The following is a 57,019-nucleotide window of genomic DNA, read 5'->3' as shown; positions in this document are numbered from 1 at the left end:
CATGCGCAGCGCCACTTCGTTTTCGCTGAAGCGATCGCCCGGCAGCAGATGAAATTCAAAGATGTCATCCTTGAGCTGGAGGTAGATACGCTCCGCCAGCCCCTCCGGCCGCGCCTTGCTGCGGTTATTGGTGATTTGCATAGTTTTCCTCGATTTGCTCCCGTGAACTTCTCGCTCAAAACCAGGGCTAGCCACGGCGAGCGCTGTCATTTTGAGTGCTGCCCAATCTCAAAATGGCCAGCACGGCAGGCTAGCTGGCGTGTTCCAGCCACAGCAGAGCATCACCAGGCCCCACCGGCCGCCCTTGCTGGCAACCGATGCGTTTGATGATCCCGGCGCGCGGCGCGGTGACCGCCAGTTCCATTTTCATCGCCTCGACCACAATCAGCGGCTGGCCGGCTTCCACCGCCTGCCCCGGCTCCACCAGGATCTTCCACACGTTGCCGTTCAGATCGGCGCTGACCAGATAGCCGTCGACCTCTTCCTCATCCGTCTGTGGCGGCAGCAATTGCGCCTCGGCTTCGCTCTCCTGCGCCTGCCAGAGCGTCACTTCATGGTTGAATGCCTGCTGCTGGCGCTGCTGAAATGCGGCGATGTCTTCGGCGTTGTCCGCCAGAAAACGGGTGTACTCGGCAAAGTCGAATTCGCTGTTCTCGATGCGGACCTGCGCGCGCCCTTCACGGAACGCCTCGCGCTGCTCATCCAGTTCCTGCTCGCTGACCGGGTAGAAACGCACCTGATCGAAGAAGTGCAGCAACCAGGGCTCTCCGGCGTTGAACTGCGGGTTTTTGAGGAATTTGTTCCAGATCGGCAGCGTGCGCCCGACCAGTTGATAACCGCCCGGCGAGTCCATGCCATAAATGCACATGTACATGCCGCCGATGCCGACCGTGCCTTCGGCGGTATGGGTGCGCGCCGGGTTGTATTTGGAGCTGAGCAGCCGGTGGCGCGGATCAATCGGCACCGCGCACGGCGCGCCGAGATAGACGTCACCCAATCCGAGGATCAAATAGCTGGCGTCGAAGATAATGTCGCGCACCTGTTCGCGGTGGCTGAGGCCATTGATGCGCTGGATAAAATCGACGTTGTTCGGCAGCCAGGGCGCAGAGCTGCGTACCGTCTGGCTATAGCGCTCCACCGCGCCCAGGGTGGCGGAGTCTTCAAACGCCATCGGCAGATAAACCGTGCGCGTCGGCACCTTCAGGCGGCTGACGTCGCCCAGCGCTTGTTCACGCGCCAGCAGGCGCTGGAGCAAATCGGCCTGGCCGATAGTGCGGCTGTCGTAACGGATCTGCAGCGAACGCACGCCCGGAGCCAGTTCCTCAACGCCGGGGATCGCGTCCTGTTTGAGCGATTGCATAAGCAGATGAATGCGCAGCCGCAACGCCAGATCGAGCAGGTTGTCGCCGTACTCCATCAAAATGTAGCCGTCCCCGGCCTGGCGATAGACGACCGAGGGGCGCCCGTCTCCGGCCGGCAACGCGGCGACGATAGCGGCAGAAGCCGTGGCGCCCGGCGCCAGATTCGGCGTCGGCAGGGTTATCGCCTTCACCGCCGCCAGCGCTTCGATGCTGCCAAGCTGCGCCTGCTCCAGCGATTGCGCCTGTTTGAAGCCGATAGGGTGGAAGCGAATGCGGTCGCCCGGCTTCACCTGTCCCACCTTCCACAGCTCGGCTTTGGCGATGGTCACCGGGCAGACGAAACCGCCCAGGCTCGGCCCGTCGCGGGTGAGGATCACCGGGAAATCGCCGGTGAAATTAATCGAACCTATGGCGTACTCGCAGTCATGTACGTTAGACGGGTGCAGCCCGGCTTCGCCGCCGTCCTGCCGCGCCCAGTCGGGTTTCGGCCCCGACAGGCGCACGCCCAGCCGGTTGGAGTTGTAGTGCACCTGCCATTCGGCGGCAAAGAAAGTGTCGATCGACTCCGGGGTAAAGAAATCCGGCGCGCCGTGCGGGCCATAAAGCACGCCGATGTTCCACAGGTTGCCGTATTGCGGGATCAGGCTGTCGTCCATCGCCTGCGGTGCCGCGATGGGCGCCGGGGTGGTGCTGGCTGCCAGCGCAGGCTGGGACACCGCCAGCATATCGGCGACCCGCAGGGTACGCCCGGCGTGGCCGCCAAACTGCCCGAGGGCGAAGGTCGAGCGGCTGCCCAGATACACCGGCACGTCGAACCCATTACGCACCGCCAGATAGGTGCGGCAACCGTGCGCGGCGCGGCCTAAGCTCAGTACCTGCCCGGCGCGAACCGCAACCGGCTGCCAGTAGGCCACCGCTTCCCCATCCAGGTTCGCCGGGCAGTCGGCGCCGGTCAGGGCGATGATCGCGTCGCAATGGAAGCGCAAGGTCGGCCCCTGCAAAGTAAACTCCAGCCCGGCGGCGCTCGGGTGATTGCCGACAATGCGGTTGGCCAGCCGGAAAGCGAAGTCGTCCATCGGCCCGGAAGGCGGCACGCCGATATCCCAATAGCCAAGACGGCCCGGATAATCCTGCACGCTGCTGTAGGTGCCCGGTTGCAGCACTTCAATGCTGGCGGGCTGGAAGCGGAAGCTGTCCAGCATGCGGGTCCAGACTTCGCCGCTCTGGAATTGCGCCGTGGCGATCACCTGACGCAGGTAATCGAGATTGGTGGCGATGCCGTGCAAACGGGTCGCGCCTAGCACGGCGCGCATTTTCTCCAGCGCCTGTTGGCGATCTTCGCCGTGGACGATCAGTTTGGCGATCATCGGGTCGTAAAATGCCGACACTTCACTGCCGGTCGCCACCCAGCCGTCGACGCGCACGTTATCCGGGAAATGCACCTCGGTCAGCACACCGGGGCTGGGCTGGAAATTCTTCAGCGGATCTTCGGCATAGATGCGCACTTCGATCGAGGCTCCCTGCGGCGCGCGTTGCAGCGCCGTCCAGTCCAGCGCATCGCCCGCCGCCACCTGCAACATGCACTCGATCAGATCCAGCCCGGTCACCATTTCGGTCACCGGATGTTCCACCTGCAAACGGGTGTTTACCTCGAGGAAATAGAACTCGTCGCGCGCACCGTCGTAGATAAATTCCACGGTGCCGGCGCTGCGGTAATTCACCGATTCACCCAGCGCTACCGCCGCCTGATGCAACGCCTGACGGGTCGCCGCCGGCAGGTTCGGCGCCGGGGTTTCTTCCACCACCTTCTGGTTACGGCGCTGCAGCGAGCAATCGCGCTCGCCGAGCGCCGCCACCCGGCCCTGGCCGTCGCCAAAGATTTGCACTTCCACATGGCGCGCCTGATCGACAAAGCGCTCGATAAAGGCCCCGGAGTCGCGGAAGAACTGCTCGCCCAGCCGTTTTACGCTGTCGTAAGCTTCGCGCAGCGCCGCTTCGTCGTCGCAGCGGGTCAGGCCAATGCCGCCACCGCCGGCGGTGCTTTTCAACATGACCGGGTAGCCAATCCGCGCGGCGGCAGTGACCGCCTCCTCAATGCTGCCCAGCAGGCCGGTGCCCGGCGTCATCGGCACCTGCGCCACCGCCGCCAGTTCACGCGCCCGGTGCTTCAGGCCGAACTCACGGATCTGCGCCGCCGTCGGCCCGATAAAGGCGATGCCCACCGCTTCGCAGGCATCGGCGAATTCGGCGCTCTCGGAGAGAAAACCGTAGCCGGGGTAGATCGCCTGCGCGCCGGTTTCCGCTGCGGCGGCGAGGATTTTGTCAATGCACAGGTAGCTGTCGGCAGCCTTTTCGCCGCCGAGCGCCACCGCCAGATCGGCCTCGGTGACATGTGGCGCATTGCGGTCGGCATCGGAATAAACCGCCACGCTGGTCACGCCCAGACGTTTCAGGGTACGGATCGCGCGGCAGGCAATTTCGCCGCGGTTGGCTATCAATACTGTGGTAAACATTATTCAATCCTCATAAAACGATACCCGATACGCCAGGGTCGGAAAGATGACGGGTATAGTTGCGCCAGCCGCCAAATTCAGTGATATCCAATGCGCCTTCCAGCGCCCAGGGTTCGCAGATAAAGCCTTTTACCCGGCGGCCATCCGCCAGCAGCAGCGTGCCGATGCCCAGCGGCGCGGGGATCTCCGCGACAAATTCGCCGAAACGCGCCAGCGGGATGTCCCACAGCTCAACGCTGATGGCGGCCCCCTGCCCGGTTTTGACCAGCCCCGGTTTGGGCGGCTGAGTATTGGCCAGGGCGTATAGCCGGTAGCACGGCGCGGTGGCGGTTTGCTCCACCCATACCGCATCGCGCTGGGTAAGCTGGGCATTCAGCGGCATACCGCTGAGGTGAGCGCCCACCACCGCCACCCGCACATGTTCCACCGACGGCGTCAGCGGCGGTGGCGGCGGCAGCACGCGGCCGGTGGCGCCGAGCGGCAGGTTCTGAGCCTGTTGCCAGCGCAGGCCGAAGGCCGCCAGCGCACGATCGTGCCAGGCCGGCGCGATCAGCGTGATGCCGGCAGGCAGGCCGTCGTCGCGCATCGGCGCAGGCAAGGCCAGCGCACTCAGATCGGCCAGGTTGGTAAAGTTGGTGTAGGTACCGAATTGCGAATTGAACAACACCGGCTCCTGCTCCATTTCCGCCAACGTGCGCAGCGTCGGCGACGTCGGCACCACCAGCGCGTCGTACTGCGCCAGCCGTTGGCCAATTTCCCGCGCCAGCTCGGCACGCAGGTATTCCGCCTTGTAGGCGTCGCAGGCGCTGTACTTAAGGCCGTTATTGAGGATGCCGCGCACCACCGGGTTGATGGCCTGAGGATCGCTGTTCAGCATCGCCTCGACCGCCACGGTGCGCTCCGCGACCCAGGGGCCGTAATAGAGCTGCTCGGCCAGTTGGTGAAAGGGGGTGAAGTCTATGGCTTCAAGCGCTACGCCGCAGCGTTGCAACTGCGCCAGCGCCCGTTGAAACGCCTGCTCGGCCTGCGCGTCGCCGAAAAACTCGGGTTGCGCGGGGACCGCAAAACGCGGCGCGGCGGGCAAATCCGCCGGGGCGGTGCGAGGGTTGATGCGCGAATAGGCATCGGCGGCGTCATAACCGCCGGCCTGCTCGGCCACCAGAGCGGCATCCGCCACCGTCAGGGCAAATACCGAGACGGTGTCATTCAGGCGGCACGCAGGCACCACGCCACGGTTCGACAGCCAGCCTTTGGTCGGCTTCAGACCGACGATATTGTTGAACCCCGCCGGAACGCGCCCGGAGCCTGCGGTATCGGTACCCAGCGAGAACGGCGTCAGGCCGCGCGCCACCACCGAGGCCGAACCGGAACTGGAGCCGCCGCTGACGTAGCGGCTGTCAAAGCTGTTGACCACCGCACCGTGCGGTGAGCGGGTGCCGACCAGGCCGGTGGCGAACTGATCGAGGTTGGTTTTACCGATAACGATGGCACCGGCGGCGCGCAGATTGGCGACGACCCTGGCATCCTCTGCGGCCTGGTAGGTAAATTCCGGGCAGGCGGCGCTGGTCGGCCAGCCGCCGACGTCGATATTGTCTTTAACCGCAAAGGGCACGCCGAACAGCGGCAGGCGGCTGATATCCCCGGCGACCGCGTCCAGTTGCTGCGCCAGTTGTCGGTATTGCGCGTCCAACTGCGCGGCGGTGGCAAGGTAAAGCCAGGCGTTGTCGGCCAGGCTCAGGCCCGACGTCAGCGCCTCCAGCGTGGCGCGCACACAGGCCATGCGCTCACCGGCCGGCCTGGTGTGATAATGGTGCTGCCATTCACTGAGGGTGAAACCGCGTTGTTTAACTGGCTGGGTCATCGTCTGAATTCCATCTAGTACACAAGATGGGATTCAATAGAGCAACCGGCGTGCCAATTTTTAATCCACTGATTTCAATAAATTATAATTAAAACTTATGACGGGAGAGTAAAAAACCTGCACCAGCGGCGAGCAATCGCCGGACAAAAAAGGGGCAAAAAAAAAGCGCCGTCTTGCGACAGCGCCTGTTGATGTTGCCTGCGGTTTACTCGCCGCGAATGCGTTGCGCCAAACCTTTGAGGAAATAACGCAGCATCTGATCGCCGCACGGGCGGAAGTTTTTGGTGCCTTCTTTCCGGAACAGCGCGCTCAGCTCCGGCTTGGAGATGCGGAACTCCACGGCGGTGAAGATCTGGTGCATGTCGGTGTCTTTCAGTTCGAACGCCACGCGCAGCTTTTTCAACACCAGATTGTTGGTGATCGGCAGCTCCACTTCCGGTGCCGGGAACTTGTCGTCCTTGCCGCGCTTGAGGAACACCAGGCCGTTCAGGAAGTGCGCCATCACTTCGTCCGGGCAGTTTTCGAACCCCGGCTCGCCTTCTTTGATGACGTAAGCGCGCATCGCAGAGACCTCAACGTCGAAATTATCCAGCTTGATAATCTCGGTCATTTTGGCGTCGTTAATGCTCAGCATGTAGCGCACGCTGCGCAGCACATCGTTGTTGATCATGGAATTGCCTTTAGCTTGTAAACCGATATACATGCACATTGTAATACCCTATGGCTTTCAAGTTGCAGCCAGGCGCCCAGCTCGTGAGCCCCCAGGCGCTTACTCAAGTAAGCAACTGGGGTGAGCGAGTGCAGGTAACAACGCTGCGGCTTGAAAGACGACGGGTATCACCGCACACCTTGAATATGTGCGGCAGTATAGGGATCGGTGAAGGGTTTCTCAATCGATTTGGCTTTTTTGCCGATACAGCGGGATGTCTTCGCCAATAATGTATTTGTTGCGCAGGAGCGACGATACCTTATCCATCACCATCACTACCACCACCAGGATCAGGGTGATGAACATCACCACGTCCCAGTTCCACAGCCGCATGTTCTCCGCATACACCAGGCCGATACCGCCGGCACCGACGAAGCCCAGCACCGCCGCAGAGCGGGTGTTGGATTCAATCTGGTACAGGCTTAGCGCCAGGAAGGTGGGAAACGACTGGGTGAAAATACCGTAACGGTGCTTCTGCAAGCCGTTGGCACCCAGCGCCGTCAAGCCGCGGCTGGGGGATTTATCCACCGCTTCGTGCCCTTCGGCATACAGCTTGCCGAGCAGCCCGACATCCTGCATCACAATCGCCAGCACCCCGGCCAACGGCCCCATGCCGACGGCGCGCACGAAGATCAGCCCCCAGATCGCCATATCGATGCCGCGTAAAACATCCAGCAACCGCCGCACCGCCACCGAGATCGGCCGCAGCAGCGGCGTCGACATCACGTTGCGCGCGGCGAAGAACGACAGCGGCAAAGCGATAAGCGAAGCGGTGATGGTGCCGGCAAACACTATGCCGATGGTGATGAAGATCTGCTGGAAGTAGTACATAAACGGCCAGTTGACGAAATCGTGCCAGACGAACATGCGCACAAAGTAACGGCCCAGTTGCTGGCAGCCGTTAACGAACTGCGGCCAGGAGATGCCGAAAAACTGGAAGAAGAACAGATAATACAGCGCGATCGCCACGGCAATAATACCGAGGGTGCGCAGATAGCGGCGCTGCTGCGAGAATATTTCCGGGTGCTGCTGCTTGAGCGTTTGCAACTCTTGTGCCGAGAGCGTTGGTGCGGTGATCATTTTTTCCCCTCCACGACCCGTTTGCGCAGTTCGCCGGAGGTGTAATCCAGCAGCGAGACCACCAGGATAATCAGCAACAGCGTCATGCTGACCTGATCGTAGCGATCGAGCTTGATATTGGTCATCAGCTCCTGGCCGATGCCGCCCGCCCCCACCAGCCCAAGAATGGTCGACTGACGGAAGTTGATTTCCAGCCGCATAAAGCTGTACGACAGAAACACCGGCTTCACCTGGGGCCACAGGCCGAAACGCATGCGTTGCAACGGCGTCGCGCCGCAGGCTGCCAGCCCGCGCACCGGTTTGTTGGACGCGGTTTCGATCGACTCATAAAACAGTTTTGTCAGGCTGCCGATGGTGTGCAGCGCCAGCGCCAAAAAGCCGGGGATCGCGCCAATGCCGAACGCCATCACAAACATCACCGCCCACGCCAGCTCGGGCATGGTGCGCAAAAACGCCACCAGCGTGCGGATCGCCAGGCGCAGCGACGCCGGGCTGTGGGTATTGTTGGCCGCCAGAAACGCCAGCGCCCCCGCCACCAGCACCGAAAGAAGGGTCGCCGCCAGCGCCAGTTGCAGCGTTTCCCAGATCAGCGGCAGCTGAATGTTGAGCCGATAACCCCAGTAGGCCAATGACCCTTCGGTATGGCCATCGGCGAACAGCAGCTTCCAGTGCAGCGTCGGGACGGTTTCCGCCAGGTAATCGAAGAAGTGGGGAATGGACACCCACACGGTATGCAGGTTGAACTCGGCGATGTTGCCGGCGCCCAGGTAGAGCACCACCAGACCGAGTGACCACAACAGCGTCTCGCGCTTTTGCTTGCTGCGGATCTGTTGGTAGTAGTGCGCAAAATCTGTATTCAAAATATACCCTTCATCTTTCAAACCGCAGGGGTGTTGACTGCCTGTACTCACCCCAGTCACCTGGTGAAGCCAAGCTCCTGCGGGCTCACTCAGTTGCCGCCTACCTGCGATGTGAAATCTATTGGGTATGGGCTTCCGACGTGAGGAAATCAGCGGGGCTCGGCCTGGCCAAGCCCCGGCAGCATTAACGGTCGCCTTTGGTCAGCTCGCGCTTCATATCGATGATGGTCTGGTATTCCGCCAGAGTGGTGTCGCCGATGTGCTGTTTGCCGCCCATCGCCTTGATAAAGCACTGGTGATCGTCCTTATCCAGCTTTTTGATGGCGGCCACGACTTTGGCTTTGAAATCGGCCGGCAGCGAGTTGCTCACCAGGATTGGGCCATTCGGGATCAGCGGCGACTGCCAGATGATGCGGATCTGCTTCATCAGGTCCGGATGATCCATGCGGATCATGCGGGTGAACGCGCCGCTGGTGTAGCCGGTGTTGTAGTCGCCGATCATCGAAGCCCAGGTCACCGCGCCTTCGAACTGGCCGTTCAGCACGCCGAGAATGTCTTGCTCATGGCCACCGGAGAAGGTGACGCTGGAGAAGGCGTTGTTGTATTTGTTGTCCACCGTGCCGCCGAACATTTTTTTGAACGCCTGATTCGGGATCAGGAAGCCGGAGGTGGAATCAGGATCGGCGAAACCGATAGCTTTGCCCTTAAGATCTTCCAGCTTTTTATACGGGCTACCGGCTTTGACCACCACCACAGAGTGGTAGCCGCGGGATTGGTCAACGTCATCGACTGCGATACCGACGATATCCACCGCTTTCGGATCCTTGATGTACACCGAGGCGAACGACGACGGCGACATGCTCAGCACCAGATCGATCTTGCCGCCCAGCAGGCCCTGGATCACCCCGGAATAGTCGGAGGAGTTGCGCATCTTGGTGTCCACGTTCAGCTCTTTGTCCAGGAACTGCTTCACGCACTGGTTATCGCCGATCTGCTGGGTGGCGTTTTGGCCGCCGAGAATGCCCAGGTTCAGTTCTTTAGGCGCGTCCGCTGCGGCAGCATTAAATACCATCATCGCGCCGGCCATCAGGGTGGTCAGACTCAATACTTTTTTCATTACGGGTGCCTTGTGTGTGTAAAGGTAAAAGTGAATCAATGGATTTGATTGGCTTCTTCGCCATACAGCTGGTGCAGTATCCGTTCGTTCAGTTGCGACGGGTGCCCGTCAAACAGGATTTTGCCCTGGGCGATGCCGATTACCCGGGTGCAATATTCTTTCACCAGTTCAACCGAGTGCAGGTTCACCATCACCGCGATGTCGTTTTCGCTGACTTTTTGCAGCGCATCCATAATGCGGCGGGTGTTTTTCGGATCGAGGGACGCCACCGGCTCGTCGGCCAGCAGAATTTTAGGGTTTTGCATCAGCGCGCGGCAGATCGCCACCCGCTGCATTTGGCCACCCGACAGGTTTTCGGCGCGCTGCAGGGCGTGCGGCAGCATATTGAGCCATTGCAGCAACTCGATGGCGCGTCCGCGGTCGGCGTCGTCAAACAGTTTGAAGAAGGATTTCAGGGTAGAAGTGTGGCTCAGGCGGCCCAAAAGTACGTTGGTCATCACGTCCAGCCGCGGCACCAGGCAGAAATCCTGGAAGATCATGCCGCAGCGGGAACGCCACTGGCGCATCTGACGGGCGGAAAGTTGGGCGATATCCTGCGCCACGCCGTCATCTTCAAAATGCAGCATCTCGCCGCAGCTCGAAGGAATGGTGCCGTTCAGGGTATGCAGCAAGGTGGACTTGCCTGCGCCCGAGCGCCCAATCACCGCCACGAACTCGCCTGCGTGCAGATCGAAGTTGATGTCGTCCAGCACGCGCTGCTGGGATTTATAGGCTTTGCCCAAACCTTTCACCGACAGCACCTTGCGTGAGGAGATCGGGTGCTGCCCTGGAAAATCGGTTGGTGCCAGTTTTAAGAGTGCCTGAGCCATATGATTTCTCTGGTTTCAGTGGCTAATCATTATGGGCACCTATTAACGAATAAATTTATGACAGCGGGATGATGATTTTATGGCTGGGAAGTGACGTATGCCGCCCGCTCGCTATATCCAAAGTTTGAGGGGCGGCGTCGGGATTAATTGAAATGGATGACGCCTTTGATCAGCTGCTTGTTATTAATCACCTGCTGTTCGTAATCTTCTGCCAGGGTGGCGAAATCAAAATGGTGGGAGAGCATCATCTGCGCGGTAATTTTCCCTGCCGCCATCAAACGGCCCACCTTGGCGAAATCCTCATGGGTCGCATTGCGGCTACCCATCAGGGTGGTTTCTTTTTTATGGAACTCCGGATCGGAGAACTGAATATCGCCCTTGAACAGCCCGACGAAAACGATGCTGCCGCCGTGGCGGATCAGGTTCAGGCTATTATTCATCGCGTGCGGGTTGCCGGTGGCGTCAATCACCTTGGCCGCCAGCATGCCGCCGAACCGATCGCGCAGCGCCGCGTCGAATTGCTCATCCGCCGGGTTGAGCGTCGGCAGCCCCAGGGCTTGTTCAACATGCGCCCGCCGCTCGGCGCTGGTATCGGCGACCACCACCTGCGCGCCGTCGGCGCAGGCTATCGCCGCCACGCCAAGCCCGATCGGCCCGGCCCCCACCACCAGCAGGTGATCGTCCGGCGCTATCGCCGCCCGGCGCACCGCGTGGGCGCTGATGGCGAAGGGTTCAATCAGCGCCGCCGTTTCCGGCGGCAGGCCCTCCACCGCCAGCAGATTGCCGGCCGGCACGCTCAGGAACTCGCAGAAACCGCCATCCTGATGCACGCCAATCACCGAAATATTCTCGCAGCAGTTGGTTTTGCCGCTCTGACAGGCACCGCAGCGCCGGCAAGAAATATACGGCATGACCGTCACGCGCTGGCCCACCCGCCAGCCGCTGACATTATTGCCGATGCTGACAATCTCGCCGCATATTTCATGGCCCAATACGCGGGGATAACTAAAGAAAGGCTGATGACCGGACCAGGCGTGAATATCCGTTCCGCAAATGCCGACGGCGATTATTTTGATCACCGCCTCCTGGTCTGCGGGCAAAGGCACCGGGCGCTGTTGATAAACCAATTTCGTCGGCTGCTCGCACACTAATGTTTTCATTGTCGTCATCGTCTTTCCTCCAGTCAGGTGAGAAGGTTATTCAATAAAAACGCGGCGACCGGTCATGTCATTGAGCGGATCTGTGAGGCAGCACTAAATAAACCGATTTAAATTGGTTTTAAATGCATAAAAAACACCAGAGACAGCACATGAGCAGAACCCAGGCCCTGCGGCACAACGTGGTTAACCAGATGATCGACGGCATTAACGGCGGCCATCTTCGTTCGCCGCTGCCTTCACAGGCGGCATTGGCCGAAATGTATAACATCAGCCGCACCACGGTACGCCACACGCTGGCCCATTTCGACCGGCGCGGGGTGTTGGAAAAGGTCGGCGATGACTATGTGATTGTACGGCCGCCGCAGGCAGACGACGGCTTCGAATGCGTGAACCCCTCGCTGGAAGACCAGGACAAGCAGTTCAAGAAAAGCTTCTATCAGATGATTAACCAGAAGCAGCTGCGCGCCGGCGACAGCTTCAGCGAGCTGCAACTGTCGCGCATCGCCAACGTCAGCCCGCTGGTGGTGCGGGAATTCCTGTTGCACTTCAGCCGTTATAACCTGATCGAAACCGTCAAGCGCGGCCAGTGGCGCATGAAAAAGTTTGATCAAAACTATGCCGAGCAGCTGTTTGAACTGCGCCAGATGCTGGAAACTCACGCCCTGTCGCGTTTTATCAACTTGCCCGCCGACGACGAACGCTGGCTGCAAGCCAAGGAGCTGTTGAGCCGCCACCGCCAGCTGCGGGAAAGCATCAGCGACAGCTATCGCCTGTTCTCCCAGTTGGATCGCGATTTCCACGGGCTTATCCTCTCCGCCGCCAACAACCCGTTTTTCAACCAGTCGCTGGAGATCATTTCGGTGATTTTCCACTTCCACTACCAGTGGGATGAAACCGACTTGAAACAGCGCAATATCATTGCCATTGAAGAACATATGATCATCCTCAGCGCGTTGATCTGCCGCAATGACCAGGAAGCGATCAACGCGCTGCATCGCCATCTGGACACGGCCAAGCAATCGATGATCCGTTCCATCAATCAGGACGTCGCCTGATCGTTTTTTATCGGTAAAAAACGCCCAGGGCGGCATTTAAAACCGATAAAGAGCAGCAAAATAGTAACTGCCGCACGGAACCACGACAAAAACGCATCGCTAAAATATCCCCCCATCTAGGCTTACTGCCGATCGCCTGCTACTGCACCACCCAGGGGAATACCCGGAATAATAAATATTATTAATGCGAAATTCTGGAGGCAAAGATGGAAAGAACCACCACCGTTGACAGCGGAAAAGAACAGATTGACCCTTATTCAGATCACATCATTCCGATGCCGCCAAACGGCCTGCTGGTACGTTCGGCGAGAATTAAAAAAATCCAGACCACCGCCATGCTGTTGTTGTTTCTCGCCGCCATCATCAACTTCCTTGATCGCAGTTCGCTGTCGGTCGCGAACTCCACCATCCGCGAGGAAATGGGCCTGAGCGGTACCGAAATCGGCCTGCTGCTTTCGGCGTTTTCATTGGCTTACGGCATCGCCCAACTGCCCTGCGGGCTGCTGCTGGATCGTAAAGGCCCGCGCATTATGCTGGGGGTAGGCATGTTCGTCTGGTCGGTGTTCCAGACGCTGTCCGGCATGATCCACAATTTCACCCAGTTTATCTGGGTGCGCATCGGGCTGGGGATCGGCGAAGCGCCGATGAACCCGTGCGGCGTGAAGGTGATCAACGATTGGTTCAACATCAAGCATCGCGGTATGCCGATGGGGATCTTCAATGCGGCGTCCACCATAGGCCTGGCGATCAGCCCGCCGATCCTCACCGCCATGATGCTGGCCTTCGGCTGGCGCGGGATGTTCATCACCATCGGCGTGCTGGGGATCGCGCTGTCGATCGGGTGGTATATGCTGTATCGCAACCGCCAGGATATCGACCTGAGCGCCCAGGAACAGGCCTATCTGAATGCCGGCAGCGTCAGCGCGCGGCGCGAACCGATGAACTTCCGCGAGTGGCGCTCGTTATTCAAAAACCGCACCATGTGGGGCATGATGATCGGCTTTAGCGGCATCAACTACACCGCGTGGCTGTATCTGGCCTGGCTGCCGGGCTACCTGCAAACCACCTACCATCTGGATCTGAAAAGCACCGGGCTGATGAGCGCCATTCCGTTCCTGTTCGGCGCTGCCGGCATGCTGTCGAACGGCTTCGTCACCGATTTCCTGGTTCGCCGCGGCATGGCCCCGCTGAAAAGCCGCAAAATCTGCATCGTGGCCGGCATGTTGCTGTCCGCGTCCTTCACCGCCATTGTGCCGCAGGCCACCACCACCTACAGCGCCGTAGTCCTGATCGGTATGGCGTTGTTTTGCATCCACTTTGCCGGCACCTCCTGCTGGGGCTTGATCCACGTGGCGGTGACCTCGCGCATGACCGCTTCGGTCGGCAGCATTCAGAACTTCGCCAGCTTTATTTTCGCCTCGTTCGCCCCGGTGATCACCGGCTTTATCCTGGATACCACCCACTCCTTTAAACTGGCACTTATCCTGTGCGCCTGCTTCACCGTCATCGGCGCGCTATCTTATCTGTTCGTGGTCAAACACCCGATTGTCGACAGCGCGGCCTGATCGGCGTCCTGAAAATGCCGCCGGTCACGGCGGCATTGCAAGCAGCCTTCGGACAGGCGTTTTCTTCCGCCTAAAGTGTCTTGAGATAATCTTCAAACAGCTTGCCATTCTCGGGCCTGAAACCGAGGCCCGTGTCCACGACAGAGGTGATGTTATCTACCCGCAGATTACGAAAATCGGCGCGTTTTTCGCACCAGACCGTCAATAACCACACTGAGTCGAATACCGTCAAACCCAGAGGGCGAACTGTCCGGTCGCTCTCTCTTCCTTGCAGATCGACATAATTGATATTCAGCTGAAGCTTCTTGCGAATCGCCTGGCGGAGAAACGCGAGATGTTTCATCGCTTTCTCGCTTTCCTCCGTAGGCCGAGAGACGGCTCTGAGAGGGAGCCGCTTATAAATGTCTGTTTTTTTGACATCGATGACTGAACCGATCTTGGCTGAAACCCGGGTTGCCGCTGCGGAAAGTACGTCATCGCCCCGCGCTCCTATCAGCCGCATTCCGAGCATAATCGCGTCCAGTTCATCGGGATCAAAATTAAGCGGCGGGAGAAAGTAATCTTTTTCGAGCAAATATCCCAGGCCCGATTCGCCGCGCACGGGAGCCCCTATCGCCTGTAGCGTTGCCATGTCCCTGTAGATAGTCCTCACAGACACATCTAAAGCCCGAGCCAATACTTCAGCCGATACCGGGTGTACGCGACAGCGAAGATGCTCAAGTAAAGTGAAGAGCCGAATAGTTTTCATCACGAGAGCTTACCTCACCCTGACAATAATTGTCAGGAGGGTGTCATAGGATCAAGACTTCATATCATCCTGATAACGGAGTTAATAATGGCGACCCCTTGTTACGAAATAGTCACCTATAAGGTGAAAAACCCACAAGCTGCGGATTCGGCCAGAGCGCTTGCGCAGAGCCTGCTGAAACATTTTCCCGGATTTGTCGACTGGATTGCATTTTCAGGGAGGGATATGGCTGACGAACGCGTTGACCTCGTCGTCTGGAACAGCGCTGAGGAAGCGCTGGCGGCAGCAAAAGCCGTTGGCAATCAACCTGAATTCTCCAGTTTCAGATCTTCTGTCAGCCGTTTGCACAGCATGGGGCACTATGCCGGACAGCGGGAGCATACGCCGTCGTTGACAACAGGACACGGCATCGAAATAGGGAGATTTCGCTTGAAACCGGGTATTCGCGAGAGCGACATGCGTAGCGTTTATAATCGAATGGTAGAAAATCACCTTGCGCTTCAGCCTGGATGGAAAAGCCAGCATCTGGTCAGTCTGGGCGATGGGGTATTTGTCGATCTCGCCTTTGCCGACGACAGGCCGCATGCGGAAGCGATTTGCGCATCCTGGCAGGGGCAGGCTGTCTGTGACGCCTTTTTGGACATGATTGAACCGGAGAGCATGGCGTTTGGTTCGTTATGCTAACCCCTGAAGAGAGGCAAACCGGCATCTCAGGATAACGTCACGGACCTCTTGCCGCAGCCATGAGCGATGCCCGGCGGCACGCGGGTCGGCTGAAAAATCCTGGTGCGGTGACGTATAAAGCGAAAGTGAAAGACAATACACGGCCCGGAACGCAGATTCCGGGCCGGTTTTTATCTGGCGATCAGAAGAGGATCTCTGCCGCCGGCAGCGCTGCGATCGGTACGCCGAAGCTCTCGATATTCGACAGAGTGGCGTTATGGTGGGCACGGATTTGCAGGCCCGTCGCGTGCGGTTTGTCGTGGCTGGTGTGGGCATCCGCCGCCAGCGTGACCGGGTAGCCAAGCCCGGCGGCGCGGCGGGTGGTGGTGTCCACGCAGAATTCGGTGGAATAGCCGCAAATCACCAAATGCGTTACGCCGTTGGCGATCAACAGCGGCCCCAGGCGGGTGCGCAGGAACGAATCCGGCGTGGTTTTTTCCACCCGGTGATCGCCGGCGTTCACCTGCAATGCGGGGTCAATCTGCCAGGCGTCGCTGCCGTGCGCCAGCTCTTCGTCAGCCGTGCAATGCTGGATAAAAATCACCGGCGCGCCGGCCAGGCGGGCGCGGTCGCTCAGTTGGTTAATCCGACCAAGCGTCGCTTCGGCATCCGCCGGCGGTGGCGTAAACAACCCTTTTTGCACATCGATAATCAACAGCGCTGACTTCATGATTGATCCTCTGAGAAAAATTCCCTCTCAGCATACCGCTTGGCGTGGACGGAAGATATGGTCAACGCCCTGTTCGCGCAGCTTGTTCACCAGATCGTGGCCGCCGTTCGGCGTGGCGTGCGCCAGCAGACGCTCGGCTTCAAATACCGGGCTGGCCCAGAAAATGTTCACCGGATCGCCATACTGCTCCGGCAGCGTCAGATGGTCGTTGTAGGGATAAAACGCCGAGGACAGGACGTAGCCTTCATAACCCAGCGGCGCCACCTCCGACTCCAGCGTATGCCCTTCGCCAAACCAGGTGATTTTCGCCCAAGGGACGTGCGCGAACCCGGCCAGCGCGCTGGCCATCTGCACCGCGTTCTCTTCGGTCATGTACTGGCCGTCGATGGCGATACCCATTTCCATGCGGCGATAACGGCCGGCATCGTCGTTAAACAGAATGTCTACCCAGGGCATCGGCCGAATGCTGACGCCCATGGTGAGAAAATAATAAATGCCGTCGCGTTCGTGCTGGGTAATCGCCATCGGCGGCCATTTGCCCTGATCGATGGCGTAGTATTTTACCGAAGGGCCAAAATGCTGCTCATAGCGCGCCTGATAATCGCTCTGCATTTTTGGCCACGGGTTGCCCTCCTCACGCTGCCAACTGCGCCAGAACTGGCGGGTGTTCTCCGCCAGCGCGTACTGGGTGTTGGTGGAGGCGGAACCCAGCGGATAAGCCAGCGGGCTCTCTTTGATGCAACTGGCGGAATAGCACACCGAATGGTCGATATACAGGCTCCAGCCGGGGATCACCGCCAGCAATTGGCCGTAATACCACAGCGCCGCGCCGTCGTCGCTTTCGGTCCAGACCACCGTCACCCCCTCCGGATTCAGCGGCGCTTCCCCTTCCAGATTGCGGCAAAACTCGGCCGCCAGCATGGGCGGTTGGCCCCGTTCAAGTGCGGCGCGATCTTCCTGCAAGGGTGCTGCCGCCAGATTACGCAGCCAGCAGGCGCGCACCTGAAAACGCTCGGCGTTTTCTTCCGCAGGGTAAATGTAAAAATAGGCTGCCCGGTGATCTTGCTGAACCACCGCCACCAGCGTCTGATTCTCATTACTGACTTCAGCAAGTACGTATGACTCGTTCATATCACCTCAACAATGGGGTCACGGCGCAGAATAATGCTGCGCACTAATAAATTGGAATTCGGCTTTTCCCAAGTGTAAAGCGCATCCGTGGCCGGATCACCCGTAAAAGTCTCAAAAATGGCCATAAACGGGGATAAAACATTGGGTTATTGGTAATAACTATAGCGCTTATGACGGCAGGGGGGCTTACGCCGGTTTGTTAATTCGCCGTACGGCACGCTGATAGGACCCGTTGCGCATCGAGGCGCGCAGCACCTTACCGACGCCGCCTACGCCCACTCTCACCAGGCGCCGCCGCAGCGCGCCGGGATAAAAATCAAACTGCTGCTGCGCCCAGTCGGGCAGCAGATCGATGCCCGCCTGCATCACCAGCCAACCGAAGGGCCGTGCCAATGCGCTCGGCGCCGGGGCGGCCAGCAGAATGCGCGCCACTTCACGCGTGCGTTCATCGCACACCAGTTGCGGCCGCATCCGTTGCAGATAGTCGGCCACCGCCGCGCAGGAAGTGGGAATGTCGCGCGCCCCCAGAGCGGCGGCCACCCGGGCCGTCTCCCGGTAATAGCGATCTTGCAGTTCGGGGGAAAGATGCGGGTTGCGGTAGCGCAGGTGGCTCGCCAGGAAACAGCTGCTTTCCACCACGTGCACCCAGGTGAGCAGATCGGGATCGCTGGCGGCATAGGGCCTGCCGTCGTTGCTGACACCGGTCACTTGCAGATGAATGGCCCGCACCTTGGCGATCAGCCGTTCGGCTTCTGCGGTGGGGCCAAAGGTGGTGACGGAGACAAACTGGCTGGTGCGGCGCAGGCGGCCAAGCATGTCTTCGCGAAAATTGGAGTGATCCCACACCCCGGCCAACGCCAGCGGGTGCAGCATTTGCATCAGCAAGGCGCTGACGCCGCCGCACAGCATTGAGGTGAAATCGCAATGTACCCGCCAGATGACCGACTGCGGGCCAAACAGGCCGGGATCACCCGCCGGGTTTTCGAAATCTATGCCGCCGAGCGCCAGCCCGGTCAGGCCAATCACCTGTTTTTCTATCGCTGCGCGTAGTGCTTCCATCCTGCCCGGCCCCCTTAATCATTCGGTGGCCAGTGTATCACGCGGCGGTTTCAGTCCCGATCGTTGAGCAAAACAATCTTGCCGGCAAAGCTGCGATCCTCCAGCCGGCGATGGGCAGCCGCGCCTTCGCTCAGCGGGAAAGTCTCGATATGCGGCAGCGTAAATTCGCCGTTCCGCCAACTGGCGAACAGCCGTTCTGCCCGCTCGCGGCGCGCCGCGCCGCTATTGAGGTAGGTCCAGAGATCGCCGCCCACCACGCCTTTGGAATCCATCATCAGGTGATAAGCCGAGATCGCCGGTGCCTCGCCCCCCGCCATGCCGAAAGTCACCACCCGGCCACCGGGGCGCAGCGCGTCAATGCTTTGCTGCAGCGTGATGCCGACCGAATCAAAACCGTACTCGACACCGCCGTCGGTCAGCGCGGCGATTTGCGCCACCCAGTCCTGCTGGTAGGTAAAGGCCGCCGTCGCACCATTCTTCAGCGCAATCTGCTGCTTGTGCCCCGAAGACACCAGCGCATAAACCTGCGCGCCACGCGCCACCAGCATCCGGGTCAATATTTGCCCGACGCCGCCGGCCGCCGCATGCACCAGCGCACGATCGCCCGCCCGCACCTGCACGCTGTCGTTAATCAGGTACTGCGCCGTTAGCCCCTGCAACAAAATCGAGGCGGCCTCGACGTCGCTCAACGCCTGCGGCAACCGCAGCGCATGATCCACCGGCACGTTGATGCGCGTGGCGTGGCAGAAAGGCACGTCGGCAAAGCCGACCCGCTCTCCCACCTGCCAGCCGTCAACGCCCTCGCCCACGGCGATAATGGTGCCCACACCTTCGTAACCGCCGATATGCGGCGGCTTGCCGTGCAGCACATAATTGCCCTTGCGGCGATAGATATCGGCGAAATTCAGCCCGGCGGCCCCCATCCGTACCTGCACCGCGCCTGCCGGTACCGGCGGCGTCGGCAGCTCAAGGTATTCGAGCACCTCTGGTCCGCCAAATCGTTCAAACGTTAATGCCTGCATGGAATTGCTCCGTAAATTTTTCGCCAATAACGCACTGACGGTCGTTACTATCCAGTATCCCAGAGCGCTATACTGCCGAAAAGTAGCCCGCAGGGCGTTCAGAAAACACCAGAGGTTTATAATGGATCGTTTAACCAGCATGGCGGTGTTTGTACGGGTAGTGGAAAAAGGCAGCTTTGTCGCCGCCGCCGACGAGATGGCGATTTCCCCCACGATGGTCGGCAAGCATATTCGCTATCTGGAGCAGCGGCTGAACGCGCCGTTGCTGAACCGTACCACCCGCAGGCAAGGGTTGACCGAGGCCGGCCGGGTCTTCTATGAACGCTGCCGCCGCCTGCTGGCCGATGCCGACGCGGCCGAAGCCAGCGCAAGAGCGCTGTTAAGCTCGCCCAGCGGGCTGTTGCGCATCAGCGCGCCGGTCACCTTCGGTAACCGCGTTTTGACGCCGATCCTCACCGGGTTCCTGCAACAACACCCGGACGTAGAAGCGGAGGTGGTGTTGTCGGACCGCAAGGTGGATTTGATTGAAGAAAGGTACGAAGCCGCGTTTCGCATCGGGCCGGTCGCGGATGACGGCCTGGTGGCGCGCGCCCTGCCCGATTACCGCATGACGCTGGCGGCCGCTCCCGGCTATCTGGCGCAGCATGGCACCCCGATACGGCCGGAACAGCTCAGCGAGCACAGTTGCTTTGGCTTTAGTCAGTGGGACGGCAATCATTTTTGGCGGCTGCAAAGCGCGCGCGGGGAAATCAGCGTGCCGGTCAGGCCACGGCTGCGGATGGACTCCGGCGAAGGAGTGCGCCGTGCGGCGCTGGCCGGTTTCGGCATTGCGCTGCATGCCGGCATGCTGCTGGATGAGGATATCGACGCCGGCCGGCTGGTGCGCGTGCTGCCGGACTATTCGCCGCTGCCGCGGCCGATGCATCTGGTCTATTTGCCCGAACGGCGGCAATCGCCCAAGCTGGAAGCCTTTATCGCTCTGACCGTTGCCAGATTGTGGGGGCGCGCATAAATGCGCAATGTGGCGGTTGTCACCGGTACGCCACTGAATTACATTTTCTGTCCGGCTCACTGCAGAGGCGTTTTGCAGGGCGTTAACCCACGTTAATTCGGCATTAACCCCACAAAACCTCTATCTAACTTTTGTTTTTCTTCAACTTAGATAGCAGAGACTTCGATGATTACCCTCAGAGCACGCGCGGCGGAAGACAACGCGCAACTGGCAGATATTTGGCGGCGTTCCGTGCGCGCCACCCACCACTTTCTGACCGAAGATAACATTGCCCAACTGTTCCCGCTGGTGTTGAACGATTACCTGCCGGCCGTCGACGTTTGGGTGGCGGAAGATAGCCCCGGCCACCCTTGCGGTTTTATCGGGCTGAACGGCAACAAGGTGGAAATGCTGTTTATCGATGCGCAACAGCGCGGCAAAGGGGTCGGCAGAGCGCTGCTGGCGCATGCCGAAACGCTGCACGATGAGCTGTTGCTGGACGTTAATGAGCAAAACCCGCAGGCCAGCGGATTTTACCGCCACTACGGTTTTGAGATCACCGGCCGTTCCGCGCTCGACGGCCAGGGCAATCCCTTCCCGCTGCTTCATATGAAGCTCGAAAAGCGTTAAATAAAACAAATCGACCGAGGTTTACCTTGGTCGATTTTTTGTCATCACTTCCTCTCATGATTTGATATACCGAATCAGAATAACTAATAGATTTTACATTCTTCCTGTCACTATAAACCCCCGGTAGGATTGGCCCGTACTCACCAGAAACAGAATTTCCGCCTGCCTTTTACCCCCAGAAGCCGCCCCCTGTCCGGCGTGACTCGCTTCGGGCGGAATGCTGTGATGTTTTGATAAGGATTGGCTGTTCTATGATCGTTCTTTCGAACGTTTGCAAAACTTTTGACAGCGCGCAAGGCCGCGTTGTCGCGGTTGATGATGTCAACCTGGCCGTGGAGGCCGGGCAAATCTACGGCATCATCGGCTACAGCGGCGCCGGTAAAAGCACCCTGATTCGTTTGCTTAACGGATTGGAAACCCCCACCAGCGGCAGTATTCAGGTCGATGGCTTCGATATCGCGCACGCCAAAGGCAATCAACTGCGCCAGGCGCGGCTGAAAATCAGCATGGTATTTCAGCACTTCAACCTGCTGTGGTCCCGTACCGTCAGCCAAAATATCGCCTTCTCCATGCAAATCGCCGGTGTGCCCAAAGCGCAAATCAAGCAGCGGGTGGCGGAGCTGGTCGCGCTGGTTGGCCTGCAAGGCCGCGAGGATGCCTATCCTTCGCAGCTCAGCGGCGGGCAGAAGCAGCGCGTCGGCATTGCCCGCGCACTGGCCAATAACCCTGGCGTGCTGTTGTGCGATGAAGCCACCTCGGCGCTTGATCCCCAGACCACAGATTCGATTCTCGAACTGCTGCTGGATATCAACCGTAAGCTGAACCTGACCATTGTGCTGATCACCCATGAAATGCACGTGGTGCGCAAAATCTGCCACCGCGTGGCGGTGATGGAAAACGGCCGCATCGTGGAGGAAGGCCCGGTGATTGACGTCTTTACCCAGCCGCAACAGCCGATTACCCGGCAGTTCGTCAAGCAGGTTTCCCGGTATCAGGAAACCGAGGAAAGCTTCAATCCGCTGCTGGCCCAACATCTGCCGGGCGCCATTTTCAAGCTGACCTTTGTCGGCATGCAAACCCATCAGGCGGTGATTTCCGATGTGATCCAGCGCTATCGGGTGACCATCAATATCCTGCACGGCAAGATCAGCCACACCCTGAACGGTTCGTTCGGCGAGCTGTATATCCACGCGGAAGGCAACGACCTGCAAATCGACAACATGCTGAAATTATTGAAAGAACGAGATATCGCCGTTGAGGTCATCAAACATGATTGAGTCACTGTTCCCTCACCTGCGTATCGATCAATTGCTGAACGCCACCTGGGAGACCCTGTATATGACCGGCATCGCCGGGCTGGCGACGCTGGTACTGGGCATTGTGTTGGGAGTGATCCTGTTTCTGACCTCCCGGGGCCAGCTGTTGCAGAACCGTACGGTGTATTCGTTGATTTCGGTGCTGGTCAATGTGTTCCGCTCCATACCCTTCATCATTCTGATCGTGCTGCTGATCCCGTTCACCAAGACGCTGATCGGCACTATTTTGGGGGCCGACGCCGCCCTGCCGGCGCTGATTGTCGGCGCCGCGCCTTTCTACGCCCGGTTGGTGGAGATTGGTCTGCGCGAGGTGGATAAAGGCGTTGTCGAAGCGGCGCGTTCGATGGGCGCCAAAACCGGCACCATTATCTTCCGCGTGCTGCTGCCAGAGTCTTCTCCGGCACTGGTTTCCGGCATTACCGTCACCCTGATCGCACTGGTGAGCTACACCGCGATGGCCGGGGTGATCGGTGCCGGCGGGCTGGGCAACCTGGCCTATCTGGAAGGGTTTCAACGCAACCACGGTGACGTGACGCTGGTGGCGACGCTGACGATTTTATTGATCGTCTTCGTTATCCAGTTCATTGGCGACACCATTACAACAACGCTCGATAAACGATAAACAACTCAGGAATAATGATGATGAAAAAGCAAATGATGATGCTGGCCTTCGCCTCTCTGACCGCGTTGGCGTCCTTTGGTGCGGCGGCGGAAACCAAGCTGGTGGTCGGCGCGTCCAACGTACCGCACGCCGAGATCCTCGAGCAGGCGAAACCGATTCTGGCAAAGGAAGGCATCGATCTGGTGATCAAGCCTTTCCAGGATTACATTCTGCCGAACACGGCGCTGGCCAGCCACGATATTGACGCCAACTATTTCCAGCACGTGCCTTATCTGAACTCAGTGTTGAAGGATCATGCCGACGATAAAACCTATGATTTCGTCAGCGCCGGCGCCATCCATATCGAACCGATCGGGATTTACTCCAAGAAGTATAAAAGCCTGAAAGACCTGCCGGACAACGGCAAAATCATCATGCGCGACGCGGTGGCGGAAGAAGGCCGCATTCTGTCCATCTTTGAGAAAGAAGGCGTGATTAAGCTGAAGCCGGGCGTAAGCAAGGTGGATGCGCGCATCACCGACGTGGTGGAAAACCCGAAACACCTGAAATTCCAGGCTAACGTCGAAGGCGCGCTGCTGCCGCAGATGTACAACAATGATGAGGGCGACGCGGTAGTGATTAACGCCAACTACGCCATTGACGCCGGGCTGAACCCGACGAAGGATCCGATCGCTATCGAAAGCGGTGAAAATAACCCGTATGCCAACATCATCACCGTGCATAAGGCCGACGTGAACAAGCCGGAGATTGTGGCTCTGGTAAAAGTGCTGCACTCCAAGGCAATTCAGGACTTTATCCGCGAAAAATACAAAGGCGCGGTGATCCCGGTTAACCAGTAATTCAGATCAAGGCCGCAGCGATGCGGCCTTATCCTGACGCCTTCCCTAGACCTTATTCCCCACCTGGCTGAGACGCGGCCAAACCAGCATCAGCGCCTCCAGCAGGCGCAATAAATCTTCGCGGCTTGCCCCTTCGCGCGCCTGCACCGACATGCCTTCAATGGTGCAGATAATGTACTTCGCCAGTAATCCGGTGTCGGTTTTTGCCAGCAACTCGCCCTGCTGCACTTTACGGTCGAAGCAGGCCTTCAGGCTGGTTTCCTGCGAATGGTGCTTTTTACGCAGCATCATGGCGACTTCGTCGGAAGAAGATGACAGCGCGGCGGACGCACACACCATAAAGCAACCGGATGGCGTATCCGGATCGGTAAACACCTGCGCTGAAGAGCGGACGTAAGCTTCCACGATTTCCGCAATCGGCAGGTCCTGCTCCAACAGCTGATTGGTGCAGGTGGTGTATTTTTGCAGGTAACGTTCCACCGCAGCGCGGAACAGCCCTTCCTTGTTGCCGAACTCGGCGTACAGCGTTGGCGCCTTGGCGCCGGTCACCTCGACCAGATCGGCCAGCGACGTTGACTCGTAACCGTGCCGCCAGAACAGATCGAGTGCGCTTTCCAGCGCACGGTCGCGATCAAACTGCTTAGGTCTGCCGCGCGTTTTTTTGGCGCAGACCTCTTCATTGATACTCATAGACCCTCTCTTATCCCGCCCCGCAGCAGGGCTTCACAATTAAATTAACGATCATTATAAAAAAATATTGCGCTCCCGTCGAGAAGCGATTAACATTTAGTTATCGATCGTTAAGTAATCTTGACGACAGACATTGAAAACCCAATTTACGCATCTCGAACAGGAACTAACATCATGAAAAACTTAAAAATGACGCTTGCCGCTCTCGCTCTGGCCTCCGCTTCCTTCGGGACTTTCGCCGCCGATCTGGTGAACAGCCAGCCGGCAGACCAGCAAAAAACCGGTGTGATCACCGTCAGCGGCGCTTCCGATATTACCTCACTGGAAGCCAGTTTGGCGGAAAAAGCGGACGCAGCCGGTGCTAAGTCATTCCGCATCATTGGCACCGCTGGCGATAATCAACTGCACGGAACCGCAGTAATCTATAAATAACAATAGGTTAATCGTTATCTGCTGGGCCGATGGCGACAGTTTACCCTCCCGGAGACGACGATGAAAAGAAAATTAATTAACGAACATTAAAAAATAGTTGCAATACGCCGAACAGGCGTCTAACATTAAATTATCGATCGTTAATCAATTTAACGACCTTACCAAACAAACAACGTACAGAATAGAAATAGGAAATAAGACCATGAAAAACCTGAAAATGACCCTAGCAGCCATCGCACTGGCTTCCGTTTCTTTCGGTAGCTTCGCCGCCGAACTGGTTAATGCTCAACCGTCCGAACTGCAAAAAACCGGCGTGATCACCGTCAGCGGCGCTTCCGACCTGACCAGCCTGGAAAACAAACTGGCAGCCAAAGCGGATGAAGCCGGCGCCAAATCCTTCCAGATCATCTCAACTACCGGCGACAACAAGCTGCACGGTACTGCGATCATCTACAATTAATTGCTGAATCAGCAGTTGAGCAAAGAGGCGGCTTAAGCCGCCTTTTGTTTTATTCCCCCGCCAAAAATCTGTTGTAAGCTGTGGTTTTCTCTTACAGCGAGCCTGACAACGCCATGACTCCCCTGCTGTTCCATAAATATCACGGGCTGGGTAATGATTACCTGGTGTGCCACCGTTCGGTCGCTGCGCGGCTGAGCAACGAGCAAATCCGCATACTGTGCCACCCCCATTACGGCATAGGTTCAGATGGCCTGCTGATCGACAGCGGCGACAGCATCAATCCCAGCCTACGCATCATTAACCCGGACGGCTCGGAAGCCGAGAAAAGCGGTAACGGCCTGCGCATTTATGCCCGTTACCTGTTTGATATCGGCCGCGTCGGCCACCTGCCGTTTCTGGTACACACCGCCGGTGGCGACGTGCAGTGCCAGGTCGATGAAGATAAACACCAGGTGCGCGTGGATATGGGCCGCGCCAATTTCAATCCGGCTGCGCTGCCAGCGCTTATCGACTTGCCCGAAGCGCTCAACTATCCGCTGGCGCTGGCGGAGGAAACCCTCAGCGTATCGCTGGTGTCGATGGGTAACCCGCACTGCGTGGTGCCGGTAAACACGCTGGATCTGGCGCAGGTCCATCGGTTGGGGCCACAGATAGAAAATCATCCGCTGTTTCCCAAACGAACCAACGTACAATTGGTGGAAGTGATAGATCGCCATACGCTGAGTATCGGCATTTGGGAGCGCGGCGCCGGTTTTACCCTGGCCTCCGGCAGCAGCAGCTGCGCGGCCGCCAGCGTCATGCGCAAGCTGAATCGGGTCGATGACAACGTCAGCGTTCGGATGCCGGGCGGCCAGTTGCAGATTAGCTTTAGCGGGGATTTTCACGTCCGCATGCGCGGGCCGGTGCATAAAATCGCCAGCCTGACGCTGGACGAAGACTGCTTTATTGGCGGTGAAGGCGCCCTGCGTCATTGAATTTTCCCTTTTGCCAAAAATAGCTCATGCTAAAAGAGGATATGGCGGGAACAAGGCCAATCCCTTACCTGTTTCTGGCTAACCGGGATGCTGGCTCATGACGAAAAAAACCACGCTGCTGCAATTTTTTCATTGGTATTATCCCGATGGGGGTAAGCTATGGCAGGAAGCCGCCGAACGTGCACCGCACATTGCCGGGCTGGGCATCACCGATCTGTGGCTGCCCCCCGCCTATAAGGGCGCTTCCGGCGGTTATTCGGTGGGTTACGACAGTTATGATCTGTTCGATCTGGGCGAGTTCGATCAAAAAGGCAGCCGCGCCACCAAATACGGCGATAAAGAGGCGCTGATCCATGCCGCCGCGACGCTGCGCGACAACGGCGTGCGGGTGATTTATGACGTGGTGTTCAACCACAAGCTCGGCGCCGACGAGAAAGAACAGGTCCACGTGTACCGAGCGGACGTCAACAACCGCAACAATATCAACGATCAGGGCTTCGACGCGCTGGCTTATACGCGGTTTACCTTCCCCGGCCGCCAAGGCGCCTACTCCAAATTTATTTGGGATTATAAATGTTTTGGCGGGGTCGATTACGTTGAACAGCCGGATGAAAAAGGCGTGTTCAAAATCGACAATGACTACGGCGACGACGGCTGGAACGATCAGGTCGGCGATGAGAAAGGCAATTACGATTATCTGATGGGCGCCGACGTGGAGCTTCGCAACACGGCGGTGGCGGAAGAGCTGAAGTTCTGGGCGCGCTGGCTGATGGAAACCCTGCCGTGCGACGGGTTCCGGCTGGATGCCGCCAAGCACATTCCAGCCTGGTTCTTTAAGGAATGGGCGGACCATGTGCGCGACGCCGCACAGCGCGATCTGTTTATCGTCGCGGAATACTGGTCACACGATCTGGCCGCGTTACAGCAGTATATTGACCTGGTGGACGGCAAAGTGATGCTGTTCGACGTGGCGTTGCACCTGAAGTTTCATCAGGCCTCGAAGCAGGGTGACGGATTCGATATGGCGCAGATTTTCACCGATACTCTGACCGCCGCCGATCCGGCCCACTCGGTTACGCTGGTCGCCAACCACGACACTCAACCGCTGCAGTCGCTGGAAGCGCCGGTCGAGCCTTGGTTCAAGCCGCTGGCCTACGCCTTGATCCTGTTGCGTGAACAGGGGGTGCCCTGCGTGTTCTATCCCGATCTGTACGGCGCCAGTTATAAAGGTAAAGGCGGCGACGGCAAAGAATACCAGATTGATATGCCGGTGATCCCCGAGCTGGAAAAATTGATCCAGGCGCGTCAGCGCTTTGCCAACGGCGTGCAAACCGATTATTTTGACGATAAAAACTGCGTGGCCTTCAGCCGCAGCGGCACCGCAGACGCGCCCGGCTGCGTAGTGGTGCTCACCAACGGCGCAGAAAACGGCAAAGCGGTGTCGTTGGGCGCGGAGTTGGCGCATAAAACCTGGCGCGATCTGCTCGGTAACCGCCAGGATGAAGTCACCACCGACGATCAGGGGAACGCCACTTTCCCGGTAAACGGCGGCAGCGTCAGCGTCTGGGTGCTGGCTGAAAACCTGTAGCAAGACCGCCGTCGCGGCGATGAGTCACCCCGGCGGCAAAACTAATTTTTGCCTTTCAGGTCTAAATTGCGATATCACCTTAGCAAACCATTCACACAGGAGCCTAAATAGGGTACAAGGCTGCATGAAAATTCCAAAACGACTCCAGCCATTGGTAGATGATGGTTTAATCGACGACGTCATCCGCCGTTTAAAAAGTGGCAAAGAAGCCGACGTCTTTATCGTGCGCTGCGGCGAAGAGATCCGCTGCGCCAAAGTCTACAAAGAAGCAGACAAACGTAACTTCAAGCAGGCCGTCAATTATCAGGAAGGCCGTAAAGTGCGTAACAGCCGCGATGCCCGCGCCATGAGCAAAGGATCTAAATTCGGCCGCCAGCAGCAGGAAGAAGCCTGGCAGAATACCGAGGTCGATGCGCTGTACCTGCTCGCCAAAGCGGGCGTGCGTGTCCCTCAGCCGGATATTTGCCTGGATGGCGTGCTGCTGATGGAGCTGATCACCGACGAAGAAGGCCTGGTTGCGCCGCGCCTGAGCGATGTGAGCCTGACGCGGGAACAGGCGTTGGCCGACCACGCGGTGATGATGAACTATGCGGTGCGTATGCTGTGCGCCGGGCTGGTGCATGGCGATCTGTCGGAATTCAACGTGCTGATGGACAAAAACGGGCCGGTGATTATCGATCTGCCGCAGGTGGTGGACGCCGCCGCCAATAATCACGCCAAAAGCATGTTCGAACGCGATATCAACAATATGTCGAATTTTTACGGTCAATACGCACCGGAACTGCTTAACAGTAAATACGCCAAAGAGATCTGGGCGCTGTATCAGGAAGGCAATCTGACGCCGGAAAGCGTGCTGACCGGGAAGTTCGTGGAAAGCAACAAGCGCGCCGATGTCGGTTCAGTGCTTGAGGAAATCCAGGCAGCCAGCGAAGAACATCAGCGCCAGTTGATGGCCCGCAACGAAGAAGATTAATCTGCGTCCCGGCCATTCGGCCGGGGGCTTATTCTATCCTGAAAACGTCGGGGTACCTTTCGGTCGCCGCTTCATGGTAAATATCCCCCAGATAGCCGGCAATATCGGCCTCGGTCAACGCCTCCGGCAGCACGATGTCGTAACTGCGCGCGTATTTGCGCTCCGGCAGCGTCACGCGGAACAATTGCCACTCTTCCCCCACCCGCTTGACGCCCATCAGGCGACCGAACACATTAAAAATCATCATCCGCATTCCCTCCTTCACGCGTTTTAGGCTATAACAAACTAGCCCCGCCGTATTGAAAAGGAAAGATCGTGAGCGTTAATGCACCGCAGTTCTGGCGCGACCCGCAGTTGCCCTTTGTAGAGGCCCGCGCCATCGCGGATGGCCGCAAGGTTTGTTATGCCCCGCACAGCCATGAAATCTTTTCCATCGGCACCATCACCGACGGCACCAGCACTTATAGTAACGGCAGCCGGCAGTTGCAGGTCAGCGCCGGCGACGTGGTGATTATCAACCCGCAGCAGGTCCACGCCTGCAACCCGATCGGCGACCAGCGTTGGTCGTACATCATGTTTTATATCGATACCGCCTGGCTGGGCGAGCTGCAACGGGAGATAGCCGGCGGCGGCAGCGGCTTTATCCCATTCAAAGAAGTGCTCAGCCGCGATCCGCTACTGTTCAACGGCCTGAACCGGCTTTATGAACTCCTAGTCGACCCGCAATGCTGCCATCTGGAAAAGCACATTGCCCTGGTGGAGTATTTCACCGATCTGCAAATCCGTTTGGGCGAAGCGCACCCCCCCGCCGTGGCCACCCACCCCAGACTGGAAGCCGCGGCAGCCTTTATCAGCCAACATTGCACCCGGCCATTGACGCTGGAGGCGATCTGCCGGGCGGCGGCGCTGTCGCCTTCCTATCTGATCCGCGCCTTCAAGCAGCATTACGGCATGACGCCGCACGCCTATCTGGTGAATCGCCGTATCCAGTTCGGCCACCGATTGCTAAAACGCGGCTACCCTATCGCCGCAGCCGCCAGCGAAAGCGGCTTTGCCGATCAGGCGCACTTCCAGCGCACCTTCAAACAGTTGCTGGCCGCCACGCCCGGCCAGTATCAAAACCCGCGTTAAACGCCGTCGGCCAACAGATAGCAGGCGCTGGCCGCCAGCAGCAGCGCCATCAGCCGATTAAAACGCCGCACGTTGCGGGCTCGCTGCAACAAACCGGTCAGCATCGTGCCGGCGTAAGCCCAGCAGGCCACAGAGGCGTAACAGATAACGCCATAAATCACCGCGAACTGCCACAGCAGCAGCCTGTCGCCGTCGGCGACAAACGCCCCCAGGCTGGCCACCGACGCCAGCCAGGCTTTGGGATTCAGCCACTGCAATAGCGCGCCGTACCAGAATGACGGCGCCTGTCGCCGGTTGCCGCTGCCCAACGACCCGTCATCCAATGCCAGCTGATAGGCCATAAACAGCAAGAATGCGACGCCCGCCCACTGCATGACCCGCGTCATCACCGGCCACAGGGCCAGCAGTTGGTGCAACCCCAGACCAATCAGGATCAACAACAGGGTAAACCCCAGCGTGGCGCCAAGCACATGCCGCAGGGTAGCGTTAAAACCGAATTGCGCCCCGGCGCTCAGGGCAAGGATATTGACCGGGCCGGGGGTGATGGAAGCGGCCAGCGCAAATGCGGCCATGGAAAAGTAAATATTCATGATTACAAGCACCTGAGAAAAAGTTCACAGATGCCAGATTGCCGCCGGGGGGCGGCAAAGTATTGAACAGAATTACCCTGATGCAGCCGACTAAGCCGGCATCAAACCGATAAAGGTGGTTTTCTTGCGCGGGCCGGTCATCAGCGCCTCCAGTTTCTCCACGCATTGCAGATAGTGCGGGGTCTTTTTATGGGCGGCCACCGCCTGCTCATCCTTATAGGCTTCATAGATATAAAACCGCGTCGGGACATTTTCATCCTGCAACACGTCAAAGCGCAGGTTACCCGGCTCTTCGATCGCCCCCAGATGGTTGGCGCGGAAAACCTCGATAAACTCGTCTATTTTGTCCTGCTTAACGTTAATTTCGACCAAAGTGACGTGCATGGCGGCTCCTTGTTTAACCTTGAAATCACTGTTCTTTCAAACCATAGGTTTATTCCTCCTGATTTACCCTGCGCGGCGGCAATTTTGCAGGACAGCTCACAAATCCCGCCGCCCCCGAGTGTTGCTCACGCGAAGGCGCGAACCCGGCATCTATAGTTAAGATCCAAACCCCAAAGAGTGTGTGAGCTATGGATAACTATTTGATGGCGCTGGATGCAGGCACCGGCAGCGTTCGCGCGGTAATCTTCGATCTGGCGGGCAATCAGATCGCTCAGGGCCAGGCTGAGTGGCAGCATCTGGCGGTGTCTGGAGTGCCCGGCTCGATGGAGTTTGATTTAACCCACAACTGGCAATTGACCTGCCAGTGCATCCGGCAGGCGTTGCAAAATGCAGGCCTGACCGGCCAGGCTATCCGCTCTGTAGCCTGCTGCTCAATGCGCGAAGGCATAGTGCTGTACGATAGTAACGGCGAACCGATTTGGGCCTGCGCCAATGTGGACGCGCGTGCCAGCCAAGAAGTCAGCGAGCTGAAAGAGCTGCATAACCATCATTTCGAAAGCGAGGTGTACCAATATTCAGGGCAAACGCTGGCATTGAGCGCCATGCCGCGCCTGCTGTGGCTGGCCCACCACCGGCCGGACATCTATCGGCGGGCGGCGACGCTGACCATGATCAGCGACTGGCTGGCGAATATGCTGAGCGGCGAACTGGCGGTGGATCCTTCCAATGCAGGTACCACCGGCATGCTGGATTTGGTCAGCCGCGACTGGCGACCGGCGCTGCTCGATATGGCAGGGTTGCGCGCCGATATTCTGTCACCGGTGAAAGAGACCGGCAGCCTGCTCGGGCAGGTTACCGCGCAGGCGGCGGAGCAAAGCGGCCTGTTGCGCGGCACGCCGGTGGTGATGGGCGGCGGCGACGTTCAGTTGGGCAGCCTGGGGCTCGGCGTGGTGCATGCCGGGCAAACGGCGGTATTGGGCGGCACCTTCTGGCAACAAATCGTCAATCTGCCGGAGCCGGCTACCGACCCGGACATGAACATCCGCATTAACCCGCACGTGATCCCCGGCATGGCGCAGGCGGAATCCATCAGCTTCTTCACGGGGTTGACCATGCGCTGGTTCCGCGATGCCTTCTGCGCCGAGGAAAAGCTGATGGCGGAAAGATTGGGGGTGGACGCTTACAGCCTGTTGGAAGAGATGGCGGCGCGGGTGCCGCCGGGCGCCTACGGGGTGATGCCGATATTTTCCGACGCCATGCACTTCAAAACCTGGTACCACGCCGCGCCGTCGTTTATCAATATGTCGCTCGACCCGGAACGCTGCAATAAGCAAACCCTGTTCCGCGCGCTGGAAGAGAATGCAGCCATTGTCTCCGCCTGCAATCTGGAGCAGATCGCCAGCTTCTCGGGCGTGCAGGCGCACTCGCTGGTGTTCGCCGGCGGCGGGTCGAAGGGCAAATTATGGAGCCAGATCCTGAGCGATGTCACCGGCCTGACCGTCCGCGTGCCGGTGGTGAAAGAAGCTACCGCGCTGGGCTGCGCGATTGCCGCCGGCGTCGGCGCCGGGTTGTATGAATCTCTGACGGCCACCGGTGAAAAGCTGGTGCGCTGGGAGCGTGAATATCAGCCGGACAGCGCCAATCATGAACTCTATCGACAGCAAAAAGACACCTGGCAGCAGATCTACGCCGATCAGCTCAGGCTGGTGGATCACGGCCTGACCACTTCAATGTGGAAAGCGCCGGGGTTGTGATGCCTCTGGGCGCAGTCTGCTGCGCCCGCCGCATAAGCTTATGCCTATTGAGCATTTAACCTGCCGTTTCGCCGCAACCCGCCGTTTTGCTTGCCCCGCATGATTATTCCCCCTCAGAAACAGTGTAACTACGGAAAACGGATTTATCCGTCGCAAATGCCTGCGTAAATTGTGATCTCTGTCACTCCGCACTTTGCCGTGCGGCGTATGCACTCACCTGAGACGAGCGGTATTATGCTGAATAATAAAGATAAACCTGCATCATCACCCTGGTTGGCGATCTTCTCGCTGACGGTCGCCTGCTTTGTGATGGTCACCACCGAGTTTCTGCCGATCGGCCTGCTGACCAATATCGCGCCGTCGCTGGACGTCAGCACCGGCAGGGCCGGCCTGATGGTTACCGTGCCCGGCATTGTGGCGGCGATAGCCGCACCGGCGCTGAGCCTCGCGGCCGGCCGGCTCGATCGTCGCCTGCTGATGCTGGCGTTGAGTTTGTTGCTGGTGGTGTCCAATCTGGTTTCGGCGCTGGCGGTTAACTTCCCGATGATGCTGCTGGGCCGCGTGCTGCTGGGTATCTGCGTCGGCGGTTTCTGGGCCTTCGCCGCCAACTACGGCCGCCATCTGGTGCCGGAAGCCAGCCAGGGCCGCGCCACCGCGTTGATCCTGAGCGGTATTTCGGTCGGTGCTGTCTGCGGCGTGCCCGCGGGCGCGTTGATTGGCGACCTGTTCGGCTGGCGCGCCGCTTTCTTTGGCAGCGCAGTGCTGGCGGTAGGTGTGCTGTTGGCGCAGTTGCGCTTACTGACGTCGGTGCCGCCTACCCGGCCGGTCACACCGCGTGATCTGCTGCTGCCGCTGCGTTTGCCGATGGCACGCATCGGGCTGATTGCCATCGTCCTGCTGTTTATCGGCCATTTTGCCGCCTACACCTACCTGAAACCGCTGCTGCAACAGGTGTTTGTCCTCAGCCCGTCGGCGATTTCATTGCAACTTCTGGCCTACGGCGCCATCGGCCTGCTCGGCACCTTCCTCGGTGAACGGCTGGCAGAGCGCAGCCTGCGCGCCACCTTTATCCTGATCGCCGCCATGCTGGCCGCCATCCTGATCGTTTCGCCGTTCCTCAGCGGCATTGCCGGCGCCACGCTGATGGTGATGGTGTGGGGGCTGGCGTTCGGCGCCGTGCCGGTTTGCGCCACCAACTGGATGTTTGCCGCGGTGCCGCAGGCGCCGGAGGCCGGCCAGGCGCTGCTGGTCTGCGTGATCCAGATTGCGCTGGCCTCCGGCGCGCTGCTGGGCGGGGAAGTGGTCGACTGGCAGGGCGTCAGCAGCGCCATGCTGTTCGGCGGCGCCCTCACCCTTTCCGCCGCGCTGGTGTTCGGCTTGACCTTGCGTTCCGGCATGATTGGCGCTAAACAGTCATAATCATTGTCTGTCCACAGAAACCCCCCGGTGCTCCGACCGGGGTTTTGCACCGAGAGCGTTATGGATCATCATTTACTGGCCATCCGGGTGTTTAATCGCGTGGTGGAAACCGGCGGATTCACCCGCGCCGCAGACTCGCTGCGGATGCCCAAGGCCACCGTCACCAAGCTGATCCAGAACCTGGAAGATCACCTGCAAACCAAGCTGTTCCAGCGTACCACCCGCAGCGTGTCTGTCACTCCTGAGGGCGAGTGTTATTACCAGCGCACGGTAAAGTGGCTGGCGGAACTGGAACAGATGGAAGGCTGCATGACCGAATCCCAGAGCGCGCCGCAGGGCGTGTTGCGCATTGATGCCGGCGGTTCTACGGCGCGCCAGTTGCTGGTGCCGGCACTGCCGGATTTCATCGCACGTTATCCGCAGATTCAGATTGATTTGGGCGTCGGCGATCGCTTGATCGATCTGATCAACGACAGCGCCGACTGCGTGATCCGCAGCGGCCCGCTGGCCGACTCCAGCCTGATTGCCCGCCGCCTGTTCGAGCTGGAATGGGTGACCTGCGCCACGCCAGCCTATCTGGCGCGTTACGGCACGCCGAAGCACCCTTGCGATCTGGAGCTGGGCTATCCGTTGGCGCACTACCGCCATGCGCTGAACGATCGCATCCAGCCGCTGCACTTTGTTGACCAGGGCAAAGAGATCGACATCCAGCACCGCTATCATGTCAGCGTCAACGAGAGCAACGCGCTGCTGGCCGCCGCGCTGGCCGGCCTGGGCATCATCCAGACCTTCCGCTTTATGGCGCAACCGCACCTGGACAACGGCGAGCTGGTCAGCCTGCTGCACGACTGGCAACCGCCATCCGAGCAAATGTACGTGGTGTATCCCTCCAACCGCCATCTCAGCGCCAAGCTGCGGGTGTTCATCGACTGGGCGGTGGAAGCCTTTAAATAGCCGGCAACTGCGGCTATAGTTGTGCATTCTTTGGGCAACAAGAACTTAAATCATGCGTATCGAACGACTTTCCGCACACCGCCAGCGCATTGGCGAACTGGCTGCTTTGCTGCATCAGGAGTGGCGTGATTTCTCGCCGTGGAGCAGCCACGAGAAAATCAGCCAACGCTTTGAACAACGCTGCGAACCGCAACATTCCGGCATGACGTTGCTGGCGCTGTCACCGCAACAACACATCCTCGGCACGGCCAGCCTGGTCATTTACGATCTGGCGGATAAACCGGAGCGCAAATTCTGGTTGGGCGAAGTCTTCACCCATCCTCAGCACCGCGGTTTGGGCATCGCACGCCGTTTGATCGACCAGTGCATTACCCACTGCCAACAGAAAAATATCGCCGAACTGTATCTCTACACCCCGGACCAACAGTCGCTGTATCAAAAGTTGGGCTGGCAACCGCTGGAACAACGCCAGGTTTCCGGCGAAGAAGTAACGGTGATGTGTCGCACGCTGTAATCCGGCGCTTTGTGATAGTATTGAGCGTAATATAGTTATCATTCTACAGGCACTCACCATGGCATATATTCCCAAAAACTACGCAAGGCTGGAGACCGGCTACCGCGAAAAAGCGCTGAAAATTTTCCCGTGGGTCTGTGGGCGCTGCTCGCGTGAATTCGTTTACTCCAACCTGCGCGAACTGACGGTTCACCATATCGATCACGACCACAGCAACAACCCGGAAGATGGCAGCAACTGGGAAATGCTGTGCCTGTACTGCCACGACCACGAACACTCCAAGTACACTGAAGCAGACCAATATGGCTCAACGGTGATCGCCGGTGAAGACGCGCAAAAAGATGTCGGCATTGCGACCCATAATCCGTTCGCCAACCTGAAATCGATGTTGAAAAAGTAATGCCGCCGCTGCGGATGCGTGCTGTCGCATCCGCAAAAACAAATAAGCTAACAACTTATTAAGTTAATAAAAAAGCAAATAATCCTTCCCTCTATCGCATTTCCCAGAGCATTCCTACTTACCCACTTGATAAGTTACCAGCAAAATAAGCTGCAAAGTTAACGGCATACTGACTTGGCAAGCAGCCACGGTTGGTGCATATTGTCCATAAGTTGTTCTTGTTAACCTGTTTAATTATCAACCTAATAAGCAAATTAACTTAATAAGTTATCAGCTTAATAACTTGAGAGATGGCAGCATGATTGTTTTGATTGGCTCGCAAAAAGGTGGCGTAGGGAAATCGACCAAGGCGGTCAATATCGCCGGATATCTGATCCTCAAACAGGGGAAAACCGCCATCATCGTCGATGCTGACGATCAGAAATCAATCATGACCTGGTATAACGATCGCCAGAATGTGGAGGGCCTGCCGCATATCCCGGTAGTCGCCGCCTCGGGAAAAATCAAAGAAACCCTGCTGGAATTGGATCGTCACTACGATTATGTGATTGTCGACACCGCCGGCCGCGACAGCGCCGAACTGCGCTCCGGCCTGCTGGCCGCCGATCTGTTCCTCTCCCCGCTGCGCCCGTCGCAGATGGATCTCGACACCATCGGCTATCTGTCGGAAATGTTCGCCACCGCGCAGGAATATAACGAGAAGGTGAAAGGCTACATCGTGTTGAACATGTGCCCGACCAATATCTTTATTAACGAAGCCAACGAAGCGGCGCAGGTGCTGAGCGAGTATCCGGAATTTACCCTGGTCAGCAACCGCCTGTGCGACCGCAAGATTTACCGCGATGCCTGGGGCGAGGCGATTACCGTACACGAGGCGCACAACGCCAAGGCGCAGGCGGAAATCGAAAGTCTGGTGAAAGAGGTGATCCTGTGAAAAAGCGCACCCCGACCCACCGCATGTCGGAAGACGAGTTTATCAACAGCGCCACGTCGCACACCCTGCACACCCCCGTTGCCGAAGCCAAGCCTCAGGGCCGTAAACGCACCTACAAGGCGATTTCGGTCAGCCTGACCGACAACCACGTCGACGCCATCGATGAAATCATTGTGCAGGCGGCACGTAACGGCGTGGTGCGCATTACCCGTTCCGACATCATCAAGCTGGCCATTGACGGGCTGGCCGAAAAGAGCGAAGAACATCTGCTGCAGTTGCTGAAAAAGCTGTAATTAGCCTCACAGCCTGCCAGCTTAATAAGTTGGCAGGCTGATAATATGATTTTACAGCCCATTACCGGCAACCGCACATTGGTAACCCTGGATCTCTCCAGTTGACCCCAGATTCAAGTCGGTCAATGTTAAACGGTTGGCCAGCAAAATCATCTCACCTTTAGGGCTCACCGCCAGCGCCAACCTCTAAAAAAGTACCGTTGGCTTTCCTGGCTGAAAATACCGCCTCGCGGTTTTGATCGCGTTCTACCGGGCCAAATCGTACTTCGCACTTTTATTTGTACGCCGGAAGAACTGCTGCCGATCCCAACATTGCAAAGCTGCATTTCAGGCTATGTCGCCATGAGCATAGGCGAAGGCATGAGCGATTTTCCCCGCAAAGCAAACTGTCCGTTGCCGATAAAAAGTCGGCAACTTAATTATTTATTAACTTAACAAGCTAATAGATTAAGCACGGCTCTGCGCAGAGCCGACGCGTTTTACCGACTAGCGGTTAACCGAGCGAGCCATGCGGGTATAGGTGTGGCGCACGCCGCGGATCGCCACGCTGTAGGCGAAGATGTTTTCCGGCAACGCCAGCCCCAGATAACCGGTATCGCCAATGTGGTGCAGATCGGCCCCGGCCATTTTGCTCATCAGGGCAATCTGGCGGAGGGTTTGTACGTCGGCGCCTTCCTGCGACGTTCCGATAGCCGTCATGGCCAACGCACCCTGTTGCTGGGTAAACGCAATCAACGCCGCCACCTTTTCCTGCGACATGCCGGGAATGGTGCCCGGCGCCGGCAGCAGGACGATGTCCGCGCCGTTTTCGACAAACAGAGCGATGTCCCGCTCATTGATCAACTGGCTGCCGCTTTCACGCACAATGCCGGCGCCGTGCATTTTACCGGTCACCAGCACCAGCTTGTCCCCCACCTCATCGCGAATCTGCTTCAATGCCGCGGCGATAGCCTGGTTGCTGACGCCATTATCGGGATTGCCGGTCAGCACCACCATGCGGGCGCCGAGCTCATAAAGCTTGCGCGCGTTCTCTGCAGTGGCGGCGCGGCCCGCCGTCATCTGCCAAAATTCATTGTGCGTAGAGGCGAACGCCGGATCCACCGCTTCCAGATTGACCCCGATAACCCGCCCGGTCAGCCGCTGCAACTCGCGCAATACCTCCTGCGGCGGCACCCCGGCGGGCAAACCTTCGATGCGCGGCTGGTTTACGTCAAACAGGTTCAGCAACAGCATATCGGCGCCCTGGCTGGCCGCCAGCTCCGCATTGGTGACGTTATTGAGCAGCGGCTGCGTCACGGCAATGCTTTCACTGACCAGGATCCGCCCTTCACTGGCGCGAATGGCGTAAAGCAAATTGTCTTTGGTGATGTTGGCAAGATCGGTGGCGGTACAGTCGAGGTATCTTTTCATCGTCAAGCTTCCGGTTATGATTACTGTACCAATTATGTACCACTTAGTTTTCGTCGGCACAAGTGGTATACTCGATGGTCATTTCGTGGGGAAGATGCGTATGGATGAAAAACTGGCCTTGCTTCAACCGGACTCGGCAGACAGCACGCCGATTTATCTGCAACTGGCAAAAAAAATAAGGGCCGCCGTGGAGTCCGGGCAGTGGCGTTCCGGTGATGCGTTACCTTCAGAAAGAGCGCTGATGGACGCTTTCGGCATTGCGCGGGGGACGGCTCGCCGTGCATTTCAACACCTTGAACAGGATGGCGCCATCAACCGCAATCGTGGTTCCGGTACCTTTATCGCGCCGCGCTTCGCCCCCGCGTTGCCGTTGTTGGAAAGTTTTACCGAGATGGTGGAGCCGCAAGGTTTCAGGGCGCAAAGCGAACTGATTGGCTTTCTGCGGCGCGGACCAACGGCAGAAGAAATGCAGGCGTTACAGCTGAGTGACGAACAGGATGTGGTCGAACTGGTGCGCTTGCGCAAGGCCGGCGAGATCGCCATTGCCTTACAGTATTCGGTGCTTCCCGCCACTATGTTGCCGGCGAGCGGCCTGCCCGAAGAGTCGTTGTATCACTATCTGCACGCCATCGGTCAACCCATTGTGCGTGCGACTCAGCGTTTTCGCGGCGAGATAGCCGATAAATCCGTCGCCCGCTATCTGGCGCTGGAGGTGGGTGAACCGCTGCTGCTGGTGACCCGTACCGGGTTCACCCAAGATGAACACCCCATCGAATACACCCGCAGTTGGTGTTTGAATGACTACTATGATTTTGCGCTGGAATTGAAAAGATAAAAAAACCCTCTCCCACCCTGGTGAGAGAGGGCAATACGCTTTACTGCAACGTAAAGCTCTGTGCCTGTACGTTGTCGGAATCCAGGCCGACAAACACGTTGAACTTGCCCGGCTCCGCGCCCCATTTCAGGCTGGCGTTGTAAAACTTTAGATCCTCTTCGGTGATCGGCAGCTCCACCTGTTGCGATTGACCGGCTCGCAGCATCACCTTTTTGAAGTTGCGCAGTTCTTTCACCGGGCGGCTGACCGAAGCCGTCACGTCCTGCACGTACAGCTGCACCACGGTGGCGCCGTCATATTTGCCGGTATTCTTCAGCGTGACGCTGGCGGTCAGTTTGCCGTTGCGCGCCATCGTCGGGCTGGAAAGCTTGAGATCCGACAGGCTGAAGGTGGTGTAACTCAGGCCATAACCAAAGGGATACAACGGACCGTTAGGCGAGTCGAAATAGCGCGACGTGTACTTGCCCGGATTTTCCTTGCCGAACGGACGGCCGGTATTCAGATGGTTGTAATACATCGGGATCTGGCCGACAGAACGCGGGAAGGTCATCGGCAGCTTGCCCGACGGGTTGTAGTCGCCGAACAGCACGTCGGCCACCGCATTGCCGCCCTCGGTGCCGCTGTACCAGGTCTCCAGCATCGCATCCGCCTGCTGGCTTTCCCAGCTCAGCGCCAACGGCCGGCCATTCATCAGCACCAGCACCAGCGGTTTGCCGGTCGCTTTCAGCGCGGCGATCAGATCCCGTTGGTTTTGCGGAATAGTGATGTCGGCGCGGCTGGACGCTTCGTGCGCCATGCCCTGCGACTCACCCACGACCGCGACCACGACATCGGCCTGCCTGGCCGCCCGTACCGCTTCATCAATCATCTGCTGCGGCGGACGGGTATCAAACACCACCGCCGGCTCATACTCGTTCAGATAGTCGATAATGCTTTTGTCCTGGGTAATGTTGGCGCCCTTGGCGTAGAGGATCTTCGCCTTGTCGCCCACCGCATGCTCCAGCCCCTGGCGAAGGGTCACCGACTGTTTGACCACGCCGGCCGCCGACCAACTGCCCATCACGTCACGCTGGCTGTCGGCCATCGGCCCAACCAGCGCAATGGTGCCTTGCTTGCTCAACGGCAGCGTCTGCTTGTCATTCTTCAGCAACACCAGAGTCTTGCGCGCCACTACGCGCGCTTCTGCGCGGTGCAGACGGCTTTCGGCATTGGTGTCCTGCGGATCGGAACCTACCGGGCCAAGGTGGTTATACGGGTCTTTGAACAGGCCCATATCATATTTGGTGTTCAACACATCGCGGCAGGCGCGATCGATATCGCTTTCCGAAACCAGCCCGTCCTTCACCAGTCCCGGCAGGTATTGGTCGTAGTATTCGTCGCTCATGCTCATGTCGACGCCGGAAGTGATCGCCAGCCGCACCGCATCGCGCGCATCTTCGGCCACGCCGTGCTTGATAAGCTCTTTAATCGCGCCGTGATCGCTAATGGTAATGCCGCCAAAGCCCCACTGGCTGCGCAACAGATCTTTCAGCAGCCACGGGTTGGCGGTGGCCGGAATGCCGTTGATCGAATTGAGCGATACCATCACCCCACCGCTGCCCGCGTCCACCGCTGCCTTATACGGCGGTAAATAGTCCTGATACATTCTCAGCGGGCTCATATCCACGGTGTTGTAATCGCGGCCGCCTTCGGTGGCACCATACAGCGCGAAATGTTTAACGCTGGCCATCACTGAACCGGGCTGAGACGGATCGCCGTTCTGGTAAGCATCGACCATCACTTTGGCAATTTTGGACACCAGCCAGGTGTCTTCGCCGAAGCCTTCCGATACCCGGCCCCAGCGCGGATCGCGGGTGATGTCGACCATCGGCGAGAAGGTCATGTTCAGGCCGTCATCGCTGGCTTCCTGCGCCGATACCCGGCCACTGAGCGCGATGGCTTCGAGATCAAAACTGGCCGCCAGCCCCAGGCTGATCGGGAAGACGGTGCGTTGACCGTGCACCACGTCGTAGGCGAAGAACAACGGGATTTTCAGGCGGCTGAGTTGCATCGCCTGATCCTGCATGGCGCGGATATCCGGCCGGGTGACGGTGTTGAAGATGGCACCAATCTGGCCCTTGCCGATGCCGTCGCGGATCGCTTCTTTCGGGTTATCCGGCCCGACGCTGATTAAGCGCAGCTGGCCGATTTTTTCTTCCAGCGTCATCTTTTTCATCAGGTTGGAAACGAAAGCATCACGCTGCTGGGCATTAATTCCTTGCGCCGCCCCGCTCTCCTGCGCAAAAACCGGGCTGATGGCCAGGCCGGACAGCAAACTCACCACACAAAGCCATTTCATATTTTTTTGTCTCAGGCATGTTCCCGCCGCAGCCTGCGACGGGGAGGATTAATCAAAGTGAAAAAGCAGTGTGACATACTCTTTTTCACCGCAGAAATAATTTGTAATGTTAAAGGTTACAAGCTGTTAGCGGCGGCGGACAAGCCATTCTTCAGCCGTGCGCGGCTTTGCTCCGCCTCTTCCCCCAGGAAATTAACCAGCGTGGCTAATGTCGCGGGCATCACAGCCCGTTCAGGATAGACCAAATAGTAGGCCGCGCCGCTGACCACGCTGAGCGGGAACGGCGTAACAACGCGCTGCGCCTGGATATCCTCCTCCAGCAGGCACAAGTCGCCGATGGCGATGCCAAAACCTTGCAGCGCGGCACTCATCGCCAGATCCAGAGTATCAAAATGCTGCGCCTTGCCGGAAGGCAGCGTCTCCAGCCCCGCCGCCTTCAACCACAGCAGCCAGTCGCGGCGATCGCGCGTGGGGTGCAGCAGGGTTTTCTCCGCCAGATCGGCCGGGGTTGGCGGGCGGGCCAAATCGGGTAGGTAAGACGGCGTGCAGACCGGCGTGAGGATTTCATCGAACAGGTGATGCACCGCCAGCTTTTTCCCCTGCGGCTGGCCGAACACCACCGCAGCATCGAAATGCTCTGCGCTGAAATCCAATCCGTGCGATACCGAGGCGGTCAGTTCGATATGCATTTCCGGACGCTCGTTTTGCAACCGGATAATGCGCGGCAACACCCAGCGCATGGCGCAGGTCGGGCACTTGATGCGCAACGTGCCCGGCTGCGCGCCAATCCGCGTCAACGCCTCGCCCAGTTGCCCCAACGCCTGCTGCACCGGCGCCAGCAACATGGCGCCCTGCGGGGTCAGCGTCAGCCCGCGCGCCCGGCGGCTGAACAGCGGATAGCCCAGATGCTGCTCCAGCCCGAGGATCTGACGGCTGACGGCGCCTTGCGTCAGGTGCAGTATTTGGGCGGCATGAGTGAAATTAAGGCGCTGGGCCACCACCACAAAAGTTTTCAAAACGTCGAGCGACGGCAGAGATGTCTGCATAGCGGGTTCCTCGATATCCCCGAAATGACAAGGATTCCCCCAATAATTGGAACGACATCAAGGCGGCCAGTGAACGCTGCTTGCAGCGGCCCCGTCAGGGGTGAGGCCCAGGCATGGGCCGAATAACGCAGCCAACGCCGAGATCGTTTCAAGAATGAATGGGAATCAGCCATGATTTTAACTCATGGCTAGTATGACAAACATTCCCTTGTCCGCCTACCCTCACTGATGCTTAATCAATCAATACTTCCCCCTATCCAGGAGCCAATCATGCAGAGCGCCTGCTCACAACGCTCGAAGTTGCCGGATGTCGGCACCACCATTTTCACCGTAATCGGCCAGCTCAGCGCTGAACATCAGGCACTGAACCTGTCGCAGGGCGCACCGAACTTCGCCTGCCAACCGCAACTGGTCGACGCGGTGGCGCAAGCCATGCGCGCAGGTCATAACCAGTACGCGCCGATGAGTGGCGTGGCCGCATTACGCGCTGCGCTGGCAGATAAAGTTGAACGATTGTATGGCGCACGTTATGACGCCGACGAAGAAATCACGGTCATCGCCAGTGCCAGCGAAGGATTGTATTCCGCCATCAGCGCGCTGGTGCACCCGGGCGACGAGGTGATTTATTTCGAACCGGCGTTCGACAGCTACGCGCCGATTGTCCGCCTGCAAGGCGCCACGCCGGTAGCCATCAAGCTGTCGCTGCAGGACTTGCACATTGACTGGGACGAGGTCGCCGCCGCCATCACCGGCAAAACGCGGATGATCATCGTCAACAGCCCGCACAACCCGACCGGCAGCGTGTTCGGCGAGCATGACATTGAGCGCCTGACCGCCCTGACGCGCAATACCGATATCGTTATCCTGTCCGACGAGGTTTACGAACACGTGGTCTTCGACGGCGATATTCACCACAGCATGGCGCGCCACCCGCAATTGGCCGAACGCAGCGTGATTGTGTCGTCGTTTGGCAAAACCTATCACGTTACCGGCTGGCGCGTCGGTTACTGCATGGCGCCGGCGGCGCTGATGGATGAGATCCGCAAGGTGCACCAGTTTATGGTGTTCTCCGCCGATACGCCGATGCAATATGCCTTCGCCGAAGCGCTGGGCAATCCGCAAAGCTATCTGGGGCTGGCGGATTTCTATCAACAGAAACGCGATTTGCTGGCCGGCGCTTTGCAAGATTCGCGCTTTGAATTATTACCCAGCCGTGGCAGTTTCTTTATGTTGGCCCGCTTTAGCGGTTTCAGCAGCGAAAGCGACAACGATTTTGCGGTGCGTTTAATCCGTGAAGCGAAAGTCGCGACTATCCCGCTGTCGGCGTTTTACAGCGACGGCACCAACACCGGCATCATCCGGCTGAGTTTTTCAAAAGATAACGAAACCCTGCTGGAAGGCGCACGCCGTCTGTGTCAGGTGTAATGCATTCACTTTTGGTTTGACCATGGGAAAAAGGCACTGACTATGAAATCACTGAAAACGCTGATCGCTGTGGGCTGCCTGCTGGCCGCCGGTTCTTCTCTGGCGGCGGAAAATACGCTGCGCTTCGGCCTGGAAGCGCTGTATCCGCCGTTCGAATCCAAATCCGCCAGCGGCAAGCTGGAAGGCTTCGATATCGATCTGGGCAACGCGGTCTGCGCCGCCGCCCAGTTGAAATGCAGCTGGGTCGAGACCTCGTTCGACAGCCTGATTCCGGCGCTGAAGGCGCGCAAGTTTGACGCCATCAACTCGGCGATGAACGTCACCGAACAGCGCCGCCAGGCGATTGACTTCACCGACTCCATCTATCAGGTGCCGAACCGCCTGATCGCCAAAGCCGACAGCGGCCTGCTGCCGGACGCCAAGTCGCTGGCGGGCAAACACGTCGGCGTGCTGCAAGGCTCGATTCAGGAAACCTACGCCAAGAGCCACTGGGCGCCTCAGGGCGTCGACGTCGTCTCCTATCAGGATCAAAACCAGGCGTACCTTGATCTGACCGCCGGCCGTCTCGACGCCACCTTGGTGATGGCGCCGTCAGGGCAAAGCGGCTTCCTGGCGCACCCGGACGGCAAGGGCTTCGCCTTCGTCGGCGATGCGGTCAGCGATGACAAGATCCTCGGTGAAGGCATTGCCTTCGGCCTGCGCAAAGGGGATGACGCGTTGAAGAAAAAGCTCAACGACGCGATCGTGAAAGTGAAGCAGCAAGGCACCGTGACCGCGCTGGCGAAGAAGTATTTTGGCGATATCGACGTGACGGTGAAATAAGCGCATCCTCTTGGCCGCTCACAATGAGCAAGATGACGCTGGGGGATATATCTTTTAGGTTTACCTCTGTCTAACCCATAAAAATGGCTCCGTTGCTGACTGGAGCCATTTTCACCTTAAAAAGTTTAAGCTTTCAGCTTACGACGTAGCTCACTCATTGACGCTCGCGTGCTCAGTTTATTATCGGTCACATCGGCCTCACCGTCTTTTCCGTAAACCCCGGAAGTTCCGCAAAGCAGACGTTCTGTCTCCGCTACGAGTAAGCTCTTCATAGTCTTACGATGCCTGTTCATGACCATTTCGACAGTCACTTCGCGGGCAACAACTTTAGCAGATGATGACATAATCCCTCCCCGTCGAAGTTGACTTAAAGGCTCTCATATTAGGGGGCAAAAGCGGTGTAATACTCTTTTTCACCCTTCCCGTTTTGACATTAACACGGGGTGTTGTGCTCAACCCAAGCAAGCAATCATAAATCTCAACCAGATCTGCCTGTCGCTGAGTCCCAGCCTGAGAGGGGAGAGCCGCTTGAAAAACAAAACCACCGAGATTGAAAGTATTGTAGTGCTCCAGCATAAGCGATGCAACATTGAGCAATACGGTTCCATTACCCAGCCCTTTGCCAGAGTAATGGAGAAAATTGCCAAATGATTCAATATCATGAAAGCGGTCAAAATAAACTTCCGCCATGAGAGGAGCAGGAAAACTGCAGGCTTGAGGAAGTGAATACCCTAATTGATTAAGCTCGTGTTCTGAGTTTATATGCCTGGCTACCACAGAATAAAACTCACCCGATACCATAAATTTATAAGAATAATGAGTCGCTCGATCATAGGTAAAACGCTTGCGCTCCCAACCACAACCATCGTCAGGAAGCACTTCGTCGTAGTGCATTCTAAAGTGCATTAGTATCAGGAATTCCTTTTAACTGAGACTAGATTGCAACCCTTCTTTCCCTTAAGAACCTTCTGGTATTACCTGCCCTTAAGAACAAAAAGATGAACGTGATAACTTTTATGGGGCTGGAACTCCCTTGGACCAGCCTCATAAATACCTTCAATACCTTTTTACCAAAAAACAACGCGAGAAATATCCGATATTACCGATCGAACACCGAGCTGTTCAGCGCGCGATCTTGCTGATGGCGCTCCAGCGCCAGCTCGATCAATCGGGTAATCAACTCGCTGTAGCTGACGCCGCTGGCGGCCCACAGTTTTGGGTACATGCTGATATTGGTGAAGCCCGGCAGCGTGTTGATCTCGTTAATCACCACGTTGTTGTCCGGTGTCAGGAACACGTCAACGCGCGCCAGGCCAAAGCATTCCAGCGCCCGGAACGCTTTTAGCGCCACGTCGCGGATTTTGTCGCTGACTTCCGGTGCGATCTCCGCCGGCACCACGACCTTCGCGCCCTGCTCATTGATGTATTTGGTGTCGTAGGAGTAAAACGCGTCGCTCAGCACGATTTCACCACACAGGCTGGCCTGCGGCTCGTCATTGCCCAACACGGCGCACTCAATCTCACGGCCGACAATCGCCGACTCCACCAGCACCTTGTGATCGAAGCTGAACGCCAGCGCCAGAGCGGCGTCAAAGCCGGCCCGATCCTGCACCTTGCTGACGCCCACCGAAGACCCCTGGTTAGCCGGTTTGATAAACAGCGGCAGACCCAGACGCTCGCTAAGCTGATCGAAGCCGTATTTGCTGCGGTTGGTGCGCGTCAGGGTGACAAAGGGGGCCACCGCCAACCCGGCATCGCGCAGCAGGCGTTTGGTGACGTCTTTGTCCATGCTGACCGCCGAGCCCAACACACCGGCGCCGACGAACGGCATATTGGCCATCCGCAGCAGCCCTTGCAGTGAACCGTCCTCGCCCAGCGTGCCATGCACGATCGGGAATACCACGTCGAGCTGGCCCAATGCGCCGGCGCTGTTCGCCTCAATCAGTTGCTGTTTCTCCTGGCCGGGGATCAGCGCCACATTTTTATTCGAGCGGTTCAGCGCGATCAGCGCCGGGTTTTCCGCATTCAGCAGGTAATTGGAGGCATCGTTAATGTGCCATTGCCCCTGCTTGTCGATGCCCAGCAGCGTGACGTCAAACTTCTCTTTGTCGATGGCGTCCACAATGTTTTTTGCCGACTGCAGAGACACCTCGTGCTCAGCCGATTTACCGCCAAAGATCACCCCAACCCGTAATTTAGTCACGCCCTGAATCCTTCTGAAAAATCATGCAAAAAAAGTCGTTTATCACAATAAACGCATTGCGCGATGGCGGCAATCGTTGTCATCAGGAAACTTCTTATGCCACGGAATGTACAATCCCCACCATCCAAACCATATACACTTCGTATATTATTCATTTAAGGAGCAGCCTATGGGCATAGTGAAAATTTCAGACGCGCTGCATGACGATCTGCGCCTCGCCAGCCTGACGATGACGCGTTCGATCAACGCGCAGGCGGAATACTGGATCAAGATCGGCATGCTGGCGGAGTTTCATCCGGAATTAACCTACCCCCAACTGGTAAAAAAAATGATGAAAGATAACGCGCTGACGCTGAAGGAGATTGTCGGGTGAAACAGATTGTGATCAAAACGCCGGAAGAGATCGCCAAAATGCGTCACTCTGGCGCACTGCTGGCCAAGGTGTTTGCTATGCTCGATGGGGTGATTGTCGAAGGCATGTCGACCATGGAAATTAACGATCGCGCCGAAGCCTTTATCGTCGATGAGTTGAAATCGCGCCCGGCCAGCAAGGGCCAGTACGATTTCCCTTATGTGCTCAATACCTCGATCGACGACGTGATTTGCCACGGCATTCCTTCGGCCAGCAAAATCCTGCGTTCCGGCATGATCGTTAACGTCGACATTACGCTGGAAAACGGCGGTTACATTGCCGACTCCAGCAAGATGTACTGTATCGGCCAGACCGCGCCATTGGCCAAACGGCTGGTGAACAACGTGTATGAGTCCCTGTGGCAAGGCATCCGCGCGGTAAAGCCCGGCGCAACCTTGGGGGATATCGGCCATGCCATTCAGCAGCATGCGGAGCAGGCCGGTTACAGCATCGTGCGTGAATACTGCGGCCACGGCATCGGCCGCGATATGCACGAGGAGCCGGCGGTGCTGCACTTCGGCCAGCCGGGCACCGGCATGGCGTTGCAGGAAGGGATGGTATTTACCATCGAGCCCATGATTAACCAGGGCGACCACCGGATTAAGCAGAAGAAAGACGGTTGGACGGTGGTGACCCGCGATAAAAAGCTGTCAGCCCAATGGGAGCACACCGTGGCGGTTACCGCAGACGGCGTGGAAATCCTGACGCTGCGTGACGAAGAGCGCCAGGCCGGGTACGCAGAACGCTATTAAGCCACCAAGCCAATAAGTTATTAAGCTACTAATTTAATTACCCTATGGATTTCAAACGGCGGCAACGGCAAGAACCGCAGGTCATGCAGGGGCGCTGCATGCGGTGTCCAGGTTAATCGGGACAGCTATCTTCGTCCCCCAGGGTAACCGCGCCGCAGTTTGAAAGACGACAGGTATGACAGGGAGATCGGCATGACGCAGTCAGGTAACCAGGCATTTCTCGCTCAGCTCAAAGACATCGTCGGCAGCTCGCAGTTGTTGACCGGCGAACGCAGCACCGAACGTTATCGCAAAGGGTTCCGCTCCGGCGAAGGCAAAGCGCTGGCGGTGGTGTTCCCTACCCGCCTGCTGCAGCTGTGGCGGATACTGGAGGCCTGCGTGGCCGCCGACAAAATCGTCATTATGCAGGCGGCGAACACCGGCCTGACCGAAGGCTCGACGCCCAGCGGCAACGATTATGACCGCGATATCGTTATCGTCAGCACCCTGCGGCTCGATCACGTGCAGGTGTTGGACAACGGCAAACAGGTGGTCGGCTTCCCCGGCAGCACCCTCAATCAGCTGGAAAAATTGCTGAAACCCTACGGCCGCGAGCCGCATTCGGTGATCGGCTCCTCCTGCATCGGCGCTTCGGTGATTGGCGGCGTGTGCAACAACTCCGGCGGTTCGCTGGTGAAACGGGGCCCGGCCTACACCGAAATGGCGCTGTACGCCCAGTTGGGTGAAGACGGCCAGCTGCGGCTGGTGAACCATCTGGGGATTAAACTCGGCGATACGCCGGAAGAGATCCTTACCCGACTGGAGAAAGGCGACTACCGGCCGGAGGACGTCGAGCACGGCGAACTGCGCGCGTCCGACAACGAATACGCCAGCCGGGTGCGCGACGTCGATGCCGATACCCCGTCCCGTTTCAACGCGGATAAACGCCGCCTGTACGAAGCCTCCGGCTGCGCCGGCAAGCTGGCGGTGTTTGCGGTGCGTCTGGACACCTTCGAGAAAGAAGGCAAAGAGCAGGTATTTTATATCGGCACCAACGACACCGCCGTGTTGACCGAGCTGCGCCGCCATATGCTCGGCAAATTCGACAATCTGCCGGTGGCCGGCGAATACATGCACCGCGATATTTTTGATATCGCCGAAGTGTACGGCAAAGACACCTTTATGATGATCGACAAGCTCGGCACCGATCAAATGCCGCGTTTCTTCACCCTGAAAGGCCGCGTGGACGCCAGCTTCAACAAACTGCCGCTGCTGCCGCACAACCTGACCGACCGACTGATGCAGGGCCTGAGCCACCTGGCCCCCAGCCACCTGCCGAAGCGGATGAAAGAATATCGCGAACGCTTTGAACATCATCTGCTGCTGAAAATGGCCGGCCCCGGCGTCGACGAAGCGCAGCGGTATCTGAGCCAGTACTTTGCCCAGGCCAAGGGCGCATTTTTCGCCTGCACCGCAGACGAAGGCAAAAAGGCCTTCCTGCACCGTTTCGCCGCCGCCGGCGCGGCGGTGCGCTACCATGCGGTCCATGCCGACAAGGTAGAGGATATCCTGGCGCTGGATATTGCGCTGCGCCGCAACGATACCGAGTGGTTTGAAACCCTGCCGCCGGAAATCGACAGCCAACTGGTGCACAAACTCTATTACGGCCACTTTATGTGCCACGTATTCCACCAGGATTACGTGGTGAAAAAAGGCGTCGACAGCCATGCGCTGAAAGAGCAAATGCTGGCGATCCTCGACCGGCGCGGCGCGGAGTACCCGGCCGAGCATAACGTCGGCCATCTGTACCACGCCAAACCCGATCTGCAGGCCTTCTACCAATCCGCCGATCCGACCAACAGCTTTAACCCCGGCATCGGCAAGACCAGCAAGCGGAAGCACTGGGCCGGCAATACCCGGTAACATTTCCGCTTTCGGCCCGCGCCCCCGGCATACGGGGGCATAGCCGATGCTCCCTTTCGCATCTTCGGCCCGCATCCCCCTATCGTCTAGACTTAAAGACCGGCGCAGCCGTTTTTCAACTCGTTGACCGACACCGCACCCGAGCCGCCTTTCGGCGGCGTGAAGCGTTCCGGCTTCGGCCGTGAACTGTCGGATCTGGGGATCAAAGAGTTTGTGAACCAGAAGTTGGTGGTGGTGAGCAAAGGCTAAACCGCAACCTCGGCGGGAGGCGTTAAGTTTATGTTGCGCCTCCCGCCGAATTTCACTATCTTTGATCCGTTAATCACTGCCTGCTTTCAGGAATATCAATGGCTCAGTTTGCGCACACCACAGACCCAACGAACACGCCGCTTCCGGCCGTGGTTCAGCTGTGCGCATCTTCCGCCCCTCCTGCCGTTTTCTCTGTCGTCACTGCGGTTGCCGCTTACCCGCCACGCTCTGTGGTTGTGCGCTAAGCCAAACCGAATTTTACCTCCAGCTTTCTTTATTTGCGCTCAGGCGTAGGCCGTTGCGCGTGCTGGAGCTTGCCATTTTCACGACAGGTGAAACCGAATGCGATTTATCACTCAATGGGCCAATGCCGGCCTGGCTACGCTGTTCGTCCTGCTTTGGAGCAGCGGCGCTATTTTCTCCCGCTTGGGGCTGGAGCATGCCTCCGCCTTCGCCTTCCTTTTCTTCCGCTGCGCCATCGCTCTGGCGCTGCTGCTGGCGATCGGCCTGTGGCAGCGGCAATGTCTGCCCGCTCGCGGCACCCGGTGGCGCGTAGCGCTGATCGGCTTGCTGATGATCGGCAGTTACCAGATTGCTTATCTGCTGGCGCTGGAACAGGGCATCACTCCCGGCGTGCTGGCGACGCTGCTCGGCGTACAGCCGATACTCACCCAGTTCATTACCGAACGCCGCTGTTCCGGGCTGCGCGGCCTCGGCCTGTTGCTGGCGATGGCCGGGCTGACGCTGGTGGTGTATCAAAGCCTGGCTGTCGCCCACTTCTCCCTGTCCGGCATGCTATGCGCCTTTATCGCGCTGGGCTGCATGACCGCCGGCACGCTGCTGCAAAAAGGCATGAGTCAGCCGCCGCTGGCGGTGTTGCCGCTGCAGTATGCCATCGGGTTGCTAATGTGCGTGCTGGTATTACCGTTCGAACCATTGCGGATCGAGTGGAGCATGGCGCTTATCGTGCCGCTGCTGTGGATGGCGGTGGTGATTTCAGTGCTGGCCACCTTCTTGCTGTACCGGCTGATCCAACGCGGCAATCTGGTTCAGGTCACCAGCCTGTTTTACCTGATCCCGGCGGTCACCGCTCTGCTGGACTACCTGTTGCTCGGCCATGCATTGGCGGCAATGAGTATGCTGGGCATGGCGGCCATCGTACTTGGCGTAATGCTGGTGTTCCGTAAGCCGTAAAAAGCAAAAGCCCCTCATGCCGGGTGGCATGAGGGGCAATATCAATGCATATTTTTCAGAATAACCAGGAACCATACCCCCACAGCAGCACAGTGACCCCGAGCAAAAACTCGAGCAGCAGGATGCCGATGGCAAAGGTAGAACTGGAGAAGATAAAGCCTTCTTTACTGTCGATATTCAGAAAATGGGGAATACCCAGATTCAGCAGATAGCCCGAATAACACAGGCCAATCACACCGACAAACAAACAGAGCCACACGACGGGATAGAGCGCGACTATACCGCTCAGGAACATCGGGGTTGCGACATAGCCAGCAAACACCATACAACGGTGCAAACTCGGGCGTGCTTCATAACGCCGCGCCATCCAGTGGATTACTTTACCCATGATAGCCACACCCGCCAGCATCAACAGGTAAAACGCCACTGCGGTATAAAATGCGGTAAACATATCGAGCCGGATCGCATGCCCCTCGCCTGAGAGCCAGCCCAACTGGGTGGTGCCGATAAAGGCGCAGACCACAGGGATCGCCGCCAGCAGCAGCACGTGATGGGTGTAAAGGTGCGAGACGCTTTCGTTCTCGCTTTTAATGTGTTCGAACTCGGTGCTTGGATGCGCCAAAAGTCCCCAAACATGATTAACCATGAGACACCTCCTCCATCGCCGTAGGTCGCGATCGGCGAACGAATTGCCCTCTGACGGATTGTTGACCGTGCGAGGATTGCGGCCACGGGGCTCTCTCCCCCTGTACTAATTATAGTCTTTCGCTGAAAAAACGTTTGGAAAGCACAGACGCGGCGGCGGTTTGTTTTATAATCCTCCGATTGAGCAAAACCGTGAGGAATGCCATGTCATCTGCCATCACGCTTCGCCAGATCGGCAATCCGGCACGCCTGCCGAGAGAGCCGGACTTATGAGCCAAGCTATCCATATCGCCTCCGTCGCCCAGTTGCCCGACGGCTATCTGGAAAGCTGCGATTTCAGTTTCCCGGTCGCCCACTACGCCCAACCGGTTTTCGATGCGCCGGTCGACAGTTGGCCGCTGCGGCCGGTCACGCCGTTTCGCAAGCACTATCCGCTGGCCCCCTTCCTCAATGAGGAAAGCGAAACCTTTCTGGCGCGCCATCGGGGGGAAGCCGTCGGCCACATTACGCTGAGCAAAAACTGGAACGGCTATGCGCTGATTGAAGAAATTGTCGTCAGCGCCCATGTGCGCCGGCTGGGCATTGCCACCGCCCTGCTGGATGCCGCGCGCCGCTGGGCACAGCGACAGGAAACGCCGGGGTTGATGCTGGAAACGCAAAACAATAATCTGGTCGCCTGCCGCTGCTATCAGCGCTTCGGTTTTATTCTCGGCGGTATCGATCACCTGCTGTATCGCGCTCAGCCAGATATTGCCGACCATGAAATCGCGCTATTTTGGTATCTGCCGTTTAATAACGAAATCGGTTACTGATTATTGGCCGGCGTTTAGACTATGTTTATTTATTAACCACCCTCTAATGATGAGAACTGTTATCATTTATATGATCACGGACTAAAACCATTGGAGGGTTAAATGTACAAGGTTGTTTCATTGATGTTAGTTATAGCGATGAGCGGATGCGCAGACAAAAATCATCAGGTGCCAATGAATAAGCCTGGCACTGCGGTCACGCCTCCGGCAGTAGCCCCGGTAAACCTGGACGACGAGACGTCAGGCAAGCTCAACGACATCCTCGCCAAACGCGCCACCTGGCCCGCCGGGCAGGACAACGGCCAAACGATCAATCTGATCTCTCAGCAATTTCTGGGTACCCCCTACGTTGCCAACCGGCTGACAGGCTCGCAGAGCACGCCGGAAAAGCTGGTGATCGACTTCCGCGGCCTGGATTGCTTTACCTATATCGACTACGTCGATGCACTGAGCAAATCGCACAATCAGGCTGAATTCGTTCAACGCCTGATCCAGACGCGCTACGCTCATAGCGACATCAGCTTCCAGCAGCGCAAACACTTCTTCACCGACTGGGCGCAGGTCGCCAAAACCAACGTTACCGACATTACCGCTCAACTCAGCCCACGCGCGGTGACGCTGGTGAAAAACCTGAACCAAAAAGCCGACGGCGGCAGCTATCTGCCGGGCCTGAAAAATGTTCAACGCAGCATCACTTATCTGCCCAGCGATATGATTGACGATAAGGTGCTGGCCCAGTTGCGCACCGGCGATTACATCGGTATCTACACCAATCTTGCCGGGCTGGACGTCACTCATACCGGCATCTTTATCATGACCGAAAACGGCCCGGTGTTGCGCAACGCTTCTTCACACCAGGAAAACATGAAGGTCGTGGACTCGCCCTTTATGGATTACGTGATCAACACGCCGGGCATCGTCGTGCTGCGCGCCAAGTAACCGTCTCTATGGCTTTCAGAGCACAATCTGAAAGCCCTGGCCTCTTACAACTCCCTGTTATTACCTATAACCCTTTGTGCTGAGCAAGCGTTTGACTTCCCCGCGGCTTCAGGCTTAGCTAACAACACAAAACCAACTGATTTTACTGTTTTTTTCAGGGAGAATACGATGTTGAAGACCTGGCGTTTTACCGTCTTGACGGCGGCGTTTGCCGCCACGCTGGCGCTGCAGGGGTGCGATAAGCCGGTAGACCAGAACCTGATCAAGGTCGGGGTTATCAACGGCGCGGAGCAGGACGTGGCGGAAGTCGCCAAACAGGTTGCGAAAGAGAAATACGGCCTTGAGGTTGAACTGGTCGGTTTCAGCGGCTCCCTGCTGCCGAACGACGCCACCGATAAAGGCGAGCTGGACGCCAACGTCTTCCAGCACCGGCCGTTCCTCGAACAGCAAAACAAAGATCACGGTTACAAACTGGTGGCGGTGGGCAATACCTTCGTGTTCCCGATGGCCGGCTATTCGAAAAAAATCAAATCGCTGAAAGAGCTGCAGGATGGCGCCGTTATCGCTATTCCGCTGGATCCTACCAACCTCGGCCGCGCGTTGCTGCTGCTGGAGAAAACCGGCCTGATTACGCTGAAACCGGGCAAAGGTTTGCTGCCGACCTCGCTGGATATCAGCGCCAACCCGCATAACTACAAGATTATGGAGCTGGAAGGCGCGCAATTGCCGCAGGTACTGGATGACCCTAAAGTCACCGTCGCCATCATCAGCACCACCTACATCAACCAAACCGGGCTGACGCCAACCAAAGACGGCATCTTTATCGAAGACAAGGATTCGCCGTACACCAACATCATAGTGACGCGCGAAGACAACAAAGACGCGCTGAACGTGCAAAACTTCGTCAAAGCCTACGAGTCGGACGAAGTGGCCAAAGCCGCCGAAAAAATCTTTAACGGCGGTGCGGTAAAAGGCTGGTAACCCCCATGACTCCCGATTGCGGGTGCCTTCTGCGGCACCCGCAACTTTCCTGAAAATATCCCCTGCCGCGCTATTGACCCTCACGTTACGTCAGGCTTTAGTATCCCTGCACGCACTTGGGAGGAACACGTCATGTTATTAAAAGTGGGCGAACTGGCCCGCCGTTCCGGCATCACCGTCAGAACGCTGCATCATTACGACAGCATTGGTTTGCTGATCCCTTCTGCGCGCTCCGACGCCGGCTATCGTTTATACGACCGGGCTGACATCACCCGCTTGCACCATATTCAGGCGTTGCGCCGAATGGGGGTTAAGCTTGCGGAAGTCGGAGCACTTCTGGCACGTTCCGGGATGGCGTTAACCACGGTGATTGAGCAGCAAATAACCATGCTGGATCGGCAGTTGGCGCAGACGGTTGCGCTGCGCGACCGTCTGCAACATATGCATGCTCAGCTCACCGCCGGGAACGAACCGGAACTGAACGACTGGCTGACGACGTTGGAGTTAATGACCATGTACGACAAATATTTTACCGCAGACGAACTGGCGCAGTTGCCTTTCTATCAGGCCGATCGGGCGCGCAATCAGGAATGGGCCGAACTGGTCGGCAGCATGCGCCAATTGATCGATAGCGGCGTGGCAGCGCAAGCGCCGCAGGCACAAGCCCTGGCACGGCGTTGGATGCAGATGCTGGAACGCGACACCGCGCATAACCCGGCGTTTCTTACCCGGCTTAACGCCATGCATGCCGATGAACCTTCAATACGCGAACAAACCGGCATCACTCCGGCCATGACCGACTATGTCACCCGCGCCTTTGCCGAAACCAAGCTGGGGGTTTATCAGAAATATCTGTCGGAGGAAGAGTACGCCTACGTGCGCCAGCACTATTTTACCCGCCTGCACGAATGGCCGGCGCTGATCGCCCAGTTCCATCAGGCGCTAAGAGACGGCGTGCCGCCGGAGTCCACTCAGGCAAAGCAACTGGCGGCCAAATGGCTCGAGCTGTTCCAGTCCTATGCCGGCACCGACCCCGCCACCCAGATGAAAATCCGCCAGGCAATGGAACAAGAGCCGACGCTGACCGAAGGCACCTGGTTGACCCCGGCGCTGCTGAGCTATCTGCAACAGGCGGTGGCGCACCTAATGCGGGGTTAGCCTTCGCTCAGCCGAGGGTGTCCACCAGCCGGGTAATACCGACAACGTCCGCATAGCAGTCCAATAAAAATGCCGTCACGGCGGCAATGCCCGGTGCATGACGGATGTCGTTATGCACCGTTAGCCAAATCTCGCGCTGGAGCGAACGCGTTCCCGCAAGACGATCAAGCCCCAGTTCCTGGCCGATAAAATGAGGCAACAGCGCAATGCCCGTGCCAGCCTCCGCAGCTGCAGCCTGAATCATCAGGTCGTTGCTGCGCATGACCAGCGCTCGCTCGCCAGCCTGCTCCAACAGCCATTTTTGCTGGGCCGATGCCGCCCGCGGATCGTGATAACCGATAAACCGCCATTCTGTCTCCGGCGTCGCCTGTAAATACCCCGCATTGGCATACAGCCCAAATTCAACGGTGCCAATTTTTCTGGTGACCAGATCGCTCTCACTGGCGCGACTGAGGCGAATGGCAATATCCGCTTCCCCGCGCAGCAACGAGACGTTAGCCGTATC

General features: G+C 58.0%; 57 protein-coding genes and 1 pseudogene (2 of these 58 only partly in view). 33 read left to right on the top strand and 25 right to left on the bottom strand.

The window, feature by feature from the left end; translation table 11 throughout:
• From JK621_RS05755 to JK621_RS05715, 9 genes are all read right to left on the bottom strand, one after another.
• A protein-coding gene (locus tag JK621_RS05755; protein WP_212558980.1) for a GntR family transcriptional regulator crosses the window boundary here: on the bottom strand, positions 1–141 show its beginning. 549 nt of this gene lie to the left of the window's left edge; 141 of the gene's 690 nt are visible here — the first part of the coding sequence; it begins with the start codon at positions 139–141; its stop codon lies off the left edge, out of view.
• A 109-nt stretch (positions 142–250) separates the two neighbouring features.
• Positions 251–3,874, bottom strand: coding sequence for an urea carboxylase (gene uca / locus JK621_RS05750; RefSeq protein ID WP_212558979.1), 3,624 nt, complete (start codon positions 3,872–3,874; stop codon positions 251–253).
• Positions 3,875–3,884: 10 nt separating this feature from the next.
• Positions 3,885–5,735, bottom strand: coding sequence for an allophanate hydrolase (gene atzF, locus JK621_RS05745; protein ID WP_212558978.1), 1,851 nt, complete (start codon positions 5,733–5,735; stop codon positions 3,885–3,887).
• A gap of 205 nt (positions 5,736–5,940) precedes the next feature.
• Positions 5,941–6,405, bottom strand: a complete 465-nt coding sequence (locus JK621_RS05740) for a DUF1456 family protein (RefSeq protein WP_004942106.1) — start codon at positions 6,403–6,405, stop codon at positions 5,941–5,943.
• Positions 6,406–6,624: 219 nt separating this feature from the next.
• The gene (phnE, locus tag JK621_RS05735; protein WP_212558977.1) at positions 6,625–7,524 is read right to left on the bottom strand and encodes a phosphonate ABC transporter, permease protein PhnE; all 900 of its coding nucleotides are present in this window, start codon (positions 7,522–7,524) and stop codon (positions 6,625–6,627) included.
• Positions 7,521–8,384 (bottom strand): phosphonate ABC transporter, permease protein PhnE, encoded by an 864-nt coding sequence (gene phnE / locus JK621_RS05730; protein WP_212558976.1) that lies wholly within the window; start codon positions 8,382–8,384, stop codon positions 7,521–7,523. The genes phnE (JK621_RS05735) and phnE (JK621_RS05730) overlap by 4 nt, the downstream gene beginning before the upstream one ends.
• A gap of 184 nt (positions 8,385–8,568) precedes the next feature.
• Entirely contained in the window at positions 8,569–9,501 is a 933-nt protein-coding gene (gene phnD / locus JK621_RS05725) for a phosphonate ABC transporter substrate-binding protein (protein WP_212558975.1), read from the bottom strand.
• Positions 9,502–9,536: 35 nt separating this feature from the next.
• Positions 9,537–10,370, bottom strand: coding sequence for a phosphonate ABC transporter ATP-binding protein (phnC, locus tag JK621_RS05720; RefSeq protein WP_212558974.1), 834 nt, complete (start codon positions 10,368–10,370; stop codon positions 9,537–9,539).
• Between the two features lie 143 nt (positions 10,371–10,513).
• Positions 10,514–11,539 (bottom strand): zinc-binding alcohol dehydrogenase family protein, encoded by a 1,026-nt coding sequence (locus JK621_RS05715; protein ID WP_212558973.1) that lies wholly within the window; start codon positions 11,537–11,539, stop codon positions 10,514–10,516.
• 140 nt (positions 11,540–11,679) lie between these two features.
• Here JK621_RS05715 and JK621_RS05710 point away from each other — a divergent pair, with 140 nt between their 5' ends.
• Positions 11,680–12,585, top strand: coding sequence for a GntR family transcriptional regulator (locus tag JK621_RS05710; RefSeq protein WP_212558972.1), 906 nt, complete (start codon positions 11,680–11,682; stop codon positions 12,583–12,585).
• Between the two features lie 206 nt (positions 12,586–12,791).
• Entirely contained in the window at positions 12,792–14,150 is a 1,359-nt protein-coding gene (locus JK621_RS05705) for an MFS transporter (RefSeq protein WP_212558971.1), read from the top strand.
• A 70-nt stretch (positions 14,151–14,220) separates the two neighbouring features.
• Here the strand turns inward: JK621_RS05705 and JK621_RS05700 are convergent, their stop codons facing one another.
• Positions 14,221–14,898 carry a helix-turn-helix transcriptional regulator gene (locus JK621_RS05700; protein WP_212560136.1) on the bottom strand — a complete coding sequence of 226 codons (678 nt, stop codon included), beginning with the start codon at positions 14,896–14,898 and terminating at the stop codon, positions 14,221–14,223.
• Between the two features lie 87 nt (positions 14,899–14,985).
• On the opposite strand from JK621_RS05700, the gene JK621_RS05695 reads away from it, so the two are divergent.
• The gene (locus JK621_RS05695; protein ID WP_212558970.1) at positions 14,986–15,582 is read left to right on the top strand and encodes a hypothetical protein; all 597 of its coding nucleotides are present in this window, start codon (positions 14,986–14,988) and stop codon (positions 15,580–15,582) included.
• 181 nt (positions 15,583–15,763) lie between these two features.
• Here JK621_RS05695 and JK621_RS05690 read toward each other — a convergent pair whose 3' ends face one another.
• The 4 genes from JK621_RS05690 to JK621_RS05675 all read right to left on the bottom strand — a co-directional run bounded on the left by JK621_RS05690 (position 15,764) and on the right by JK621_RS05675 (position 19,503).
• Positions 15,764–16,291: a cysteine hydrolase family protein gene (locus JK621_RS05690; protein WP_212558969.1), complete on the bottom strand. Its 528-nt coding sequence runs from the start codon at positions 16,289–16,291 to the stop codon at positions 15,764–15,766.
• Positions 16,292–16,318: 27 nt separating this feature from the next.
• Positions 16,319–17,422 (bottom strand): suppressor of fused domain protein, encoded by a 1,104-nt coding sequence (locus tag JK621_RS05685; RefSeq protein WP_212558968.1) that lies wholly within the window; start codon positions 17,420–17,422, stop codon positions 16,319–16,321.
• A gap of 186 nt (positions 17,423–17,608) precedes the next feature.
• Positions 17,609–18,481, bottom strand: a complete 873-nt coding sequence (locus JK621_RS05680) for an oxygenase MpaB family protein (protein WP_212558967.1) — start codon at positions 18,479–18,481, stop codon at positions 17,609–17,611.
• Between the two features lie 50 nt (positions 18,482–18,531).
• Positions 18,532–19,503, bottom strand: coding sequence for a quinone oxidoreductase family protein (locus JK621_RS05675; protein WP_212558966.1), 972 nt, complete (start codon positions 19,501–19,503; stop codon positions 18,532–18,534).
• 121 nt (positions 19,504–19,624) lie between these two features.
• On the opposite strand from JK621_RS05675, the gene JK621_RS05670 reads away from it, so the two are divergent.
• The 5 genes from JK621_RS05670 (at position 19,625) to JK621_RS05650 (ending at position 23,901) form a co-directional block, all read left to right on the top strand.
• Positions 19,625–20,515: a LysR family transcriptional regulator gene (locus tag JK621_RS05670; RefSeq protein WP_212558965.1), complete on the top strand. Its 891-nt coding sequence runs from the start codon at positions 19,625–19,627 to the stop codon at positions 20,513–20,515.
• 165 nt (positions 20,516–20,680) lie between these two features.
• Entirely contained in the window at positions 20,681–21,124 is a 444-nt protein-coding gene (locus JK621_RS05665) for an acetyltransferase (protein ID WP_212558964.1), read from the top strand.
• Between the two features lie 251 nt (positions 21,125–21,375).
• Positions 21,376–22,401: a methionine ABC transporter ATP-binding protein gene (locus JK621_RS05660; protein ID WP_212558963.1), complete on the top strand. Its 1,026-nt coding sequence runs from the start codon at positions 21,376–21,378 to the stop codon at positions 22,399–22,401.
• A complete protein-coding gene (locus tag JK621_RS05655; RefSeq protein ID WP_212558962.1) occupies positions 22,394–23,062 on the top strand; it encodes a methionine ABC transporter permease in 669 nt (222 codons plus the stop codon). The genes JK621_RS05660 and JK621_RS05655 overlap by 8 nt, the downstream gene beginning before the upstream one ends.
• 17 nt (positions 23,063–23,079) lie before the next feature.
• A complete protein-coding gene (locus JK621_RS05650) occupies positions 23,080–23,901 on the top strand; it encodes a MetQ/NlpA family ABC transporter substrate-binding protein (RefSeq protein ID WP_432761929.1) in 822 nt (273 codons plus the stop codon).
• Positions 23,902–23,946: 45 nt separating this feature from the next.
• Here JK621_RS05650 and JK621_RS05645 read toward each other — a convergent pair whose 3' ends face one another.
• Positions 23,947–24,591: a TetR/AcrR family transcriptional regulator gene (locus tag JK621_RS05645; protein WP_212558961.1), complete on the bottom strand. Its 645-nt coding sequence runs from the start codon at positions 24,589–24,591 to the stop codon at positions 23,947–23,949.
• Positions 24,592–24,765: 174 nt separating this feature from the next.
• Between JK621_RS05645 and bhsA (JK621_RS05640) the strand changes: the two genes are divergently transcribed.
• The 5 genes from bhsA (JK621_RS05640) (at position 24,766) to JK621_RS05620 (ending at position 29,018) form a co-directional block, all read left to right on the top strand.
• Positions 24,766–25,023 carry a multiple stress resistance protein BhsA gene (gene bhsA, locus JK621_RS05640; RefSeq protein ID WP_212558960.1) on the top strand — a complete coding sequence of 86 codons (258 nt, stop codon included), beginning with the start codon at positions 24,766–24,768 and terminating at the stop codon, positions 25,021–25,023.
• Positions 25,024–25,225: 202 nt separating this feature from the next.
• Positions 25,226–25,483 carry a multiple stress resistance protein BhsA gene (bhsA, locus tag JK621_RS05635; protein WP_212558959.1) on the top strand — a complete coding sequence of 86 codons (258 nt, stop codon included), beginning with the start codon at positions 25,226–25,228 and terminating at the stop codon, positions 25,481–25,483.
• Positions 25,484–25,596: 113 nt separating this feature from the next.
• Positions 25,597–26,457: a diaminopimelate epimerase gene (gene dapF / locus JK621_RS05630; protein ID WP_212558958.1), complete on the top strand. Its 861-nt coding sequence runs from the start codon at positions 25,597–25,599 to the stop codon at positions 26,455–26,457.
• A 97-nt stretch (positions 26,458–26,554) separates the two neighbouring features.
• Positions 26,555–28,045, top strand: a complete 1,491-nt coding sequence (gene amyA, locus JK621_RS05625) for an alpha-amylase (RefSeq protein ID WP_212558957.1) — start codon at positions 26,555–26,557, stop codon at positions 28,043–28,045.
• 124 nt (positions 28,046–28,169) lie between these two features.
• Positions 28,170–29,018 carry a PA4780 family RIO1-like protein kinase gene (locus JK621_RS05620; RefSeq protein WP_212558956.1) on the top strand — a complete coding sequence of 283 codons (849 nt, stop codon included), beginning with the start codon at positions 28,170–28,172 and terminating at the stop codon, positions 29,016–29,018.
• A gap of 28 nt (positions 29,019–29,046) precedes the next feature.
• Here the strand turns inward: JK621_RS05620 and JK621_RS05615 are convergent, their stop codons facing one another.
• A complete protein-coding gene (locus JK621_RS05615) occupies positions 29,047–29,265 on the bottom strand; it encodes a DUF7661 family protein (RefSeq protein WP_212558955.1) in 219 nt (72 codons plus the stop codon).
• A gap of 68 nt (positions 29,266–29,333) precedes the next feature.
• On the opposite strand from JK621_RS05615, the gene JK621_RS05610 reads away from it, so the two are divergent.
• Entirely contained in the window at positions 29,334–30,149 is an 816-nt protein-coding gene (locus JK621_RS05610) for an AraC family transcriptional regulator (protein ID WP_212558954.1), read from the top strand.
• Here the strand turns inward: JK621_RS05610 and JK621_RS05605 are convergent.
• A complete protein-coding gene (locus tag JK621_RS05605) occupies positions 30,146–30,739 on the bottom strand; it encodes a LysE family translocator (protein ID WP_212558953.1) in 594 nt (197 codons plus the stop codon). The genes JK621_RS05610 and JK621_RS05605 overlap by 4 nt on opposite strands.
• Before the next feature lie 90 nt (positions 30,740–30,829).
• Complete coding sequence (gene lsrG, locus JK621_RS05600; protein ID WP_013812026.1) at positions 30,830–31,123, bottom strand: (4S)-4-hydroxy-5-phosphonooxypentane-2,3-dione isomerase; 294 nt, start codon at positions 31,121–31,123, stop codon at positions 30,830–30,832.
• Between the two features lie 188 nt (positions 31,124–31,311).
• On the opposite strand from lsrG, the gene lsrK reads away from it, so the two are divergent.
• From lsrK to JK621_RS05565, 7 genes are all read left to right on the top strand, one after another.
• A complete protein-coding gene (gene lsrK, locus JK621_RS05595) occupies positions 31,312–32,877 on the top strand; it encodes an autoinducer-2 kinase (protein ID WP_212558952.1) in 1,566 nt (521 codons plus the stop codon).
• A 234-nt stretch (positions 32,878–33,111) separates the two neighbouring features.
• Complete coding sequence (locus tag JK621_RS05590; RefSeq protein WP_212558951.1) at positions 33,112–34,296, top strand: MFS transporter; 1,185 nt, start codon at positions 33,112–33,114, stop codon at positions 34,294–34,296.
• A gap of 60 nt (positions 34,297–34,356) precedes the next feature.
• Positions 34,357–35,250, top strand: a complete 894-nt coding sequence (locus JK621_RS05585; RefSeq protein ID WP_212558950.1) for a LysR family transcriptional regulator — start codon at positions 34,357–34,359, stop codon at positions 35,248–35,250.
• A gap of 52 nt (positions 35,251–35,302) precedes the next feature.
• Positions 35,303–35,764 carry a GNAT family N-acetyltransferase gene (locus JK621_RS05580; RefSeq protein ID WP_212558949.1) on the top strand — a complete coding sequence of 154 codons (462 nt, stop codon included), beginning with the start codon at positions 35,303–35,305 and terminating at the stop codon, positions 35,762–35,764.
• Between the two features lie 58 nt (positions 35,765–35,822).
• Positions 35,823–36,164, top strand: a complete 342-nt coding sequence (gene yajD, locus JK621_RS05575; RefSeq protein ID WP_212558948.1) for an HNH nuclease YajD — start codon at positions 35,823–35,825, stop codon at positions 36,162–36,164.
• A 298-nt stretch (positions 36,165–36,462) separates the two neighbouring features.
• Positions 36,463–37,098: a division plane positioning ATPase MipZ gene (locus JK621_RS05570; RefSeq protein ID WP_126481117.1), complete on the top strand. Its 636-nt coding sequence runs from the start codon at positions 36,463–36,465 to the stop codon at positions 37,096–37,098.
• Positions 37,095–37,391, top strand: a complete 297-nt coding sequence (locus JK621_RS05565; protein ID WP_212558947.1) for a hypothetical protein — start codon at positions 37,095–37,097, stop codon at positions 37,389–37,391. The genes JK621_RS05570 and JK621_RS05565 overlap by 4 nt, the downstream gene beginning before the upstream one ends.
• A gap of 486 nt (positions 37,392–37,877) precedes the next feature.
• On the opposite strand, the gene JK621_RS05560 is transcribed toward JK621_RS05565, so the two are convergent.
• Positions 37,878–38,801, bottom strand: coding sequence for a haloacid dehalogenase-like hydrolase (locus tag JK621_RS05560; RefSeq protein WP_212558946.1), 924 nt, complete (start codon positions 38,799–38,801; stop codon positions 37,878–37,880).
• Positions 38,802–38,901: 100 nt separating this feature from the next.
• Between JK621_RS05560 and JK621_RS05555 the strand changes: the two genes are divergently transcribed.
• Complete coding sequence (locus JK621_RS05555) at positions 38,902–39,636, top strand: GntR family transcriptional regulator (RefSeq protein ID WP_212558945.1); 735 nt, start codon at positions 38,902–38,904, stop codon at positions 39,634–39,636.
• A 40-nt stretch (positions 39,637–39,676) separates the two neighbouring features.
• Here the strand turns inward: JK621_RS05555 and bglX are convergent, their stop codons facing one another.
• Positions 39,677–41,974 (bottom strand): beta-glucosidase BglX, encoded by a 2,298-nt coding sequence (gene bglX / locus JK621_RS05550; protein WP_212558944.1) that lies wholly within the window; start codon positions 41,972–41,974, stop codon positions 39,677–39,679.
• A 116-nt stretch (positions 41,975–42,090) separates the two neighbouring features.
• Positions 42,091–43,020, bottom strand: a complete 930-nt coding sequence (locus JK621_RS05545) for a LysR substrate-binding domain-containing protein (protein WP_212558943.1) — start codon at positions 43,018–43,020, stop codon at positions 42,091–42,093.
• Between the two features lie 270 nt (positions 43,021–43,290).
• Here JK621_RS05545 and JK621_RS05540 point away from each other — a divergent pair, with 270 nt between their 5' ends.
• Together JK621_RS05540 and JK621_RS05535 are read left to right on the top strand one after the other, a co-directional pair.
• The gene (locus JK621_RS05540; protein WP_212558942.1) at positions 43,291–44,445 is read left to right on the top strand and encodes a pyridoxal phosphate-dependent aminotransferase; all 1,155 of its coding nucleotides are present in this window, start codon (positions 43,291–43,293) and stop codon (positions 44,443–44,445) included.
• Positions 44,446–44,487: 42 nt separating this feature from the next.
• A complete protein-coding gene (locus JK621_RS05535) occupies positions 44,488–45,267 on the top strand; it encodes an ABC transporter substrate-binding protein (protein ID WP_212558941.1) in 780 nt (259 codons plus the stop codon).
• 327 nt (positions 45,268–45,594) lie between these two features.
• Here the strand turns inward: JK621_RS05535 and JK621_RS05530 are convergent, their stop codons facing one another.
• A complete protein-coding gene (locus JK621_RS05530) occupies positions 45,595–46,161 on the bottom strand; it encodes a hypothetical protein (RefSeq protein WP_212558940.1) in 567 nt (188 codons plus the stop codon).
• 205 nt (positions 46,162–46,366) lie between these two features.
• Positions 46,367–47,470 carry a D-alanine--D-alanine ligase gene (ddlA, locus tag JK621_RS05525; protein ID WP_212558939.1) on the bottom strand — a complete coding sequence of 368 codons (1,104 nt, stop codon included), beginning with the start codon at positions 47,468–47,470 and terminating at the stop codon, positions 46,367–46,369.
• Positions 47,471–47,639: 169 nt separating this feature from the next.
• On the opposite strand from ddlA, the gene JK621_RS05520 reads away from it, so the two are divergent.
• From JK621_RS05520 to JK621_RS05500, 5 genes and pseudogenes are all read left to right on the top strand, one after another.
• Positions 47,640–47,843 carry a ParD-like family protein gene (locus JK621_RS05520; protein WP_006324220.1) on the top strand — a complete coding sequence of 68 codons (204 nt, stop codon included), beginning with the start codon at positions 47,640–47,642 and terminating at the stop codon, positions 47,841–47,843.
• Entirely contained in the window at positions 47,840–48,634 is a 795-nt protein-coding gene (map, locus tag JK621_RS05515) for a type I methionyl aminopeptidase (protein ID WP_212558938.1), read from the top strand. The genes JK621_RS05520 and map overlap by 4 nt, the downstream gene beginning before the upstream one ends.
• Positions 48,635–48,826: 192 nt before the next feature.
• A complete protein-coding gene (gene dld / locus JK621_RS05510; protein WP_212558937.1) occupies positions 48,827–50,536 on the top strand; it encodes a D-lactate dehydrogenase in 1,710 nt (569 codons plus the stop codon).
• Positions 50,537–50,647: 111 nt separating this feature from the next.
• Positions 50,648–50,785, top strand: a pseudogene (locus JK621_RS05505) (aldehyde dehydrogenase family protein); the annotation flags it as partial.
• Between the two features lie 342 nt (positions 50,786–51,127).
• On the top strand, positions 51,128–51,979 hold the full coding sequence (locus JK621_RS05500) for a DMT family transporter (protein ID WP_212558936.1): 852 nt from the start codon (positions 51,128–51,130) through the stop codon (positions 51,977–51,979).
• A gap of 55 nt (positions 51,980–52,034) precedes the next feature.
• Here the strand turns inward: JK621_RS05500 and JK621_RS05495 are convergent, their stop codons facing one another.
• Positions 52,035–52,625 (bottom strand): Yip1 family protein, encoded by a 591-nt coding sequence (locus JK621_RS05495; protein WP_004941995.1) that lies wholly within the window; start codon positions 52,623–52,625, stop codon positions 52,035–52,037.
• 268 nt (positions 52,626–52,893) lie between these two features.
• On the opposite strand from JK621_RS05495, the gene JK621_RS05490 reads away from it, so the two are divergent.
• The 4 genes from JK621_RS05490 (at position 52,894) to JK621_RS05475 (ending at position 56,514) form a co-directional block, all read left to right on the top strand.
• Positions 52,894–53,436 (top strand): GNAT family N-acetyltransferase, encoded by a 543-nt coding sequence (locus JK621_RS05490; protein WP_212558935.1) that lies wholly within the window; start codon positions 52,894–52,896, stop codon positions 53,434–53,436.
• A gap of 102 nt (positions 53,437–53,538) precedes the next feature.
• Positions 53,539–54,375 carry a DUF1460 domain-containing protein gene (locus tag JK621_RS05485; protein ID WP_212558934.1) on the top strand — a complete coding sequence of 279 codons (837 nt, stop codon included), beginning with the start codon at positions 53,539–53,541 and terminating at the stop codon, positions 54,373–54,375.
• A 168-nt stretch (positions 54,376–54,543) separates the two neighbouring features.
• Positions 54,544–55,356, top strand: a complete 813-nt coding sequence (locus JK621_RS05480; RefSeq protein ID WP_212558933.1) for a MetQ/NlpA family lipoprotein — start codon at positions 54,544–54,546, stop codon at positions 55,354–55,356.
• A 132-nt stretch (positions 55,357–55,488) separates the two neighbouring features.
• Entirely contained in the window at positions 55,489–56,514 is a 1,026-nt protein-coding gene (locus tag JK621_RS05475) for a MerR family transcriptional regulator (RefSeq protein WP_212558932.1), read from the top strand.
• A 7-nt stretch (positions 56,515–56,521) separates the two neighbouring features.
• Here JK621_RS05475 and JK621_RS05470 read toward each other — a convergent pair whose 3' ends face one another.
• Positions 56,522–57,019, bottom strand: the 3' portion of a protein-coding gene (locus JK621_RS05470; protein ID WP_212558931.1) for a LysR family transcriptional regulator. 381 nt of this gene lie beyond the right edge of the window; 498 of the gene's 879 nt are visible here — the last part of the coding sequence; its start codon lies off the right edge, out of view — the gene reads right to left on this strand; its stop codon occupies positions 56,522–56,524.

This window comes from Serratia plymuthica (assembly GCF_018336935.1).
GTDB classification, from domain to species: domain Bacteria; phylum Pseudomonadota; class Gammaproteobacteria; order Enterobacterales; family Enterobacteriaceae; genus Serratia; species Serratia plymuthica_B.
This window is presented reverse-complemented; position numbering and strand designations above follow the sequence as displayed.

Bases quoted from the DNA above. Each gene is read 5' to 3' on its own strand.
- uca (WP_212558979.1), bottom strand. From the start codon at position 3,874: ATGTTTACCACAGTATTGATAGCCAACCGCGGCGAAATTGCCTGCCGC.
- atzF (WP_212558978.1), bottom strand. From the start codon at position 5,735: ATGACCCAGCCAGTTAAACAACGCGGTTTCACCCTCAGTGAATGGCAG.
- JK621_RS05740 (WP_004942106.1), bottom strand. From the start codon at position 6,405: ATGATCAACAACGATGTGCTGCGCAGCGTGCGCTACATGCTGAGCATT.
- phnE (WP_212558977.1), bottom strand. From the start codon at position 7,524: ATGATCACCGCACCAACGCTCTCGGCACAAGAGTTGCAAACGCTCAAG.
- phnD (WP_212558975.1), bottom strand. From the start codon at position 9,501: ATGAAAAAAGTATTGAGTCTGACCACCCTGATGGCCGGCGCGATGATG.
- phnC (WP_212558974.1), bottom strand. From the start codon at position 10,370: ATGGCTCAGGCACTCTTAAAACTGGCACCAACCGATTTTCCAGGGCAG.
- JK621_RS05715 (WP_212558973.1), bottom strand. From the start codon at position 11,539: ATGACGACAATGAAAACATTAGTGTGCGAGCAGCCGACGAAATTGGTT.
- JK621_RS05710 (WP_212558972.1), top strand. From the start codon at position 11,680: ATGAGCAGAACCCAGGCCCTGCGGCACAACGTGGTTAACCAGATGATC.
- JK621_RS05705 (WP_212558971.1), top strand. From the start codon at position 12,792: ATGGAAAGAACCACCACCGTTGACAGCGGAAAAGAACAGATTGACCCT.
- JK621_RS05700 (WP_212560136.1), bottom strand. From the start codon at position 14,898: ATGAAAACTATTCGGCTCTTCACTTTACTTGAGCATCTTCGCTGTCGC.
- JK621_RS05695 (WP_212558970.1), top strand. From the start codon at position 14,986: ATGGCGACCCCTTGTTACGAAATAGTCACCTATAAGGTGAAAAACCCA.
- JK621_RS05690 (WP_212558969.1), bottom strand. From the start codon at position 16,291: ATGAAGTCAGCGCTGTTGATTATCGATGTGCAAAAAGGGTTGTTTACG.
- JK621_RS05685 (WP_212558968.1), bottom strand. From the start codon at position 17,422: ATGAACGAGTCATACGTACTTGCTGAAGTCAGTAATGAGAATCAGACG.
- JK621_RS05680 (WP_212558967.1), bottom strand. From the start codon at position 18,481: ATGGAAGCACTACGCGCAGCGATAGAAAAACAGGTGATTGGCCTGACC.
- JK621_RS05675 (WP_212558966.1), bottom strand. From the start codon at position 19,503: ATGCAGGCATTAACGTTTGAACGATTTGGCGGACCAGAGGTGCTCGAA.
- JK621_RS05670 (WP_212558965.1), top strand. From the start codon at position 19,625: ATGGATCGTTTAACCAGCATGGCGGTGTTTGTACGGGTAGTGGAAAAA.
- JK621_RS05665 (WP_212558964.1), top strand. From the start codon at position 20,681: ATGATTACCCTCAGAGCACGCGCGGCGGAAGACAACGCGCAACTGGCA.
- JK621_RS05660 (WP_212558963.1), top strand. From the start codon at position 21,376: ATGATCGTTCTTTCGAACGTTTGCAAAACTTTTGACAGCGCGCAAGGC.
- JK621_RS05655 (WP_212558962.1), top strand. From the start codon at position 22,394: ATGATTGAGTCACTGTTCCCTCACCTGCGTATCGATCAATTGCTGAAC.
- JK621_RS05650 (WP_432761929.1), top strand. From the start codon at position 23,080: ATGATGAAAAAGCAAATGATGATGCTGGCCTTCGCCTCTCTGACCGCG.
- JK621_RS05645 (WP_212558961.1), bottom strand. From the start codon at position 24,591: ATGAGTATCAATGAAGAGGTCTGCGCCAAAAAAACGCGCGGCAGACCT.
- bhsA (WP_212558960.1), top strand. From the start codon at position 24,766: ATGAAAAACTTAAAAATGACGCTTGCCGCTCTCGCTCTGGCCTCCGCT.
- bhsA (WP_212558959.1), top strand. From the start codon at position 25,226: ATGAAAAACCTGAAAATGACCCTAGCAGCCATCGCACTGGCTTCCGTT.
- dapF (WP_212558958.1), top strand. From the start codon at position 25,597: ATGACTCCCCTGCTGTTCCATAAATATCACGGGCTGGGTAATGATTAC.
- amyA (WP_212558957.1), top strand. From the start codon at position 26,555: ATGACGAAAAAAACCACGCTGCTGCAATTTTTTCATTGGTATTATCCC.
- JK621_RS05620 (WP_212558956.1), top strand. From the start codon at position 28,170: ATGAAAATTCCAAAACGACTCCAGCCATTGGTAGATGATGGTTTAATC.
- JK621_RS05615 (WP_212558955.1), bottom strand. From the start codon at position 29,265: ATGATGATTTTTAATGTGTTCGGTCGCCTGATGGGCGTCAAGCGGGTG.
- JK621_RS05605 (WP_212558953.1), bottom strand. From the start codon at position 30,739: ATGAATATTTACTTTTCCATGGCCGCATTTGCGCTGGCCGCTTCCATC.
- lsrG (WP_013812026.1), bottom strand. From the start codon at position 31,123: ATGCACGTCACTTTGGTCGAAATTAACGTTAAGCAGGACAAAATAGAC.
- lsrK (WP_212558952.1), top strand. From the start codon at position 31,312: ATGGATAACTATTTGATGGCGCTGGATGCAGGCACCGGCAGCGTTCGC.
- JK621_RS05590 (WP_212558951.1), top strand. From the start codon at position 33,112: ATGCTGAATAATAAAGATAAACCTGCATCATCACCCTGGTTGGCGATC.
- JK621_RS05585 (WP_212558950.1), top strand. From the start codon at position 34,357: ATGGATCATCATTTACTGGCCATCCGGGTGTTTAATCGCGTGGTGGAA.
- JK621_RS05580 (WP_212558949.1), top strand. From the start codon at position 35,303: ATGCGTATCGAACGACTTTCCGCACACCGCCAGCGCATTGGCGAACTG.
- yajD (WP_212558948.1), top strand. From the start codon at position 35,823: ATGGCATATATTCCCAAAAACTACGCAAGGCTGGAGACCGGCTACCGC.
- JK621_RS05570 (WP_126481117.1), top strand. From the start codon at position 36,463: ATGATTGTTTTGATTGGCTCGCAAAAAGGTGGCGTAGGGAAATCGACC.
- JK621_RS05560 (WP_212558946.1), bottom strand. From the start codon at position 38,801: ATGAAAAGATACCTCGACTGTACCGCCACCGATCTTGCCAACATCACC.
- JK621_RS05555 (WP_212558945.1), top strand. From the start codon at position 38,902: ATGGATGAAAAACTGGCCTTGCTTCAACCGGACTCGGCAGACAGCACG.
- bglX (WP_212558944.1), bottom strand. From the start codon at position 41,974: ATGAAATGGCTTTGTGTGGTGAGTTTGCTGTCCGGCCTGGCCATCAGC.
- JK621_RS05545 (WP_212558943.1), bottom strand. From the start codon at position 43,020: ATGCAGACATCTCTGCCGTCGCTCGACGTTTTGAAAACTTTTGTGGTG.
- JK621_RS05540 (WP_212558942.1), top strand. From the start codon at position 43,291: ATGCAGAGCGCCTGCTCACAACGCTCGAAGTTGCCGGATGTCGGCACC.
- JK621_RS05535 (WP_212558941.1), top strand. From the start codon at position 44,488: ATGAAATCACTGAAAACGCTGATCGCTGTGGGCTGCCTGCTGGCCGCC.
- JK621_RS05530 (WP_212558940.1), bottom strand. From the start codon at position 46,161: ATGCACTACGACGAAGTGCTTCCTGACGATGGTTGTGGTTGGGAGCGC.
- JK621_RS05520 (WP_006324220.1), top strand. From the start codon at position 47,640: ATGGGCATAGTGAAAATTTCAGACGCGCTGCATGACGATCTGCGCCTC.
- dld (WP_212558937.1), top strand. From the start codon at position 48,827: ATGACGCAGTCAGGTAACCAGGCATTTCTCGCTCAGCTCAAAGACATC.
- JK621_RS05500 (WP_212558936.1), top strand. From the start codon at position 51,128: ATGCGATTTATCACTCAATGGGCCAATGCCGGCCTGGCTACGCTGTTC.
- JK621_RS05495 (WP_004941995.1), bottom strand. From the start codon at position 52,625: ATGGTTAATCATGTTTGGGGACTTTTGGCGCATCCAAGCACCGAGTTC.
- JK621_RS05490 (WP_212558935.1), top strand. From the start codon at position 52,894: ATGAGCCAAGCTATCCATATCGCCTCCGTCGCCCAGTTGCCCGACGGC.
- JK621_RS05485 (WP_212558934.1), top strand. From the start codon at position 53,539: ATGTACAAGGTTGTTTCATTGATGTTAGTTATAGCGATGAGCGGATGC.
- JK621_RS05480 (WP_212558933.1), top strand. From the start codon at position 54,544: ATGTTGAAGACCTGGCGTTTTACCGTCTTGACGGCGGCGTTTGCCGCC.
- JK621_RS05475 (WP_212558932.1), top strand. From the start codon at position 55,489: ATGTTATTAAAAGTGGGCGAACTGGCCCGCCGTTCCGGCATCACCGTC.